50 protein-coding genes (1 of these 50 running past the window's edge) are annotated in these 57,671 nt (G+C 73.4%); 30 read left to right on the top strand and 20 right to left on the bottom strand.

Translation table 11 applies throughout. From position 1 onward, the window contains the following. From QJR14_10455 to QJR14_10430, 6 genes are all read right to left on the bottom strand, one after another. Positions 1–148, bottom strand: partial view of an ABC transporter permease gene (locus QJR14_10455; GenBank protein ID MDI3318020.1) — the start only. The gene continues 797 nt to the left of window position 1, outside the view; the window shows 148 of its 945 coding nt (coding positions 1–148); it begins with the start codon at positions 146–148; its stop codon lies beyond the left edge, outside the window. Then, positions 148–1,110: an ABC transporter permease gene (locus QJR14_10450; GenBank protein MDI3318019.1), complete on the bottom strand. Its 963-nt coding sequence runs from the start codon at positions 1,108–1,110 to the stop codon at positions 148–150. The genes QJR14_10455 and QJR14_10450 overlap by 1 nt, the downstream gene beginning before the upstream one ends. 79 nt (positions 1,111–1,189) lie before the next feature. Continuing rightward, positions 1,190–2,764 carry an ABC transporter substrate-binding protein gene (locus tag QJR14_10445; GenBank protein ID MDI3318018.1) on the bottom strand — a complete coding sequence of 525 codons (1,575 nt, stop codon included), beginning with the start codon at positions 2,762–2,764 and terminating at the stop codon, positions 1,190–1,192. Beyond that, positions 2,745–3,605 (bottom strand): IclR family transcriptional regulator, encoded by an 861-nt coding sequence (locus QJR14_10440; protein MDI3318017.1) that lies wholly within the window; start codon positions 3,603–3,605, stop codon positions 2,745–2,747. The genes QJR14_10445 and QJR14_10440 overlap by 20 nt, the downstream gene beginning before the upstream one ends. Positions 3,606–3,758: 153 nt before the next feature. After that, complete coding sequence (locus tag QJR14_10435; protein ID MDI3318016.1) at positions 3,759–4,541, bottom strand: GntR family transcriptional regulator; 783 nt, start codon at positions 4,539–4,541, stop codon at positions 3,759–3,761. Between the two features lie 54 nt (positions 4,542–4,595). After that, positions 4,596–4,970, bottom strand: a complete 375-nt coding sequence (locus tag QJR14_10430) for a hypothetical protein (protein MDI3318015.1) — start codon at positions 4,968–4,970, stop codon at positions 4,596–4,598. A gap of 286 nt (positions 4,971–5,256) precedes the next feature. Here QJR14_10430 and oxlT point away from each other — a divergent pair, with 286 nt between their 5' ends. The 7 genes from oxlT (at position 5,257) to QJR14_10395 (ending at position 15,195) form a co-directional block, all read left to right on the top strand. Further along, positions 5,257–6,594, top strand: coding sequence for an oxalate/formate MFS antiporter (gene oxlT, locus QJR14_10425; protein MDI3318014.1), 1,338 nt, complete (start codon positions 5,257–5,259; stop codon positions 6,592–6,594). Between the two features lie 168 nt (positions 6,595–6,762). Next, positions 6,763–7,842, top strand: coding sequence for a (4Fe-4S)-binding protein (locus QJR14_10420; GenBank protein MDI3318013.1), 1,080 nt, complete (start codon positions 6,763–6,765; stop codon positions 7,840–7,842). Then, a complete protein-coding gene (locus tag QJR14_10415; GenBank protein ID MDI3318012.1) occupies positions 7,842–9,074 on the top strand; it encodes a pyruvate ferredoxin oxidoreductase in 1,233 nt (410 codons plus the stop codon). Before QJR14_10420 ends, QJR14_10415 begins: the two co-directional genes overlap by 1 nt. 60 nt (positions 9,075–9,134) lie before the next feature. Further along, positions 9,135–10,238: a thiamine pyrophosphate-dependent enzyme gene (locus QJR14_10410; protein ID MDI3318011.1), complete on the top strand. Its 1,104-nt coding sequence runs from the start codon at positions 9,135–9,137 to the stop codon at positions 10,236–10,238. 127 nt (positions 10,239–10,365) lie between these two features. After that, positions 10,366–12,228, top strand: a complete 1,863-nt coding sequence (locus tag QJR14_10405; GenBank protein MDI3318010.1) for an ABC transporter ATP-binding protein — start codon at positions 10,366–10,368, stop codon at positions 12,226–12,228. Next, positions 12,225–14,072 (top strand): ABC transporter ATP-binding protein, encoded by a 1,848-nt coding sequence (locus QJR14_10400; GenBank protein ID MDI3318009.1) that lies wholly within the window; start codon positions 12,225–12,227, stop codon positions 14,070–14,072. Before QJR14_10405 ends, QJR14_10400 begins: the two co-directional genes overlap by 4 nt. Positions 14,073–14,160: 88 nt before the next feature. Next, positions 14,161–15,195, top strand: coding sequence for an NAD(P)-dependent alcohol dehydrogenase (locus QJR14_10395; protein MDI3318008.1), 1,035 nt, complete (start codon positions 14,161–14,163; stop codon positions 15,193–15,195). A 98-nt stretch (positions 15,196–15,293) separates the two neighbouring features. On the opposite strand, the gene QJR14_10390 is transcribed toward QJR14_10395, so the two are convergent. From QJR14_10390 to QJR14_10375, 4 genes are read right to left on the bottom strand one after another with little or no spacing between them, the layout of a single operon-like run. Beyond that, positions 15,294–16,898, bottom strand: a complete 1,605-nt coding sequence (locus QJR14_10390; protein ID MDI3318007.1) for an L-lactate permease — start codon at positions 16,896–16,898, stop codon at positions 15,294–15,296. Between the two features lie 31 nt (positions 16,899–16,929). Then, positions 16,930–18,354: an FAD-linked oxidase C-terminal domain-containing protein gene (locus QJR14_10385; GenBank protein MDI3318006.1), complete on the bottom strand. Its 1,425-nt coding sequence runs from the start codon at positions 18,352–18,354 to the stop codon at positions 16,930–16,932. Then, positions 18,338–19,702 (bottom strand): (Fe-S)-binding protein, encoded by a 1,365-nt coding sequence (locus tag QJR14_10380; GenBank protein MDI3318005.1) that lies wholly within the window; start codon positions 19,700–19,702, stop codon positions 18,338–18,340. Before QJR14_10380 ends, QJR14_10385 begins: the two co-directional genes overlap by 17 nt. Positions 19,703–19,704: 2 nt before the next feature. Continuing rightward, positions 19,705–21,009: an FAD-binding oxidoreductase gene (locus QJR14_10375; protein ID MDI3318004.1), complete on the bottom strand. Its 1,305-nt coding sequence runs from the start codon at positions 21,007–21,009 to the stop codon at positions 19,705–19,707. A 173-nt stretch (positions 21,010–21,182) separates the two neighbouring features. Here QJR14_10375 and QJR14_10370 point away from each other — a divergent pair, with 173 nt between their 5' ends. From QJR14_10370 to QJR14_10335, 8 genes are all read left to right on the top strand, one after another. Continuing rightward, positions 21,183–22,034 (top strand): IclR family transcriptional regulator, encoded by an 852-nt coding sequence (locus QJR14_10370; GenBank protein ID MDI3318003.1) that lies wholly within the window; start codon positions 21,183–21,185, stop codon positions 22,032–22,034. 24 nt (positions 22,035–22,058) lie between these two features. After that, complete coding sequence (aceB, locus tag QJR14_10365; GenBank protein ID MDI3318002.1) at positions 22,059–23,660, top strand: malate synthase A; 1,602 nt, start codon at positions 22,059–22,061, stop codon at positions 23,658–23,660. A gap of 43 nt (positions 23,661–23,703) precedes the next feature. Beyond that, complete coding sequence (locus QJR14_10360) at positions 23,704–24,648, top strand: (Fe-S)-binding protein (protein ID MDI3318001.1); 945 nt, start codon at positions 23,704–23,706, stop codon at positions 24,646–24,648. Continuing rightward, positions 24,645–26,090, top strand: coding sequence for a LutB/LldF family L-lactate oxidation iron-sulfur protein (locus QJR14_10355; protein ID MDI3318000.1), 1,446 nt, complete (start codon positions 24,645–24,647; stop codon positions 26,088–26,090). The genes QJR14_10360 and QJR14_10355 overlap by 4 nt, the downstream gene beginning before the upstream one ends. Further along, a complete protein-coding gene (locus QJR14_10350; protein ID MDI3317999.1) occupies positions 26,060–26,758 on the top strand; it encodes a lactate utilization protein in 699 nt (232 codons plus the stop codon). The genes QJR14_10355 and QJR14_10350 overlap by 31 nt, the downstream gene beginning before the upstream one ends. 36 nt (positions 26,759–26,794) lie before the next feature. After that, the gene (locus QJR14_10345; GenBank protein MDI3317998.1) at positions 26,795–27,364 is read left to right on the top strand and encodes a type 1 glutamine amidotransferase domain-containing protein; all 570 of its coding nucleotides are present in this window, start codon (positions 26,795–26,797) and stop codon (positions 27,362–27,364) included. Positions 27,365–27,850: 486 nt separating this feature from the next. After that, on the top strand, positions 27,851–28,150 hold the full coding sequence (locus QJR14_10340) for a hypothetical protein (protein ID MDI3317997.1): 300 nt from the start codon (positions 27,851–27,853) through the stop codon (positions 28,148–28,150). Between the two features lie 69 nt (positions 28,151–28,219). Continuing rightward, positions 28,220–30,217, top strand: coding sequence for a HAMP domain-containing methyl-accepting chemotaxis protein (locus QJR14_10335; GenBank protein MDI3317996.1), 1,998 nt, complete (start codon positions 28,220–28,222; stop codon positions 30,215–30,217). Positions 30,218–30,284: 67 nt separating this feature from the next. On the opposite strand, the gene QJR14_10330 is transcribed toward QJR14_10335, so the two are convergent. Further along, positions 30,285–30,827, bottom strand: coding sequence for a DUF134 domain-containing protein (locus QJR14_10330; GenBank protein ID MDI3317995.1), 543 nt, complete (start codon positions 30,825–30,827; stop codon positions 30,285–30,287). 189 nt (positions 30,828–31,016) lie between these two features. Here QJR14_10330 and QJR14_10325 point away from each other — a divergent pair, with 189 nt between their 5' ends. Beyond that, positions 31,017–31,589 (top strand): hypothetical protein, encoded by a 573-nt coding sequence (locus QJR14_10325; protein MDI3317994.1) that lies wholly within the window; start codon positions 31,017–31,019, stop codon positions 31,587–31,589. A gap of 17 nt (positions 31,590–31,606) precedes the next feature. Here QJR14_10325 and QJR14_10320 read toward each other — a convergent pair whose 3' ends face one another. Beyond that, complete coding sequence (locus QJR14_10320) at positions 31,607–32,500, bottom strand: SPFH domain-containing protein (GenBank protein MDI3317993.1); 894 nt, start codon at positions 32,498–32,500, stop codon at positions 31,607–31,609. Positions 32,501–32,542: 42 nt separating this feature from the next. Next, positions 32,543–34,018 (bottom strand): nodulation protein NfeD, encoded by a 1,476-nt coding sequence (locus QJR14_10315; protein MDI3317992.1) that lies wholly within the window; start codon positions 34,016–34,018, stop codon positions 32,543–32,545. Positions 34,019–34,493: 475 nt separating this feature from the next. Here QJR14_10315 and pdxS point away from each other — a divergent pair, with 475 nt between their 5' ends. The 6 genes from pdxS (at position 34,494) to QJR14_10285 (ending at position 40,693) form a co-directional block, all read left to right on the top strand. Then, positions 34,494–35,414, top strand: a complete 921-nt coding sequence (gene pdxS / locus QJR14_10310; protein ID MDI3317991.1) for a pyridoxal 5'-phosphate synthase lyase subunit PdxS — start codon at positions 34,494–34,496, stop codon at positions 35,412–35,414. A gap of 2 nt (positions 35,415–35,416) precedes the next feature. After that, positions 35,417–36,061: a pyridoxal 5'-phosphate synthase glutaminase subunit PdxT gene (gene pdxT, locus QJR14_10305; protein MDI3317990.1), complete on the top strand. Its 645-nt coding sequence runs from the start codon at positions 35,417–35,419 to the stop codon at positions 36,059–36,061. Between the two features lie 34 nt (positions 36,062–36,095). After that, positions 36,096–36,731 carry a CvpA family protein gene (locus tag QJR14_10300; GenBank protein ID MDI3317989.1) on the top strand — a complete coding sequence of 212 codons (636 nt, stop codon included), beginning with the start codon at positions 36,096–36,098 and terminating at the stop codon, positions 36,729–36,731. Positions 36,732–36,805: 74 nt separating this feature from the next. Then, positions 36,806–38,371: an SLC13 family permease gene (locus QJR14_10295; GenBank protein MDI3317988.1), complete on the top strand. Its 1,566-nt coding sequence runs from the start codon at positions 36,806–36,808 to the stop codon at positions 38,369–38,371. Between the two features lie 186 nt (positions 38,372–38,557). Continuing rightward, positions 38,558–39,895 (top strand): MFS transporter, encoded by a 1,338-nt coding sequence (locus QJR14_10290; protein ID MDI3317987.1) that lies wholly within the window; start codon positions 38,558–38,560, stop codon positions 39,893–39,895. 3 nt (positions 39,896–39,898) lie between these two features. After that, positions 39,899–40,693, top strand: a complete 795-nt coding sequence (locus tag QJR14_10285) for an SDR family NAD(P)-dependent oxidoreductase (GenBank protein ID MDI3317986.1) — start codon at positions 39,899–39,901, stop codon at positions 40,691–40,693. Here the strand turns inward: QJR14_10285 and QJR14_10280 are convergent. The 3 genes from QJR14_10280 to QJR14_10270 are packed head-to-tail and all read right to left on the bottom strand — an operon-like array spanning position 40,594 to position 44,611. Further along, on the bottom strand, positions 40,594–43,797 hold the full coding sequence (locus QJR14_10280) for a DNA polymerase III subunit alpha (protein ID MDI3317985.1): 3,204 nt from the start codon (positions 43,795–43,797) through the stop codon (positions 40,594–40,596). The two genes, QJR14_10285 and QJR14_10280, sit on opposite strands and share 100 nt — an antisense overlap. 34 nt (positions 43,798–43,831) lie before the next feature. Then, positions 43,832–44,071, bottom strand: coding sequence for a DUF6504 family protein (locus QJR14_10275; GenBank protein MDI3317984.1), 240 nt, complete (start codon positions 44,069–44,071; stop codon positions 43,832–43,834). 6 nt (positions 44,072–44,077) lie between these two features. Then, positions 44,078–44,611 (bottom strand): hypothetical protein, encoded by a 534-nt coding sequence (locus QJR14_10270; protein ID MDI3317983.1) that lies wholly within the window; start codon positions 44,609–44,611, stop codon positions 44,078–44,080. Between the two features lie 160 nt (positions 44,612–44,771). Here QJR14_10270 and QJR14_10265 point away from each other — a divergent pair, with 160 nt between their 5' ends. Genes QJR14_10265 through QJR14_10245 form a run of 5 tightly spaced genes read left to right on the top strand, consistent with a single transcriptional unit; the run spans position 44,772 to position 50,573 of the window. Next, a complete protein-coding gene (locus tag QJR14_10265; protein MDI3317982.1) occupies positions 44,772–45,647 on the top strand; it encodes a S24 family peptidase in 876 nt (291 codons plus the stop codon). Further along, positions 45,632–46,453, top strand: coding sequence for a DUF72 domain-containing protein (locus QJR14_10260; protein ID MDI3317981.1), 822 nt, complete (start codon positions 45,632–45,634; stop codon positions 46,451–46,453). The genes QJR14_10265 and QJR14_10260 overlap by 16 nt, the downstream gene beginning before the upstream one ends. Before the next feature lie 39 nt (positions 46,454–46,492). Continuing rightward, the gene (locus QJR14_10255; GenBank protein MDI3317980.1) at positions 46,493–48,874 is read left to right on the top strand and encodes an FAD-linked oxidase C-terminal domain-containing protein; all 2,382 of its coding nucleotides are present in this window, start codon (positions 46,493–46,495) and stop codon (positions 48,872–48,874) included. Next, positions 48,871–50,322 (top strand): (Fe-S)-binding protein, encoded by a 1,452-nt coding sequence (locus QJR14_10250; GenBank protein MDI3317979.1) that lies wholly within the window; start codon positions 48,871–48,873, stop codon positions 50,320–50,322. The genes QJR14_10255 and QJR14_10250 overlap by 4 nt, the downstream gene beginning before the upstream one ends. Then, a complete protein-coding gene (locus tag QJR14_10245) occupies positions 50,319–50,573 on the top strand; it encodes a biotin attachment protein (protein MDI3317978.1) in 255 nt (84 codons plus the stop codon). Before QJR14_10250 ends, QJR14_10245 begins: the two co-directional genes overlap by 4 nt. A gap of 21 nt (positions 50,574–50,594) precedes the next feature. Here QJR14_10245 and QJR14_10240 read toward each other — a convergent pair whose 3' ends face one another. Then, the gene (locus tag QJR14_10240) at positions 50,595–51,545 is read right to left on the bottom strand and encodes a cytochrome c oxidase assembly protein (GenBank protein ID MDI3317977.1); all 951 of its coding nucleotides are present in this window, start codon (positions 51,543–51,545) and stop codon (positions 50,595–50,597) included. A 247-nt stretch (positions 51,546–51,792) separates the two neighbouring features. On the opposite strand from QJR14_10240, the gene QJR14_10235 reads away from it, so the two are divergent. From QJR14_10235 to QJR14_10225, 3 genes are all read left to right on the top strand, one after another. Next, complete coding sequence (locus QJR14_10235) at positions 51,793–53,229, top strand: DUF1446 domain-containing protein (GenBank protein MDI3317976.1); 1,437 nt, start codon at positions 51,793–51,795, stop codon at positions 53,227–53,229. A gap of 65 nt (positions 53,230–53,294) precedes the next feature. Next, the gene (locus QJR14_10230; GenBank protein MDI3317975.1) at positions 53,295–53,666 is read left to right on the top strand and encodes a hypothetical protein; all 372 of its coding nucleotides are present in this window, start codon (positions 53,295–53,297) and stop codon (positions 53,664–53,666) included. After that, positions 53,659–54,450 carry an enoyl-CoA hydratase-related protein gene (locus QJR14_10225; GenBank protein ID MDI3317974.1) on the top strand — a complete coding sequence of 264 codons (792 nt, stop codon included), beginning with the start codon at positions 53,659–53,661 and terminating at the stop codon, positions 54,448–54,450. The genes QJR14_10230 and QJR14_10225 overlap by 8 nt, the downstream gene beginning before the upstream one ends. 96 nt (positions 54,451–54,546) lie before the next feature. On the opposite strand, the gene QJR14_10220 is transcribed toward QJR14_10225, so the two are convergent. From QJR14_10220 to QJR14_10210, 3 genes are all read right to left on the bottom strand, one after another. Further along, positions 54,547–55,953, bottom strand: coding sequence for a trypsin-like peptidase domain-containing protein (locus tag QJR14_10220; GenBank protein ID MDI3317973.1), 1,407 nt, complete (start codon positions 55,951–55,953; stop codon positions 54,547–54,549). 96 nt (positions 55,954–56,049) lie between these two features. Further along, positions 56,050–56,889: a metal ABC transporter permease gene (locus QJR14_10215; protein MDI3317972.1), complete on the bottom strand. Its 840-nt coding sequence runs from the start codon at positions 56,887–56,889 to the stop codon at positions 56,050–56,052. Further along, positions 56,886–57,572 carry an ATP-binding cassette domain-containing protein gene (locus tag QJR14_10210; protein ID MDI3317971.1) on the bottom strand — a complete coding sequence of 229 codons (687 nt, stop codon included), beginning with the start codon at positions 57,570–57,572 and terminating at the stop codon, positions 56,886–56,888. The genes QJR14_10215 and QJR14_10210 overlap by 4 nt, the downstream gene beginning before the upstream one ends. Positions 57,573–57,671 lie beyond the last annotated feature (99 nt).

Below are 57,671 nucleotides of genomic sequence, written 5' to 3'. Positions count from 1 at the left end.
GCGCCAGGCGGTTCCGGGCCAGGCGCCGCACCCAGGTCCGCGCTCCCCGGCGCCCCGGCACCGGCGCGCCCTCCGTCGCGGTGTCGCCGGTGCCTGCCGGCCCCTGCCCCACCGTTTCCGCCAGCACTCGCCGAGGCTCCGGTTCCATCACGCCCGCGCCCCCTTCCCGCCCGGCTGGATCCGCGGATCCAGCACCGTGTAGAGCAGGTCGACCACGAGGTTGACGCCGATCACCAGCAGCGCCGAGACCAGCACCGCGCCCTGCAGCGTGACGAAGTCGCGGTTGAGGATGCTGTCCACGATCAGCCGGCCGAAGCCCGGGATGACGAAGATGGTCTCCGTGATCACCAGACCGCCCAGGAGCCCCGCCAGCTGGAGACCGCTGGTGGTCAGCACCGGGATCAGCGCGTTCCGCGTGGCGTGGCGCAAGATGACGCCGGCGGGGGAGAGCCCCTTGGCCCACGCGGTGCGGACGTACTCCTGGCCGAGCACGTCCAGCAGGCTGGAGCGCATCATGCGCATGGTGACGGCCGTCTCCCGCAGCCCGGTGACCACGATGGGGAGGAGCATGGTCTTCAGGTTCTGGCCGGGATCCTGGAGGAACGGGACGTAGCCCGAGGCCGGCAGCCAGCGCAGGCGGACGGCGAAGGCGAGGATGAGGAGGAGGCCGAGCCAGAACTGGGGCAGCGAGAGGCCCGCCAGGGAGAGGAAGGTGCCCGCCGCGTCGCTCCAGCTCCCCCGCCGCGTCGCCGCCACGATGCCGGCCGGTATGGCCACCAGCGTGGCCAGGAGGAGCGCGCCCACGGCCAGCTCCACCGTGGCCGGAAGGCGCTGCGCGATCAGGAGGCTGACCGGCGTCCCGTCCACCAGCGACCGCCCCAGGTCGCCGTGCAGCACCCGCACCAGCCAGTGCAGGTACTGCTCCGGCAGGGGCCGGTCGAGCCCCAGGCGGTGGTCGAAGGCGCGGACCGCCTCGGGCGTCGCCTCAGGGCCCAGGATGGTCCGCCCCGGATCACCGGGGATCAGGTGGATCAGGCTGAAGACCATGAGGCTGACCAGGAAGAGGACCGGTACCGCCAGCATCAACCGCCTCAGAAGCTGCTTCCACATGGTCGATCCCCCAAGGGCGGGCGGCCGGCGACTCCGCCCGGCGGGCGCAGCCGCCGGCCCTCGCCTCTCCGGCCCCGGCCTACTTGCTCAGGTCGGCGGTCCGGATGATCCCGTCCGGAACGTTGACCAAGCCCTGCACCCGGGCGCTGTACGCCTTCACGTTCTTCGGGAAGTACAGGTAGACGTAGGGAACGTCCTGATGCTCGATCTCCATCACCTGCCGGTAGAGGTCGACGCGCTGCGACATGGCGCCGACCGCCCGCGCCTGGTCGAGCAGCCGGTCCACCTGGGGGTTCGAGTAGCCGGAGTTGTTGAGCGAACCGCCGGTGTGGAGCCAGGCGTAGATGTTCCCGTCCGGGTCGGGCCGGCCGCTCCAGCCCAGGGCGCTCGCCTGGAAGTTGTGCTTGTCCGAGTCGTCCAGCAGCGTGCCGAACTCCACCTGCTGGATGTTCATCGTGATGCCGGCCTGGGCGAGCATGCTCTTCAGGACCTGAGCCACCTGCTGGTTGACCGGGGAGGCTGCGGTCTTCAGGGTGAAGCTGAACCCGTCGGGGTGCCCGCCCTTGGCCAGCAGCTCCTTCACCTTGGCCAGGTCGACGCCGGGGACCGAGCCGGAGGCCGCCGCCGCGGGCGTGCCCGCCGGGAAGGGCCCGTAGCCCGGGTCGGCCGTGGCGCCGAACACCACCTTGACGAGAGCCGCCCGATCGATGGCCAGGTCGACCGCGCGCCTCAGGTAGACGTTGTTGAAGGGCGGCTGGTTCACGTTCAAGAAGATCCCCTGGAAGCCGAGCCCGGGCCCGATGTCGACACGGAAGCCGGAGTCGGACTGGAGGTCGCCCACCGACTGGGCCGGCACCGTGTCGATGAGGTCCAGCTGGCCCGCCTTCAGGTTGACCACCTTGACGTTGTCGTCCGTGACGACCTTCCAGATCAGCTTCTCGGCCTTGGGCCTCCCCTTCCGCCAATAGTTCGGGTTCCGGACCAGCACGATCTGGTCGCCCTTGATGCGGCTCTCGAACAGGAAGGGACCGGTGCCCACCGGATGCTGCCCGAAGTTGGCCCCTTCCTTCTCGATGGCCGAGGGCGAGCCCATCATCCCCGCCCGGTCGGTCAGCGTATAGAGGAGCGGGCTGAAGGGCTCCTTCAGCACGATCCGGACGGTGTACGGATCCACCTTCTGCACGTCCTGGACGAAGGAGAGCTCCGACCGCCGCGCCGACTCCGGGCCCATGTACCGCTTCAGGTTGAAGACCACCGCGTCGGCGTCGAAGGGGGTCCCGTCGGTGAAACGGATCCCCTGCCGCAGCCGGATGGTATACGTCTTCCCGTCGGCCGACACCTCGGGAAGGCTGGCCGCCAGCACGGGCACCACCCGGAGCTGGGCGTCCACGTCGTACAGCTTGTCGAAGATGGAGTTCTGCACGTACCGGTCGACCAGCGCCGTCGAACCCGACGGATCCAGGTTGGGCGGATCGGCGTTGATGCCGATGGTGATCGTCCCCCCGCCGCCCGAGGAAGTCCCGCCGGCGCCGGCCGCCGCCCCGTTCCCCGCGCTCCCCGTCGCGCCGCCGCTGCCGCCCCCGCCGCAGCCGGCCAGGAGCAGGGCCGCCACAACCAGCCCCAGCGCGGCCGTCCTACCCCATCGCGGTCTCATCCGCTTCCACCCCTTCCTCTCGCGTTCGCCCTCTCGACACCGCGCCGGTCCTCCGCCACCCGTCGGCGCTCCGCCAGCCCAAGGCGCGGCTCAGCTCCTCCGCCGCCTGGCGCACGTAGACGCCCGCCGCCGCCATCGCCTCGCCGGCGAGCCGGTCCGCCGGCCCGGTGACGCTGACCGCACCGACCACGGCACCGCCGGGGCCGAAGACGGGCGCACCGCAGGCGCTCACCCCCGGCTCCACCTCCGAGGAGCTGAACGCCACGCCGGTGCGGCGGATCTCGGCCAGGTGCGCCCGCATCGCCCCCGCTTCGGTGATGGAGCGGGGACCCCGTGGCACGAAGAAGGGCGAGGCGAGGTACTCCTCGATCTCCGCGTCGCCGAGGAAGGCCAGGATCGGCTTGTTGGAGGCGCCGGCGTGGAGCGAGGCGTAGCGCCCCACCGTCGCGGCGACGCGGATGGAGGAGCGGGGCGCCTCCGCCGTCGCCACGCAGACCGACCGCCAGCCGGCGCGGAGCATGAGGACGGCCGTCTCGCCGGTCTGCCCCGCCAGCCGTTCCAGAACGGGGCGCGCCGCCTCCACCACGTTCAGCCGGCGCGCCGCCACCCGGCCTCCGGAGATGAACGCGGGGCCCAGCCGGTAGCGCCTGGTCAGCGGGTCCTGGACCACGTAGCCGTGCGCCCGGAAGGTGGCCATCACCTTGGAGACGGTCGCCTTGCTCATGCCGGTGGCGAGCGCGAGCTCGCGCACGCCCCACTCGTCCTGGCGCGCCGTGAACTGCTCGAGCAGCTGGAGCGCCCGGGCCAGCGATCCGATCGGCGGAGTGGCCGAGGAAGACACCCCCCTGCGGACCTCGTCTCCTATGCAGAAACCGAGTTCCGTAGAGTTAGACGGCTTGTTCGACGGTGGTCGTCCGAGTCCTTCTCGGAGGGAAAGGGAATCGGAGGGAGAGGGGGACAAACCGGCGGAAGGAGGCGGGGACGGGGCTCCCGGTTACGTGTCTTTGTCGGAGGGGGTGGGGGCTCCCTCGCCGGCCGCCGCCGCGGCTTGCACGGCCCGCCGGTGCTGCCAGCTCTCCAGCGAGCGGCGGACGTGAAGCCGGGTCAGCTCCTCCGCCAGGTCGGCGTCGCGGTCACGGATGGCGGCCACGATGGCACGGTGCTCCCGGTGCGCCTGGCGAAGACGGCAATCGTCCCGGTAACCGGTCCGGGTGAAGCTCTCGATATAGTCGCGCAGGGCGGCCAGGGCCTGTTCCAGGCGCGCGCTGTGCGCCATCCGGTAGAGCTGCAGGGTGATCGCCACGTTCTGCGTGGCGGCGGCGTCCACATCCCCCTGCTCCACGGCCGTCTCCGCCTCTTCCAGGAGCCGCTCCAGTTCCGCCTGCTCGTCGGGGGTGTGCCGCTCCGCCGCGAGCCGGGCGGCCAGCCCCTCCAGGAGCTCGCGCATGAGGTAGAGGTCGCGGACCGACTGCTCGTCGAAGCCGCTGACCACCACGCCCCGCCGGGGCTCGTAGACGAGGAGCCCTTCCCGCTCCAGGCGCCGCAGGGCCTCGCGCACCGGCGTGCGGCTCACCCCCAGCTGCTCGGCCAGCTCGCGCTCCACCAGGTGGGTGCCCTTCGGCGCCCGGCCGTCCAGGATGGCCGCGCGGATCGCCTTGGAGACCTCGTCCACCACCACCGGGAACCGGTCCGACTCGAGTCGCGGAAGGTTCATCCGCTTCGCTTCCTCCTCCATGGTGTTTGCGACCGCCTGGCCGGACATGCGCGGAGCCGGCACCGCGGCCGGCTCCGCCTCCGTTTCGCCCGCCTCCGCCCGGCCCCCTGGGGTCGATCAGGCGACCCGGCGGCCCCGGATGACGCGCAGTGCAGGCCGGCCCTGCCCTGTCCGGGCGGTGCGTGCCGTTTCCGAGCGCGCCTGGAGGGCGCAGGCCCCGACGAACAGCGCGAAGCCCAGCACGGCGATCAGCTCCGCCGTCACCACCGTCCCCTCACCCCCGACCTGATCGAGTGCGGTTTTTTGACCGATCCCGGTGGTTTTTGAGCCGATCCCGGCGCGGGCGCTGCGCCGCCGGCGTCGACGCCCACGCCCACAGTGTAAATCCGTAGAGGGCGTGGCGGAAGGGGTGGGCGGTATACCAAATGCCGAAAAAGTGATCTCGTGAACTTGGCGCGCGAGCCAGAAGACCTTCCGCACGCCCGTCACCACCGGCCTTCAAGCCCCACCCTTCATGAATCCGCAGCGATACGGTCGGGATTTGATGCAAAAGCACGATTGACGTGCATTTCACGTGTCATAAACGGAAATCGCCCGTTGACAAAAGGAGCGATGCCCGCTAGGTTGGCGTCAGAGTTACGGTATGCGGCATACCATCAGCAGGGGCGCGGCATTCCCGGGCTCCGCCGCGCGAGGGGAGGTTCGACCATCCGTCGGGTGCCGCATCGGCGGTCCGCCGCGCGGAACGCGATGCGGTCCATGGGGGGGAGGATGGGCCATGAGCTCCGCCGAGACGGCTTCACCTTCCGCGGCCACTCGCGTCGTCAACCGCTGGTGGCAGCTGGTGGCCGGCGTCGTCGCCATGATGGCGATCGCCAACCTTCAATACGCCTGGACGCTCTTCACCACGCCGCTCCAATCCGCCTTGCACGTCTCACTGGCGGCCGTCCAGGTGGCGTTTACGCTTTTCGTCCTCTTCGAGACGTGGCTGGAGCCCGTCGAAGGCTACCTGGCCGACCGGCTTGGCATGCGGATCGTGGTGATGGCCGGGGGTCTCCTGGCGGGCGTCAGCTGGGTGGGCTCCGGGCTGGCGCACAGCCTCTGGGCGCTCTACTTCTGGTACTCGTTGGGTGGCATCGGCGCTGGCGCGGTCTACGGGGCGGCCATGGGCAACGCGCTCAAATGGTTCCCCGACCACCGCGGCCTGGCCGCCGGCGCCACGGCCGGGGGCTACGGCATCGGCACCGCCTTCACCGTCGCCCCCATCGCGGCCATGATCGAATCGAGCGGCTACCAACAGGCGTTCATCGTCTGGGGCATCGTCCAGGGGCTGGTCACCATGGCCGCGGGTTACTTCATCGTCCAGCCGCCGAAGGGATGGATGCCGCCCGGATGGGCGGCGAGGGAGGCCACCCACGCCCTGCGGGTGACCACCTCCAAGCTGGACCTGACGCCCGGGCAGGTGATCCGCCAGGGCTCCTTCTGGGTGCTCTACCTCATGATGACCCTGATGGCCTTCAGCGGGCTCGTCGTCACCGCCCAACTGGAGCCGATCGCCAAGTTCTACCACGTCGACAAGGTGGTCGTCGCCTTCGGCATGACGGCGCTGGTCCTGGCGGTCCAGCTGGACCGGATCCTCAACGGGATCACCCGGCCCTTCTGGGGCTGGATCTCGGACCACATCGGCCGGGAGAACACCATGTTCATCGCCTTCTCCATCCAGGCGCTGACCATCCTGGCTCTCCTGCAGCTGATCCACCACCCGGTCTGGTTCATCGTCCTCTCGGGGCTGGCGTTCTTCTCCTGGGGCGAGATCTTCTCGCTCTTCCCGGCGGCGGTGGGCGACCTCTACGGTCGGACCTGGGCGACCGCCAACTACGGGATCATGTACACGGCCAAGGGCGTCGCCTCCATCCTGGCCGGCCCCGTCGCCGCCCTGGCGGCGGTGCAGAGCGGCTCATGGGTGGGCGTCTTCTGGGCCATGGTCTTGGCCAGCGCGCTGGACGCCATCCTGGCCCTGGTCTGGCTGAAGCCGCTGGCGCGGCGGACCGCCGAGCGGGCGCGGCAGATGGCGGAGTCGGTGGCGCCGGCCGCCGGCCACGCGGTGTCGGAGTAGGGACGGGGAGCCGTCACGGGCAGGGGCTGGCCGCCCGGCCGTCGCCGGGGGCGGAGCGCGGTGGCCAGCCCTCGAGCGACAGCTCCACCCTTCGGGAAGGTTTCTTCGATGGTATGCCGTATACCGTCAAGTGGGCCGATCCAGGCCGGCTGAAAGGGGGAAGGCGCGTTGGCGAGCGGTTCGGTCGATATCACCTACCGGGGCATCTTCCAGAAGATCCTGGCGGGGAACATCGTCAAGACGCTGGTCAAGGCATCGCGGCACTCGGGCAAGATCGGCGGCACCATCTCGCGCTACTCGGACTCGCCCGAGCGGAACGGCATCCCCGCCAAACAGTTCGCGGTCATCGCCGAGTCCGAAGACGAGCTCCACGTCCAGATGGCCAAGTACGAGCCGGACAACGTCCGCCTGATCGCGGCGCTGGACGACACGCTGGCCAAGGGGCACGAGTCCTGGGCCTGGTACGGCATCCGCCCGATCCACCTGGGCCTGGCGGAGGGCGGCGCGCTGCTGGTCGTCTCCGACCATGAGCGGAGCAAGCTGCTGGAGTTCATCCCGCAGCTCCCCTTCGACTGGCGCCTGGGGATCCTGCCGGGACAGAAGTCCTTCTCCGGCCTCTGGGTCTACCACGACGACGGCACCGAGTTCCGCGTCCTGGGGGCCATCGCCCACCTGATCCCGGAGGTCGTCCGCCTCGAGGACCTGGAGAAGGAGGTCGCCAAGGGCCCCAAGGCCGAGCAGCACCTCGAGGGGCTGCGCCAAGGCTACCGCGAGGTGCAGGTCAGCACCGTGCCCGCCGGCGTCGGCGCGCCCTACACCTACGAGCCGGTCCGGCTGCCCGAGTGGAACGAGATGGCGGAGGCGATCATCGTCCCGGCGGCGCCCCGCGGCGGGCGGCAGGAGGCCTTCAAGAAGTTCACCACCCGCTCCGAGCGGCCGGTGATCAACTTTGATGCCTGCACCCAGTGCAAGCAGTGCTTCATGGAGTGCCCCGACTCGGTCTTCGAGCTGACGCCCGAGGGCACCTACCGGGTCGAGTACGAGGCCTGCTGCGGCTGCGGCATCTGCGCCGAGGTCTGCCCGGTCGACGACTGCATCGTCATGGTCGACGAGCTGGCCTTCGACGACAACCACGACCTGTACGCGGACTGGAAAGCCGACAAAGCCGCCTACGCGAGGTTCTTCCAGACGCTCCTCGACACCCAGCGGGTGACCGCCCGCTCCAGCCGGAGGAAGGTGACCGCCTGATGGCTGTGACAGAGGCTTCCAAGCGATTCGCGCAGCACGAGGAACTGATCACCGGCACCGAGGCGGTGGCGCAGGCGCTCCGCCTGGCCGACGTGGACGTGATGGCCGGCTATCCCATCCGTCCCTACGACAGCGTGATGAGCGCCGTCGCCAAGATGATCGCCAACGGCCAGATGGACGCCGACTTCATCATCGCCGAGAGCGAGCACTCGCAGTTCGAGATCGTCAAGCACGCTTCGGCCACCGGGGCGCGGGTCTTCGTCGGCTCCTCCGGCGTCGGCTGGATGTACGCCATGGAGGCCATCGTGGTGACGGCCGCGCTCCGGCTGCCGGTGGTGGCGCTGGTCGGCAACCGGGCGCTGGACGACCCGGGCGCCTTCGGCGTGGAGCACAACGACGCGCTGGCGGTGCGGGACGCGGGCTGGCTCCTCTACTGGGTGGCGGAGGGGCAGGAGGCGCTGGACACCACCTTCCTCGCCTACCGGGTGGCGGAGGATGCGCGCGTCTCGCTCCCCTGCGCGCTCTCCATGGACGGCGCCTTCCTGACGCACTCGCAGCACCTGGTGATGGTGCCGGAGAAGGATCTGGTCGAGGCCTTCCTTCCTCCGTACGACCTGAAGAAGCGGCGCTTCCACCCCGACAACCCCATCTCCATCGCCCCCCAGTACAACGAGGACTGGGTGATGGAGACGCGCAAGCAGTCGGACGCCGCCATGCGCCGGGCGCGCGGCGTCATCGCCGAGGCGTACGAGGAGCTGAGGCGGCTGACCGGCCGGGGCGACCCGAACCCCTTCGTCGAGACCTACCGGATCGAGGACGCCGACTACGTGCTGATCGGGATGGGGACGGTGGCCATGCCGATCAAGGTGGCGGTGGACCAGATGCGGGAGCGGGGGAAGCGGGTGGGCTTCCTGCGCATCAAGTGGTTCCGGCCCTTCCCGGACGAGGAGCTGCGGCACTTCCTGCACGGCCGGAAGGGGGTGGGAGTGGTCGATCGCGACTACTCGTACGGTTCCACGCGGCATGGCGGCGCGGTCTACAACGAGGTGCGCAGCGCGCTCTACGACCTTGCGGACCGGCCGCCGGTGATCGGCTTTATCGCGGGCCTCGGAGGCCGTGAGGTCTCGGTGGAGGACGTCTTCCGGATCCAGGAGCAGCTGGAGAGGTCGGCCGCCGGCGACCTCCTGGCCGAGAGCGCCCACTGGATCGGCGTCCGTGGCCCTGTGGAATAGCGGCTCGCGGCGACGCGAACCGCCGGGCGAAGGCGATCTCGCCAGGAGGTGGAAGCGGAGATGGCGATCACGGAGGCGCGGCCCGCGGGGCGGCCGGATCTGGCCCCCATCCGGACGATCCGAGACGTTCCGGTCGAGGAGTTCTACACCTCGGGCCATCGCACGTGCCAGGGCTGCCACTCGGCCCTGCTGATGAAGTACCTCGCCAAGGCGGCCGGTCCGAGGACGGTCACCATCGGCGCCACGGGCTGCATGTACGTGGCCAACACCAGCTACTACGCCACGCCCTGGGTGATCCCCTGGATGCACACCCAGCTGGGCGCCACCGGGGCCGCCGTCATCGGGGCGGCGGCGGGCTACGCGGTGCAGCAGCGGAAAGGGAAGCTTCCTGAGGAGCCGATCAACGTGATCGGCATCGCCGGCGACGGCGGCGGTGCGGACATGGGGCTGTCGGCCATCTCGGCCGCCCTGCAGCACACCCAGTACAACGCGCTGATCATCCTCTACGACAACGAGTCCTACGCCAACACCGACATCCAGGCGTCGGGAAGCACCCCCTGGGGCGCGGTCACCGCCTTCACCCCCTCGGGGACGGTCAGGCGCATCACCCAGGACCGCTGGAAGAAGAACACGCCGGCCATGCTGGTGGCCGGCCACCCGGAGGCGCGCTACATCGGCTCGGCCAGCGCCGCCTTCGGCGTCGACGTGATGAACAAGATCCGGACCGCGCTCCGGGTGGGCGGGCCCACCTACCTGCACGTGCACGACGCCTGCCCGAAGGGCTGGGATTTCGACCCCCGCTACTCGCGGGAGCTCGGGCAGCTGGCGGTGGAGTGCGGCGTCGTCCCGCTCTGGGAGGTCGTCGAGGGCGAGCTGCGCTACAACGGCATCACCAGGCAGATCGTGGAGGGCCGTCGCAAGCGGAAGCCGGTGCGCGAGTACCTGATGCGGCAGGGGCGCTTCGCGCACTTCACGGAGGACGACATCGAGTACTTCCAGTCCAAGGTCGACGAGATGTGGGAGAAGTGGATCCTGCCGGGCTTCCTGCCGGTCGCGGCGCTCCCCGAGGGGCTGCCGCGGCCCGGCCGGAAGCTGGCGGCGCCCGCTGACGGCGCGGTCGACGAGGGGGCGGCCGGCGAGGGCGCCGGCGAGGCCGCCCCGTAGGCGGCGAGCCGAGCCGGAGGACGAGGGCGGCGAGCGGGCTGGGAGGCAGGTGGTGTGGGCGGCCGGAGGCGGCCGCCCGCGCCGCTTTTCGGCCGCGTGCTAGACTGGGTCGCGTGAGGCGAACTGGGTGAACGTCTTTCGGCCGCTCTTCCCCTTCCTGAGACGCGAACGGTGGCATTACGTCCTGGGCGTGCTCGCGCTGGTGATGACCGATACGCTCGGTCTGGTGGAGCCGACGCTGATCGGGCGGGCCACGGACGCCATCGTCCGCCTGCACGGCGGCGCCGCCGGCGGCGCCCGGGCAGGGCCGGTCATGACCGAGGTCTACCGCTACGTGGCGCTGATCGCCGGCCTGGCGGTCGTGACGGCGCTCTTCCGCTACGTCTGGCGGCAGCAGGTCCAGGGCGCCTCCCGGCGCCTGGACTACGCGCTGCGGGATCTGCTCTTCCGGCACTTCCAGCGCATGGGGCCGCGCTTCTACGCCGAGCACCGGACGGGCGACCTGATGGCGCTGGCGACCAACGACGTGCAGGCGGTCCGCTTCGCCTTCGGCAACGGCGTCGTCAGCCTGGTCGACTCGGTCTACATCACGCTCGTCACCATCGCGCTGATGGCCACCTCCATCAGCTGGCGGCTGACGGTGGTGGGACTCCTTCCTCTGCCGCTGATCGCGCTGACCGCCTGGCTCTTCCGGCGGGTGACGCGCGAGCGGTTCGCCGAGGTGCAGGCCAGCTTCGGCGACCTCTCCGACCTGGTCCGGGAGAGCGTGGCCGGGATCCGGGTGGTCAAAGGGTTCGTCCTGGAGGCCCGCCAGGCCGAGGCCTTCCGCGACCGCGCGCGCCAGCTCCAGGAGCGGAACCTGGCCATGGCCCGGGTGCAGGCGCTCTTTCAGCCGCTCATCCAGGTGCTGAGCGCCCTGGCCACCGTCATCGTCCTGGCCTACGGCGGCGCGCTGGCCATCGCCGGGCAGATCAGCCTGGGGGAGTTCGTCGCCTTCAACCTCTACCTGGGCGCCCTGGTCTGGCCGATGATGGCCATGGGCTGGGTGGTGGGGCTGATCCAGCGCGGGCAGGCCTCCATGGAGCGGATCGACCGGCTCCTGGCCGTGCGCCCGGAGGTCTCGGACGGGCCGGAGACGCGGCCGGTGCAGGAGCTCCGCGGCGCGCTGGAGGTGCGCGACCTCACCTTCCGCTATCGGCCGGAGCTGCCGCCCGCCCTGGAGGAGGTGGGCTTCCGCCTGGAGCCGGGCCAGATGCTGGGCGTGCTGGGACGGACCGGCGCGGGCAAGTCCACGCTCTGCGACCTGCTGCTCCGGCTCCACGAGGTGCCGCGCGGGCGGATCCTCTACGACGGCGTCCCGGTGGAGCAGCTGCCGCTGGACACGCTCCGCCGCCAGGTGGCCTACGTCCCCCAGGAAGCCTTCCTCTTCGCGACCACGGTGCGCGAGAACATCGCCTTCCGCCCCGAGCAGGTCAGCGACGAAGAGGTGGAGCGGGCGGCGCGGCTGGCCGGGATCCACGACGAGATCGCCGCGCTTCCCCAGGGGTACGAGAGCGTCCTCGGGGAGCGGGGCATCAGCCTCTCCGGAGGCCAGCGCCAGCGGGTGGCCATCGCCCGGGCGCTGGTGGGGCGGCCGCGGGTGCTGATCCTGGACGACTGCCTCTCCGCCGTCGACACCGAGACCGAGGCGCGCATCCTGGCCGGTCTCCGGACGGTGATGCGCGAGACGACCACCGTCTTCGTCTCGCACCGGGTCGCCTCGCTCCAGGGGGCGGACGAGATCCTGGTCCTGGACCAGGGTCGGGTGGTGGAGCGGGGCCGCCACGCGGAGCTCCTCGCCCGGGGCGGGCTCTACGCCCGCCTCTGGGAGGAGCAGCGGCTCGAGGCGGAGCTGGCGGCGGAGGGGGCGGGCAGCGAAGCGGTCGACCGGGAGGGAGGCCTCTGGCCCACCTCGACGGGCGAGAGGACGCGGAGGGAGGCGGCACCGTGAGCGGGCGCGAGCAGGAACAGGAGGAGGAGCGCGACCTGGAGCAGCTCGACCCGCATGTCCTGGCCCGGCTGATCCGGCTGGCGCGGCCGTACTGGAAAGGGTTCGCCCTGGCCGCCCTGCTGGTCCTCGCCTCCACGGGCGCCAGCCTGGCCCGTCCCTACATCCTGAAGGTCGCCATCGACAGCATCATCGTCCCCGCCGCCCGGGCCACCCTCCAGGGCTGGGCGAGCGCCCCCCAGCTCCGGGCCGGGGCCGTCCAGGCGGTCCTCCACCTCGGGCTGATCCTTCTGGCCGCGGTGCTGGTCCAGTTCCTGGCCGGCTGGGCCCAGACGCTCATCCTGGCGCGCAGCACCCAGGCGCTGCTGGCCGAGCTCCGCCAGCGGCTCTTCGCCCACGTGCTGGCGCTGGAGACGGCCTTCTTCGACCGCGCGCCCGTGGGCCGCCTGGTGACGCGCCTGACCAACGACGTGGAGGCCCTCAGCCAGTTCTTCAGCGAGGCCCTGGTCACCTCGCTCAACGACCTGGCGCTGGTGACCGGCTCCGTGGCGGTCATGTTCCGGCTGGACGCGCGGCTGGCCGCCGTCTCCCTGGCTCTGATGCCGCTGGTGGCGGCGGTGACGGTGCTCTACCAGTCGCGGGCGCGGCGTGCCTACCGGGCGGTGCGCAGCCGCCTCTCGCGGGTGAATGCGGCGGTGGCCGAGAACGTCGACGGCATGCGCACCGTCCAGATCTTCCGGCGGGAGGAGGCGCAGCACCAGAGCTTCGACCGGGTCAACCGCGACTACCTGGACGCCAACATGCGCCAGCTCTTCGTCTTCTCGCTCTACTACCCGTCCATCCACCTGCTCGGTTCCTGGGCGACCGCGCTGCTGCTGGTGGCGGGCGCGTCGGCCGTCCTCCACGGTGCGGTCGCCTTCGGCGTCGTTTACGCCTTCCTCAACTACGTGCAGCAGCTCTTCCGGCCGATCATGGACCTGGCCGAGAAGCTGGACCTGGTCCAGTCGGCCCAGGCCGGGGCGGAGCGGATCTTCGGCCTGCTGGACACGCAGGCGCGGCTGCCCGAACCCGGCGTGGAGGAAGCGGCCCGGCGCGCGCCCGTCGAAAGGGTGCGGGGCGCGCTGGACTTCGACCGCGTCTGGTTCGCCTACGAGCCGGGCCGCTGGGTTCTCCGGGACGTCGACTTCCACGTGGAGCCGGGGGAGATGGTCGCCTTCGTCGGCCCCACCGGCGCCGGGAAGAGCTCCATCATGAGCCTGGTGACGCGGCTCTACGAGATTCAGCGGGGGAGCATCCTCCTGGACGGACGGGACATCCGCTCCTTCCCGGTGGCGGAGCTCCGGCGCCAGGTGGGCGTGGTGATGCAGGACGTCTTCCTCTTCGAAGGAAGCGTCGCCGAGAACATCCGGCTCGGCGACCCGTCCGTCCCGCTGGAGCGCGTCCGGGAGGCGGCCCGGGCGGTGGGGGCGGACCGCTTCATCGAGCGGCTGCCGCACGGTTACGAGACCGCGCTGGGCGAGCGCGGGACCGGCCTCTCGGCGGGGGAGCGCCAGCTGATCGCCTTCGCCCGCGCCCTCTGCTTCGACCCGCCCCTCCTCATCCTGGACGAGGCCACCTCCAACGTGGACACCGAGACCGAGATGCAGATCCAGCAGGCGCTGGAACGGCTGAGCGCCGGCCGGACGACGCTGGTGGTGGCGCACCGGCTCTCCACCGCCCGCCGGGCCAACCGGATCCTCGTCGTCCAGGGCGGCCGCATCCGCGAATCGGGCAGCCACGCCGAGCTCCTGGAACGGCGCGGCCTCTACTGGCGGCTCGTGCAGGTGCAGGCGCTGGCAGGGGGGTAGAATAGCGCTGTCGGGAGCGGCAGGAAGTCACGGGGCGGGGGCGTCCGCGCGCCCGACGCTCCATCCCAAACTGCGGGAGGTGCGCGCGATGGCGCGAACCATGCATGCGGCCCAGCTCGTCGAGTACAAGAAACCGTTGGAGATCCGCGAGGTGCCGGTCCCCGAGCCGCGGGGCGAGCAGGTGCTCGTCCGTATCGGCGGCGCCGGCCTCTGCCACTCCGACCTCCACCTCATGGCGGGCGAGATCCCGATCCTCCCCGGTCTCCCCTTCACCCTGGGCCACGAGAACGCGGGCTGGGTGGAGGCGACCGGCGAGGGCGTCCGCGGCCTCGCCAAGGGCGAACCGGTCGCCGTCTACGGCGGCTGGAGCGAGCAACCCGACCGGTTCGCCTGGTCGGGCCAGGAACAGCTGACCGACACCCGGAAGTGGGTGGGAATCGGCCTTCCGGGCGGCTACGCCGAGTACCTGCTGGTGCCCACCTACCGCTACCTCCTGCCGCTGAACGGCCTCGACCCGGTGGAGGCGGCGCCCCTGACCGACGCCGGCCTCACCCCCTACCGGGCGGTGAAGAAGCTCCTGCCGCGGCTCTACCCCGGCAGCACGGTGGTCATCATCGGCGTCGGCGGCCTCGGCCAGTTCGGCGTCCAGTACGCGCGGGCGCTGACGCCGCGCTGCACCGTGGTCGCGGTCGACGTCGACCCCCGGAAGCTCGAGATCGCCCGCGAGCTCGGCGCCGACCACGTGATCCAGAGCCGCGAGGAAGACCCCGTGGCCAAGGTGAAGGAGCTGACGGGCGGCGAGGGAGCCCAGGGCGTCGTCGACTTCGTCGGCGCCGACTCCACCATGGCGCAGGCGTGGGCGATGGCGGGCCGCCAGGCGCGGGTGGTGATCGTCGGCCTCGCGGGCGGGAAGCTGGAGTTCAGCACCGGTCTGCTCAACGAGGCCGAGCTGACCACGAGCAACTGGGGAAGCCTCCTGGAGCTGAGCGAGGTGCTGGAGCTGGCCCGGCGCGGCGTCGCTCGCCCGCGCATCCGCCGGGTCCGCTTCGAGGAGATGAACGAGGCCTTCGACGACCTCGCGCACGGCCGGATCGAGGGGCGCGCCGTCCTGGTCCCCGCCTGACGGCCTGACGGCGCCCACCGGACGGAGCGGGACCGGGCGTGCGCGGCCGGGGGGCGGAGCGGCGTCCTCCCGGTCGGGCAGCAGCCCGGTCCCGTGCTTCAGAGTTCCATCGCCCCGGGTACGACGTAGCGGAAGAAGAGGCCGATCAGGATCAGGTAGGCGAGGAGAACCAGGGTCCAGCCCATGTTGTGCCGGATCACCTCGCCCTCGTTGCGCACGAGCCGGCTGGTGGAGACGCCGACGCTGGCCGTCTGCGGGGCGATCGGCTTGCCGATCTCCGACCCCACCGAGTTGAGCGAGGGGAGGAGGAGGGCGGGGAAGCCGAGGAGCTTCCCGGCCACCACCTGGATCTGCCCGAACATGGCGTTGGTCGAGGTGTTGCTCCCCGACAGCGCCACGCCCACCCAGCCCAAGACCGGCGCCAGGACCACGAAGGCCGGTCCCACCTTGGCGAAGCTGTAGGCCAGCGAGGCGGCCATCCCCGAGTAGTTGAAGACGTAGGCGAGCCCGAAGATGAAGAACGCGACCAGGAGCGCGCCCCACATCTGCCGGAAGGTGCGGGCGAAGACCTCGCCCAGCGTCCGGAGCGAGGGGCGCAGGATGGCGGTGATGACCAGCCAGCTGGCCAGGATGGCGGTGCCGCCGCCCAGCGGCGTGAAGGCGAAGGCGGACGTCACCTCCCGGTGCGTCACGGAGGAGACCGCCGAGGTGGAGAGCTTGAAGAGGGTGAGCGAGGGCAGGTGCGACCAGGGCCCCGTCCAGGCGACCACCACCACGATCAGCACGATATAGGGAAGCCAGGCCTCGAGCGCCGCCCTGAGACCGCCCCCGTTCCCCGCCGGATCGTCCGCCGCCGCGGCGAGCGGCGACCCGCCGAAGCCCCGCACCACCCGCGGCCGCCAGACGCGCAGGAAGGCGTAGAGCACCCAGAAGGAGACCAGCGACCCGGTCAGGTCGGGCAGGTAGGGGCCGACCCACTGGGAGACCGGGTACTGGCCGGCGATGTAGGAGAGCGAGGCGACCAGCGCCAGCGGCCAGGCCTCCTTCAGCCCCTGGCGGCCGCTGACAAGGTAGATGAGGATCCAGGGCGGGAGCAGCGCCAGGACGGCCACCAGCTTCCCCACCGAGGCCGAGAGGGCGAACGGGTCGAGCTGCGTGACCACGCCCAGGGCCAGGATGGGCGCGCCCAGCGCCCCGTACGAGACGGGCGCGTTGTTGGCCAGCGCGGCGACGCGGATCGCCTCCAGGTCGCTGATGCCGATGCCGATCAGGATGGGCGCGACCACCGACCAGGGATAGCCGAAGCCGACCAACCCCTCCAGCAGGGCGCCGAAGGACCAGGCCAGGAGGATGGTCTGGACGCGGATGTCGGCCGTCGCCTCGGCCAGGATCCAGCTCTTGAAGCGGTCGAAGCTGCCCGTCAGGACGAGCGTGTTGAAGATGACCAGGCCCCAGAAGGTGATCCAGTCGATCACCCACGTGCCCTGGAGGGCGCCGTAGAGGTAGGCGGCCAGCGCGCCGCCCGCCGGCGCCCGCCAGACCAGCATGGCCAGGGCGAGGGTGACGGCGCTGCCGACCAGCGTCGCCAGCCAGGCGCTCAGGCGGAAGACGGCGAGCAGGACGAGCAGGAAGGCCAGCGGCACCAGGGCGAGCAGGACGGTCAGGGGCGGGCTGCCGGTGGGGTCGAGGATCTGGGCGAACAAGCCTCTCGCCTCCTCCCGAGGGCGGCGGGCCTCAGACGGGGAGCACCTTGCCGGGGTTGGCCAGCCCCTTCGGGTCCCACGCCCGCCGCAGCTCCGCCTGGAAGCGGAGCTCTTCGTCGCTGTACATCAGCCGCATCTCCTCGCGCTTCTCGATGCCTACGCCGTGCTCGCCGGTGATCGAACCGCCCTCCTCGACGCAGGCGCGAAGGATGGCGGAGCCGGCGCGGATCGCCCGCTCGCGCTGGCCCGGCCGGCGGTCGTCGAAGAGGATCAGCGGGTGGAGGTTCCCGTCGCCGGCGTGGAAGACGTTGGCGATGCGGAGCCCGAACTCGCGGCGGATCTCGTCGACTTGGCGGAGCACCCGGGGGAGCCGGCTGCGCGGGATGACGCCGTCCTGGACGTAGTAGCTGGGCGAGAGATGGCCCATGGCGCCGAAGGCGGTCTTCCGGTTCTGCCACCAGAGGTTCCGCTCGTCGGCGCTCCGCGCCACGCGCACGTCCTGGACGCCGTTGCGGCGGGCGATGGCCACGATGCGCTCGGCCTGCTCCTCAAGCCCGGCCTCGATCCCGTCCACCTCGACCAGCAGGACCGCGCCGGCCTCCGGCGGGTAGCCGACCCGGTAGGGGCCGAGCTCGACGCCGTCCATGGCCAGGCGGTCCATCATCTCCATCGCCGCGGGGAGGATGCCGGCCGCGATCACGTCGGAGACGGTCCGGCTCGCCTCGTCGGGCGTGGCGAAGAGGGCGAGGACGGTCCGTACCGCCTGCGGCCGCCTGACCAGCCGGACCACCGCCTCCGTGGCCAGCCCGAGGGTGCCTTCCGAGCCCACGAAGAAGCCGGTCAGATCGTATCCCGGCAGGTCGGGCGCCGCCCCGCCCAGGCGGAGCCGCCCGCCGCGGGGGATGACCACCTCCAGGCCGAGGACGTGGTTGGTGGTGACGCCGTATTTGAGGCAGTGACTTCCTCCCGAGTTCTCCGCCACGTTGCCGCCGATGCTGCAGGCCACCTGGCTCGACGGGTCGGGCGCGTAGAAGAAGCCGAACGGGGCGACCGCCTCGGTCAGCGCCAGGTTGGTGACGCCCGGCTCCACCCAGGCGCGCTGGCTCTCGGGGTCGACGCGGACCAGGCGGCGGAGACGGACGAGGTCGACGACGACGCCACCTTGCCAGGCGACGGCGCCGCCCGAGAGGCCGGTGCCGGAGCCGCGGGGGAGCCAGGGGACGTCGTGCTCGTCGAGGAAGCGGATCACCCGCTCCACCTCCTCGCGGTCATGGGGGAGGACGACGGCCTGGGGCAGGCCGCTGAAGACGGTGTTGCCGTCGCACTCGTAGGCGAGGAGCCGCGCCGAACCGGCCAGGACGGAGTCGGCGCCGACGATGGCCGCCAGGCCGCGGACCACCTCGGCGGGGAGGCCGGCTCCTCCGTCCGCCGGCAGGCGGTCAACCGCTCCGGCCATCGCCCGTCACCTCCTCGGCGCGATACGCCTCGTCCAGCAGGACGACCGGGTGGACGACGCGAACGGGGCGCCCGGCCCGCCTGGCGCCCAGCGCCATCTGGAGCGCGCAGCCCGGGTTGCCGGTTGCCACCACCTCCGCCCCCTCGGGCAGGTCGGCCGCCTTCCTGTCCATGAGGCGGAAGGAGAGGTCGGGATGGCCGATGTTGTAGACGCCGGCGCTGCCGCAGCAGCGCCCCGCGTCGGGCATCTCGAGCAGCTCCACCCCCGGGACGGCGCGAAGGAGGCGGCGCGGCGCCTCGCGGACCCCCATCACGTTGCGCAGGTGGCAGGACTCCTGAACCGTGACCCGGAGCGGCACGGGGCCGGCGCCCCGGGCACCGCCCGGCGCCGCCCGCGGAGGCTCCCAGCCCTGGCGGTCGAGGAGCTGGCTGACGTCGATCACCCGTTCCGCGAGGCGGCGCGCCCGGCCAGCCCAGGCGGGTTCCTCGCCGACCAGCTCCGGGTACTCCAGCAGCGCCGCGCCGCAGCCGCCGGCGGTGGTGACCACCCAGTCGACCCCGGCCTCCAGGGCGCCCAGGAAGACCTCGACGTTCCGCCGCGCCAGCCGGACCGCGGTCTCGCGGTCGCCCTCGTCCCGGTGGAGCGCGCCGCAGCAGACCTGCTCCCTGGGGATCACCACCTCGTAGCCGTTCCGCGCCAGGACCCGGGCCGCCGCCTCGTTGACGCCGGTGAAGGCCACGTCCTGGATGCAGCCGGTGAAGAGCGCCACGCGCCCGCGGGCGCGGACGCCGGCGGGCGGGGCGAGGCGGCGGATCCGCTCGCGGACCGTCCAGCCGCGCACCTCGGGGAGGACCGACTCCAGCTGGCGCAGGTGGTCCGGCAGGAGGCCCAGGAAGCGGAGCCGCTGCAGGAGCCGCCGCAGCCCGCTGCGCTGGTAGAGGCGGGCGAGGCGGGCGAGCCGCGCCCAGCGGCGAGGATGCGGGACCAGGTGGCGGAAGGCGAGCCGCCTCCAGAAGGAAGCCCGGCGCCCGGCCCAGACCTGGCTCCGGGCCTGCTCGATCAGCGCGCCGACGCGGACCCCCGACGGGCAGACCACCTCGCAGGCGCGGCAGTCGAGGCAGGTGTCGACGGGCTCCAGCCAGGCCGCATCCCGGCGCGAGAGCCGTCCCTCGGCGGCGGCGCGGACGAGGTAGACCCGGCCGCGGGGGGAGAGCTCCTCCAGCCCCGTCTCCTGGTAGGTGGGGCAGGCCGGCAGGCAGAAGCCGCAGTGGACGCAGGCCTCCCAGAGTTCGGGCTTCCCGGCCCCGTCGCTCCGCTCCGGGACCGCGCCCGCCTCGGACAGGGCCATGTTCAGATCCCCCCCACGAAGCGCCCGGGGTTGAGAAGCCCCCGGGGGTCGAAGCGGGCCTTGATCGCCCGCATCAGCTCGACGGACGGCGGCGGCGCGCCCCAGGCGGAGAGCCGGCCGCGCAGCCGCTCCGGTGCCTTCTCGAGGACCAGCGCACCGCCGCGCGCCTCCACGACCTCCCGCAGATGGCGGAGGAAGCCCGCCCACCGGTCGAGCGCCGCTTCCTCCTCCGCGGGGGTGGCGAAGAGGCGAAGGACGCCGTGGCCGGGCCCCGCCACACGGGCCGCCTCCAGCTCGCGCCGGTCGGCCTCCTCCAGCACCGCCGGCAGGTCGGCCAGGGCGACGCCCGCGCGGGCGACCAGTGCAGCCTCCGGCAGCCGGTGGTGGAAGCGCCACCAGAAGTCGTCGGAGGACCCTTCCTCCAGGCGGTCGAGCGAGAGGCGCGCCGGGGCCGCTCCTCCCTCGCCGGCGAGGGTGGCCAGCCGGTCGCGCTGGTAGGCCACCTCCCGTTCCCCGCCCTGGAGCTCGACGGCCAGGCAGGGGCGGGGGGAGAGCCCGAGGGTGGAGGAGGCGGAAGGGTCGAGAAGCTCCAGCGCGGTGGGCAGGAGCTCGGAGGCGAGGAGACGGCGGGCCAGATCCTCCAGCTCCCTCGTCGCCGGGGGCGTGCCGGAGGCAAGGACGAGGAGCGTCTCCCGCCGTTCGGGCAGCGGGCGGACGCGCAGCCAGGCCTCGCTGATCACCGCCAGCGTCCCCAGGGAGCCGACCAGAAGGCGCATCACGTCGTAGCCGGCCACGTTCTTGACCACGCGGGCGCCGTTGTGCATGCGCCGCCCGTCGGGCAGCACGAACCTCAGCCCCGTGACCGCGTCGCGGGGCGTGCCGAAGGCGAGGCGCCGGGCGCCGCTCGCCCCGGTGGCGAGAAGGCCGCCCACCGTACCGCCCGGGACCGCCACCGGCTCGACAGGGAACCACTGACCATGGGGGCGAAGGAAGGCCTGCAGCTCGTCCAGCCGCGTCCCCGCCGCGACGCGGACGACCAGCTCTTCGGGCGCGTATTCGGTCACCCCGCGCAGCCCGCGCAGGGAGAGCAGAAGGTCGGCGGCGGCAGGGGGCTCGCCGAGCTGCCACTGGCTGGCGCCCCCCTGGGGGAGGACGGCCCGTCCCTGCTGGTACGCTTCCTGGAGCAGGCGGGCCAGCTCCTCCTCGGAGCCGGGTTCGGCGCGCGCGGGCGAGGGGCGGCCGCGCGACGCCGTGCTCGCGGATCCGTCGCGGGGAGGTTCGGGCTGGCCGGGCGAAAGCCGTTCCATCGTTCCACACTCCCCTCCCGGAGCGCGATGGACGAGAAGGAGAGGGGTGGGGTGGCAAGCGGATACCGTGCGTTTTACACTTCGGAACAAGGTTTTTTGTTACGGAACGATCGTAGGTGAGAGATCCGGCGGGTGTCAACCGGCGGCTTTCGACCCGAAGGGGGGCCCGACCCTTGCCGAAGGAAGGCGACCGCGTCCAGGCGCTGGACCGCGCCCTGGATCTCCTCGAACAGCTGGCGCACCACCCGCGCGGCCTGGCCCTGGGGACCCTGGCCAGCCGCAGCGGCCTCCACAAGAGCACGACGCACCGTCTCCTGCATACCCTTGCCCAGCGCGGCTACGTCCTCCAGTCCGAAGACGGCGTCTACCGGCTGGGCCTCCGCCTGCTCCAGCTCTCCAGCTCCCTGCTGGAGGGGATCGACCTGCGGGCCGAGGCGAGGCCGGTCCTCCAGGAGTTGCTCGACCGGACCAACGAGGTGGTCCACCTGGTGGTGATGGAGCAGGGCGAGATGGTCTACATCGACAAGCTCGAAGGCACCCAGACGGTGCGCATGCACTCTTCCGTGGGCAAGCGGGTGCCGGCCCACTGCACGGCGGTGGGGAAGTCGATCCTCGCCCACCTCCCCGAGCCCGAACTGGATCGGCTGCTGGCGGAGAAGGGGCTCCCCCGCCACACCCCGCGCACCATCACCGACCCGGAGGAGCTCCGGCGCCACCTGCGGCAGGTGCGCGAGGCCGGCTACGCCCTCGACCTGGAGGAGAACGAGGAAGGGATCGTCTGCGTGGCCGCGCCCGTCTCCAACCATCACGGCCAGGTGGTGGCGGCCATCAGCATCTCCGCTCCCGCCATGCGCATGGGCGGGGCGCGCATCGAGGAGCTGATCCCGCTGGTCCGCCAGGCGGCCGGCCGGATCTCCGCGCGCCTGGGGGCGGGACCGCTTCCTCTTCCTGGTCCCGAGAACGGCCGGCAGGGTGACGGGAGGGGGGAGCGAAAAGGGGAAGTAGAACGGAACACCGTTCCGTAATGCGAAATACGGGGGGCGCTGACCGTGGCGGAGAAGGTGACGCTCGACGGGGTGGAGATCCGGGCCGAGATGACGCCGGCCTTCGCCGAGATTGCGACGCCGGAGGCGCTGGCCTTCGTCGCGCGGCTGGAGCGGGAGTTCGGCGCCCGCCGCCTGGAGCTTCTGGAACGGCGGCGGGAGCGGCAGGCGGCCTTCGACCGGGGGGCGGTGCCCGGCTTCCTGGAGGAGACGAGGAGCGTCCGCGAGTCCGACTGGGTCGTCGCCCCGATTCCCGCCGACCTCCAGGACCGGCGCGTCGAGATCACCGGACCGGCCTCCGACCGGAAGATGGTGGTCAACGCCTTCAACTCGGGGGCCAGCACCTACATGGCCGACTTCGAGGACGCCAACTCCCCCACCTGGGAGAACGTCCTCCAGGGGCAGATCAACGTCCGCGACGCGGTCCGCCGGCAGATCGACTTCGTCAGCGAGGAGGGGAAGCGCTACCGGCTGAACGACCGGGTGGCCACCCTCCTGGTCCGGCCGCGCGGCTGGCATCTCCCCGAGAAGCACATCCGGGTCGACGGGCGGTCGGCCTCCGGCGCGCTGGTCGACTTCGGCCTCTTCTTCTTCCACAACGCCCGCGAGCTCCTGGAGAGGGGGAGCGGGCCCTACCTCTACCTGCCCAAGCTGGAGAGCCACCTGGAGGCGCGGCTCTGGAACGACGTCTTCACCTGGGCGGAACGGCAGCTGGGCCTGCCCCACGGTGTGACCAAGGCGACCGTGCTGATCGAGACGCTGCCGGCGGCCTTCGAGATGGACGAGATCCTCTGGGAGCTGCGCGACCACTCGGCCGGTCTCAACTGCGGCCGCTGGGACTACATCTTCAGCACCATCAAGACGCTCCACGCGCACGAGGAGTGGATCCTTCCCGACCGCGCCCAGGTGACCATGACCGTCCCCTTCATGCGCGCCTACACGCAGCTGGCCATCCGCACCTGCCACCGCCGGAACGTCCACTGCATCGGCGGCATGGCCGCGCAGATCCCGGTCAGGGACGACCCGGAGGCGAATGAGCGCGCCTTCGCCCTGGTCCGCGAGGACAAGGAGCGGGAGGCCGGCGACGGGCACGACGGCACCTGGGTGGCGCACCCCGGCCTCGTCCCCGTGGCCAGGGAGGTCTTCGACCGCCGGATGCCCGGCCCCAACCAGATCGACCGGAAGCGGGAGGACGTGCGCGTGACGGCCGAGGAGCTGCTCCGGGTGCCGGAGGGGACCATCACCGAGGCGGGCGTCCGCAACAACCTGAGCGTCGCCGTCCAGTACATCGCGGCCTGGCTGGGCGGCCGGGGCGCCGTCCCCATCTTCCACCTGATGGAGGACGCCGCCACGGCCGAGATCGCCCGTACCCAGCTCTGGCAGTGGCTCCACCACCCGCGGGGCGTCCTCGACGACGGGCGGCGGGTGACGGCGGAGCTTCTGGAGAAGCTTCTCGACGAGGAGATGGCGAAGATCCGGGCGGAGGTGGGCGAGGAGCGCTCCGCCGGCGGAGACTACGAGGAAGCGCGGCAGATCCTGCGCCAGCTGACCTTCCAGGAGGAGCTCCCCGGCTTCTTCACCCTGGCGATGTACGAGCGCCTGCCCTGAACGCGCGCCGCCCGGAGGGACCCGGGAAGGAGGCGACGGGACGGTGTCCGGCGAGGCCGGTGCGGCCGGGAACGGCGGCACCGTCGATCTCTTCGTCAGTTGCATGGTCGACCTGTTCCGGCCCCAGGCGGCCGTCGCCGCGCTCCGGCTCCTGGAGCGGCGCGGCTTCCGCGTCCGCTTCCCGGAGCGGCAGACCTGCTGCGGGCAGTTCGCCTTCAACGCCGGCCACGACCGCGAGGCGGCCGAGCTGGGGCGCCGGCTGGTGGCGGCCTTCGAGGAGGCAGGCGATGCGGCTCCGGTGGTGGCGCTCTCCGGCTCCTGCGCCGCCATGGTCCGCGCGGAGCTGCCCGGGCTGCTCGAGCGGGAGGCCCGCGAGCGGGGCGAGAGCGGGGTCGAGGCCTCGTCCTGGGGCGAGCGAGCCCGGCGCCTGGCCGGCCGCGTGGTGGAGCTGAGCGAGTTCCTGGAGCGGGTGGGGGCCGAGGAGCGTGAGACCGGGGAGGACGGTCCGCCCCGCGCGCCGGCGGGGAGGGAGGCGCCCCTCCGCGTCGCCTACCACAACGGCTGTCACATGCGCCGGCTCCTGGGGGTGCGCGAGGCGCCGCTCCGCGCGCTCGAGCGGGCCGGGGTGGAGGCGGAGGAGCCGCCGGCCGCCGACCAGTGCTGCGGCTTCGGCGGCACCTTCTCCCTGGTGGAGCCTTCGCTGGCGGCGGTGATGGCCGACGCCAAGCTGGCCCAGGTGGCCGAGAAACGCCGGGAGGGCGCGGCGGCGCTGGTCAGCGCCGACCTGGGCTGCCTCCTCCACCTGGGCGGGCGCCTCCGGCGGCGGGGAGACCCGTGGCCGGTCGTCCACCTGGCGGAGCTGCTGGAGCTGGCCGAGGAAGGCCGCCTGGACCCCGCCGCCCTCGCCTCCGCCTCGGCGCTGCCGGCCGGGGCGCCGGCGCGGCACCCGGCACCGGCGGTTTCCGCAACGGGGGGCGAGGAGCCGTGAGCGGCAGCCTGCCCCTGGACCGGGCTCCCTGGACCGTCCGACGGAGCCGCGGCCTCCTGGACCCCGACCTGCGGCGGGCGGCCACCGGCGCCACGCGCCGCCTCCAGGGGAGCAAGGAGGCCGCTTACGCCGAGTACCCCCAAGGCGAGGAGAGGCGCCGCCGCGCCGTGGAGGCGAAGCGGCGCGCCATCCGCCAGCTGGACGCCCTGCTGGAGCGGCTGACCGGGCAGGTGGAGGCGCGCGGCGGCCACGTCTTCCGCGCCCGCGGGCCCGAGGAGGTGGCGGGCTACGTCCTGGAGGTGGCGCGGCGCCGGTCGGCGCGGCAGGTGGTCAAGTCGAAGTCCATGGCCACCGAGGAGGTGGAGCTGAACGCGCGCCTGGAGGCCGGCGGCCTCCGCGTGCGCGAGACCGACCTGGGCGAGTACATCATCCAGCTGGCCGGCGAGAGGCCCGCCCACATCCTGGCCCCGGCGGCGCACAAGAGCCGCGCCCAGGTCCGCCGGCTCTTCGAGCGGGAGGCGCGGGAGGCGGGCGAGGCCCCGCCCGCGGGCGAGAGCCCGGAGGAGCTGACCGCCTTCGCCCGGCGGCGCCTGCGGGAGGAGTTCCTCCGGGCGGAGATCGGGATCACCGGGGGCAACTTCCTGGTGGCGGAGACCGGCACGCTGGTGCTTTTCACCAACGAGGGGAACGGGCGGATGGTCACCTCGCTGCCACCCGTCCACATCGCGGTGGTGGGCGTCGAGAAGGTGGTGGCCACCTGGGAGGACTTGGCCGACCTCATCGAGCAGCCGCCGCTGAGCGGCGTCGGGCAGCGGCTCTCTTCCTACGTGAGCCTGCTGAGCGGGCCGCGCCATCCTGGCGAGCTGGACGGGCCGGAGGAGTTCCACCTGATCCTCCTGGACAACGGGCGGAGCGAGCTCCTGGGCACCGAGTTCGAGGACGTCCTGAGCTGCATCCGCTGCGGCGCCTGCCTCAACGCCTGCCCCGTCTTCCGGAACGTGGGCGGGGGCCATGCCTACGGGAGCATCTACAGCGGCCCCATCGGCGTGGTGCTGACGCCGCTCCTGGCCGGCCTCGAAAAGGCGCCCGAGCTGCCGAAGTCGCTCTGCAGCATGTGCCACGCCTGTGGAGAGGCCTGCCCGATGGAGATCGACCTGCCCGGCCACATCCTCCGCCTCCGCCGCCAGGAGGCGGAGCGCGGCCTGGAACCCCGCGGCTACGCCGCCATGCTGGCGCTCTGGTCGCGCCTCTGGTCGAGCCCCTCGGGCTTCGTCCTCTCGGCGCGGCTGGGGCGGCTGGGACAGCGGGCCTGGGAGCGGGACGGCCGCCTGACCGGCGGGCCGGGCCCGTTCTCGGCCTGGTTCGTCGGCCGCGACATGGCGCCGCTCGCCCGGGAGAGCTTTCACGAGTGGTGGCGGCGGAACCGGGGTGGTGCACGGTGACGGGCGAGGAGCGGGTCGAGGCCTTCCGGCGGCGCTGGGAGGCGCTGGGCGGCCGCGCGGTCCTGGCCGAGGAAGGTCGGGAGGGTGTCCGCGCCGCGGTCCGCCGGGCGGTGGAAAGCCTGCTCGCGGAGAGCGCCGCGGCCGGCGGCCCCGCGAGCCCCGGCCCAGCCCCCGTCTCCGCCGACGGCCCGGACGGCACCCCGCTGGCCGTCCTCTGGGACGATCCGGAACTCGCGGCCCTCGACTTGGCCGAGCTCCTGGAGCGTCTCGGCCTCCGGGCCGCCGTCTGGCGCGCCCAGGGGTCGGAGGAAGCTGCGGAGGCGGCCGCGCGCCTCCGCGGCCAGGCCGCCCGGGCGGTGCTGGGCGTCACCGGCGCCTCCTGGGCGGTGGCCGAGACCGGGACGGTGGCGCTCAGCTCGGACCGCGGCAGCGGCCGGCTGGTCAGCCTCCTCCCGCCGGCCCACCTGGCCGTGGTCCGCCGCTCGCGGGTGGTGGAGACGGTGGGGGAGGGTTTCCGGCTCCTGATGGAGGAGGCGGGCCGGCGCGGGGGACTGCCCTCGGCCGTCCACCTGATCAGCGGCCCCAGCATGAGCGCCGACATCGAGGGGGAGCTGACGGTCGGGGTCCACGGGCCGGGACGGGTGGTGGCGGTCATCGGGGAATGGTGAGGGCGGCTCTCCGCGTTACCATGGAAGACGGGAGGGATGGCTGTGGGACGACTCGACGGCCAGAGGATCGCGCTTCTGATCGGACCGGGCTTCGAGGATTCGGAGGCGCTCTACCCTTACTATCGCCTCCAGGAGGAGGGCGCCCGCGTCGAGGTGGTGGCGGTCGAGCGGCCCGGCGGCTCGGTGGTCGGAAAGCACGGCGTGCCGCTCACCGTCGACAGGGATGTGGCCGAGGCGAGGGCGGCGGAGTATGACGCGCTGGTCCTGCCGGGCGGCCGCGGGCCCGACGCCATCCGCACCAACCCCGACGTGCTCCGCTTCACCCGCGACTTCTTCGACGCCCGGAAGCCCGTGGCGGGCATCTGCCACGGTCCCCAGATCCTGATCAGCGCCGACCTGGTCCGGGGGGTCCGCCTGACCGGCTACAAGAGCATCGCCCAGGATCTGAAGAACGCCGGCGCGCTCTACGAGGACCGCGAGACGGTGGTGGACGAGCGGGTGCAGCTGGTGACCGCGCGACAGCCTTCGGATCTGCCGGCCTGGCTTCCCGCCGTCATCGACCGCTTCGCGGCGGCGCGGGCGGCCAGCGCCAGCCCGGCCCGCTGAGGCGCCGGACCGGGCGGCGAGCACGGAGCGGGAAGGGGCGACCCGCCGCCGCGGGCCGCTCCTCTTTCTGTCCCTGAAGACCCAGAGCGTGAGCAGGAGGAAGGACACGGCCCGCGGTCTCCTTCGGCGCCCCGTGTTCCCGGCCGCAGGTGCCCGCGCGCGCCCGCTTCCTGAGGCTCACCCCTCTCGCGGGGCGATGTCGCCGGAACTGGGGCGGGAAGGGGAAGCGCGGGCGGGGGCGAAACGGTAAGCAACCTGCCGGCCTTCCGGGCCCGACTCAGCGAGGAGTGATGGGGGTTGCCAGCGACATCCGGGGCGAGTCGCCTCCGCTTCTTCTTTTCTTCCGTGGCCGTCCTTGCGGCGTTGGTCCTTCTGGCGGCGTCTTGCGGCGGCGGTGGCGGTGGCGGAGCTGCCAACAGCGGGTCGGCCAGCCAGACGACCGGCAGCTCCGGCTCCGGCACGCCGTCCACCGGCACGGGCCCGTCCGTGGAGCCTCCCGCCCAGACGGGTCCGGCGGTCCACATCCTGGAGCCGGGCCCCGGCTCCACGGTCCAGTCGCCGTTCACCGTCAAGCTGGCCGTGGACAACTTCAAGCTGGGCGCGCAGCAGGACGGCTCCATCGTGGTCCAGGTGGACGGGAAGAGCGTGGCCACCACCGACCAGCTTCAGCTGACCGTCCAGGCGGCCCCCGGCAGCCACGCGCTCACCGCGATGCTGGTGGATGCGCATCAGAAGCCCCTGCCCGGCATGGCCGCCCAGGTGACGGAGGCCGTCACCGTCAAGTAGCGGCTCCCGCGGCCTCGCTCAACGCCCCAGGTGCGCGCGACGATGAAGAGGGGCGAGGGGTGAGCGAGGATGGCGGGCGGCGAACCGCCCGAAGGGCGCGCGCCGGGGAAGGACCGCCCGGGGCCGGGGCGCAGGAGGTTCCGGTGGACGCTGCGAGCCAAGCTGATGGCCGGCTTCCTCGTGGTCGACCTCCTGGTGCTGGCGGTGGGCGTGGTCGCCGTCGCGGGGCTGAGGGCCGAGGCGTCCGGTTACCGCCTTCTCACCGAGCGGGCCGTGCGGATGGAGCTGGCGGCCTGGCGGCTGAACCAGGCGGAGACCGACGCCGAGCGCTCGGTCGCCATGTACCTCCTGACCGGGGATTCCACCTACGAGAGCAGTCTCGAGTCCGCGGTCGCCCAGTCGGACGCCGCCGCGCGCGAGATGGCCGGCCTGGCCACCTCCCCGGCGGAGCGGCGCCGGCTGGGCGACCTGCAGCGCGTGCGCCAGGCCTACCACGCGGACGTGCGGCGGGTGGTGCAGGACGCCGCCTCGCTCCACCCGGGGGACACCATCGCCATGATCGGCCAGACCTCCGAGCTTCACTCGCTCCGCGCCGTGGTCAGCCAGGGCGCCGACGACCTGGTGGCCATGGCCTCCCAGGAGGCCGAGCGCCTGGAGCGAGCGGCGGAGAGGACCGCCAGCCAGAGCACCGGGGCGACGGCGGCGGTCACCCTGGGGGCGCTGGCGGCGGCGGTGGCGGCGGCCCTCTGGCTCTCGCACCTCTTCTCGGCGCCCTTGCGCGGGCTGGCCGCGGCGGCGGAGCGGGTGGGCCGCGGGGAGCTCAAGCTGGGGGCGATGCCGGCGACGGGCGACGACGAGAGCGGTGACCTGGCGCGAAGCTTCCAGAGGATGGTCGACGAGCTGCGTTCGCTCCTGGGCGGGGTCCGCGCCACTGCCCAGCAGCTCTCGGCCACCGGCCGCGAGCTCCTGACCTCCGGCGACGGGACGGCCCGGGCCGCCACCGAGATCGGCGAGGCCATCGGCCGGGTCGCGGCCACGGCAGGCGCGCAGGCGGCGCAGGTCGAGGCGGCGGCCGGCGCGGTGGCCGACCTGCGGGCGGCCATCGAGCAGATCGCCCAGGCGGCCGAGCGGCAGGCGAACCAGGTGGAGGAGGCCTCGCGGACGCTGGAGGTCCTGGGCGAGGCCATCCGGGCCGTGAGCGAGGAGGGCGGACAGGCGCTGGCCAGCTCCGGACGGGCGATGGAGGCCAGCCGGAGCGGGGGTGAGGCGGTTTCGGCCACGCTGGTCGACCTGGCCCGGGTGCGGGAGCTCTCCGCCACGGCGACGGCGGCGGTGGCGGAGCTGGGCGAGCGCTCCCGGCAGGTGGGGCGCATCGTGGAGACGGTGGCGGGTCTGGCCGAGCAGACCAAGCTGCTGGCGCTCAACGCGGCCATCGAGGCGGCGCGGGCGGGCGAGCACGGGCGCGGTTTCGCCGTGGTGGCCCAGGAGGTGCGCCGGCTGGCGCAGCGCTCCACCGAGGCGACCCGGGAGATCGGCGAGATCCTCGAGCGCATGGCCGGCGGGGTGGGTGGGACGGCGGCGGCCATCGCCCAGGTGGACGAGCGGCTCCAGGCCGGCGCCTCCCGGGTCGACGAGGCGCAGGAGGCCCTCGGGGCGATCCGGACGGCGATCGAGGAGACCGATCATGCCATCCGCTCCATCGCCGCGCGGAGCGAGGCGGCGCGGGAGCACGCCGGGGCGCTGGCACGGGTGATGGAGGGGCTGGCCACGACGGCGGAGGAGAACGCGTCGGCCGCGGAAGAGATGGCGGCCAGCGCCGCCGAGGTGGGCCACGCCATGGGGCTGCTGACCGCCGACAGCCAGGCCACCGCCTCGGCCAGCGAGGAGGTGAGCGCCGCCGTGGAGGAGCTGGAGGCCTCGAGCCGCGAGATGCGGGAGACGGCGGCGGAACTGGCCGGGCTGGGGGAGAGGCTGCGGGAGCAGCTGACCCGCTTCCGGCTGGAGGAGGAAGCGGGGCCGGAAGAGGCGCCGGAGACGGGGGACGCTTCCTCGCCGACCGACGCCTGAACGGCGCCTTCTCCGCGGTCCGGACGCCACGCCCGCGGCCTGCCATGTGCCCGGTGGCTGCAAGCGGTCAGGCTTCGGGCTTCTCGCCGGGCTCTCCGCCGAGCTCTTGCAGCCGCCGGCGTACCATCCGCAGGCGTTCCTCCAGATGGGTCGCCATCCGCTCGAGATGCTGGCGATCCTGCCAGTGGGGCGGCTCCAGGCCGGCAGCCTGCCAGCCGGGGCCGCGGCCGCCGGCGGCCTGCCAGCTGCGAGCTCCGCACCCTCCGGGCATGCCCCCACCGTGGCGCATCGTTCCACCTCCTTCCTCTCCGTGTCGTGGGACGAGGCGGTAGCTGCCACCGCCCACCGCGATGACCCAGCCCTGGGTCAGAGCCTGGGCCGTCTTGCGGCGTGCCGTCGCCAGGAGGCGCTGAAAGGTGCTCTGGGAGACGCCCATCCGGGCGGCCGCAGCTTCCTGGTCGAGGTTCAGCGCGTCCGCCAGGCGCAGGCTCTCCCACTCGTCCACCGTCAGATCCACCCGCCCGGGCCCGGCCGGCGGGCCTCCGGCGGGAAGGAAGGCGGTGACGGGCGGCTCACAGCCGATCCAGCGCGGCTTCCGGTGCCGGGGCATCCTCCTCGCTCCTCCCGTAATGGGTATATACCCAATATGGCGTCACTGCAAACCGTCCCGGAAAAATCACCCGAAGGTGCGATCCTCGGTTCGCCCGGACCGGGCTGACGCGGCCGGGTCCCAGGCCCCTACCTTCAAGGTGGCGGAGGCGCGTCGCATCTTCCGCAGGCGCGACTTCCCGCCGGGGAGGTGGAGGCGGTGGGTCTGCCCGCGCTGGCGCCCTGGGTCGGCGGAACCGGCGACCTGGGGACGGCACCGCCCTGGCCGGCGGTGGGGGCGGGTCTGTTGGTGGCGCTGGCGGTCTGGGCCGCCGGGCGGCTGCTCGAGCGGCTGGACGCCCGCTTCCACGCCCAGGAGCTCCGCCGGATCGAGGCCTTCCTCGACCAGGAGTTGGAGGTGGAGCACGGCTGGGTCACCTGGGTCTACGCCGGCCTGAACGAGGAGAGCCGCGCCCTCTACCGGCAGGTGGCGCGGCAGGAGCGGTTCGTGGGCCGCTTCCTCCGGCTGGAGGTCGGCGAGCGGGCGGAAGGCCATCCGGGCGACGGCTGGCCCGGCGACGGCCCGCTCTACGGGCACCGGCTGATCCTCCACTTCGACACCGAAGAGGGCAGCCGGACGGTCTGGGTGGACGGCTTCGGCGGCGTGGAGGTGGAAGAAGGGACGCTGCGGGTGCTGCAGTGCGGTTCCGACCCCTACCTGCTCCGCCTGCGCAAGGCTGACCGGCGGACCGCCCTGGCTCCGCGCCGGCGCCCGCCCGCCTAGCCGGGCCCCGGGGCCGCTCAGGAACCGCCCGCGCGCGGCACCCCGTCGCTACCGGCCCCGCGCCCGCCCCCCAGGAGCGGTTCCAAAAGCCGCGTGAACTCCATCGGGATGACGAACTTGGTTCCCTGGCCCTGGGCCATGCTGCGCAGGACGTCCAGGTACTCCAGCGTCATGGTGTTGGCGTCGACGGAGCGGGCCACGCCGTAGATCGCCTCCAGCGCCGTGGCAAGCCCCTGCGCGGCCAGGATCTGCGACTGCTTGGCGCCCTCGGCGCGCAGGATGGCCGCCTGCTTCTCGCCCTCCGCCACCGTCACCGCCGCCTGCTTCTGGCCTTCGGCCTCGGTGATCATGGCCCGCCGCGCCCGCTCCGCCGACATCTGGCGGACCATCGCCTCCTGGACGTCGGCCGGCGGCGTGATCTCGCGGATCTCCACCCGCGTCACCTTGACCCCCCAGCCCTCGGTGACCTCGTCCAGCTTGTCCGCCAGCGTCTGGTTGATGTAGTCCCGCCGCGCCAGCACGTCGTCCAGGGTGAGGTCGCCCACCACCGCGCGCAGGTTGGTGGTGGCCAGACCGATCACCGCGCTGGAGAAGTCGGTGATGCGGACCACCGAGTTGACCGGGTCCTCCACCCGCGAGTAGACGAGGAAGTCGATGCCGATGGGCGCGTTGTCCTTGGTGATGGAGGTCTGCTTGGGAATCTCCAGGAAGCGCTCGCGCAGGTCGACGGTGACCGGCCGGTCGACGACGGGGATGAGCAGGACCAGACCCGGGCCGCGATGGCCGATGCACTTCCCCAGGCGGAAGACCACCAGCCGCTGGTACTCGGGGACGATGTGGATGACTGCCCGCAGTAGGAGGACGACGATGGCGAGGACGAGCAGGAAGAGGATCAGACCGGGGATCGACATGCTTTCCACCGCCCTTTCGCCCGCTCTCGGGCTCCTGCCGCCTCATTCTCCCCGGGCAGGGGTTCCGCCTGCAGGCCCGGCGACCGGCCGGACTTCCAGTTCGAGCCCGCGGACCGCCACCACCTCCACCTCGCTGCCGGGAGGAAGCTCGCCCGCGCCCCCCGTCCCTCCGTCCCCGTCCCCGCCCGCTCCGCCCCGGACGAGGACCGCCCGCCAGTCGCTGCCCGCCACCGCGACGAGCCCCGCGGGCTCGACCCCCGGCGGCCGGACGGCGACCACCACCCGCCCGCGCAGGCCGACCAGGGCGGCGGTCCCCAGCGGCATGGCAGGCCGGCGCGTCCGCCGGACCAGCCAGCCCAGGGCCAGGCTGCCCGACAGGGAGAAGAGGAGGAGCCCCCCCACCAGCCAGGGCGAGAGCTGCGGAGCGGGCGCGCCGGGCACGCCCGAGGCGGGGAACAACAAGAGCGTTCCCAGGAGGAAGGCGACCGCGCCGGCGGCGGTGACGAACCCGTGCGCCTGCACCTTCAGGTCGACCAGGAAGAGGACCAGCCCGGTCAGCACCAGGAGGATCCCGGTGGCGCTGGCGCTGAGCAGCTCCAGCCCGAGGAGGCCGACCAGCGCGGCGATGGCGCCGACCACGCCGCTGACCAGGTTGGGGTGCGCGAACTCGGCGACGATCGCCCAGAAGCCGAGCGAGAGCAGGAGGAGCGCCAGGTTGGGGTCGGCCAGCGCCTCGGCCGCCTCGGTCCACCAGGGGACGGGCTCGACGCGGAGGGCGGCGCCGGCCAGCTGCAGGCGGGCCCGGCGTTCGCCGGCGGCGGTGCTCAGGACCACCTCCCGCCCGTCCAGCTCCCGGAGCAGCTCCGGCAGCGACGGGGCCAGGGCGTCGACCACGTGGAGGCGGAGCGCCTCCTCCGCCGGGAGCGAGGCGGCGCTCCGGACCGCCTCCGCCGCCCAGGCGGCGTTCCGGCCGTTCCGCTGGGCCCAGGCGGTGATCATGGCCACGGCGTCCGCGGTCACCTTCGCCTCTTCGGTCGCCCCCAGCTGGGCGCCCCCGAGGCCCACCGGGCTTGCCGCGCCGATCTCGGTGCCCGGCGCCATGGCGGCCAGGTGGCCGGCGTACGCCAGGAAGGTGCCCGCCGAGGCCGCCCGGGCGCCGGGCGGGTAGACGAAGACGATGACCGGCACGCGGCTGGAGAGCATGGCCCGGGCGATCCGCCGCATGCTCTCCATCCCGCCCCCGGGCGTGTCCAGCTCCAGGACGAAGGCGGCGGCGCCGTCCCGCTCCGCCTGCCGGATCCGGCCGACGATCAGGTCGGCGCTGACGGGGTTGATCGCCCCCTGGAAAGGAAGCACCTCCACCCGCCGCCGGGGCTGCGCCGCGGCGCCGCCCGGCGAGGCGGTCGGCAGAAGCGCCGCCAGCGCCAGGAGGAAGAGGCAGGCGGCGAGGCGGCGGCACCACGCCGGGGAGGCACGGAAGCGGCGGGTGTCTGCGGGGGTGCGGAGGGGAGCGCGCACGGCCTCACTTCCTTTCCGACGGGCCAAAGCTTCGTCGGAGGGGAGGGAGCTCCTCTTCTCCGGGAGGCGCCGACCCGGGTGCGCCCGGCGCCCGCTTCGCGTTGACGCCCCCGTCCGGCGGACCTATGCTCGATGCAAACGGGATCAGCCTTCGGGGCAGGGTGAGGGGGCCGGTGCACGGCCGGCGACCCGATTCCCGATCGGTGGTGATGCCTCCTCCGGCGGCGCCGGAGCGGGGACGAGCCCATCCGCCTCAACGCGTGAGCCGGTGCGAATCCGGAGCCGACCGTACAGTCGGAGTGGGCGAAGGCGCCCGAGCCGGCAGGATCCTGGCCGGCGCGGCCGCCCCGCGGGTGGCCGGCCGCCAGGGCTCGGACGCAGAACCCTCCTCCCCAGCCCCGGGCGTCTCGCCCGGGGCTCGCCGCTTCCTTCCCCCGCCCGAGCCCCGCCCCGAGGCCCCTGGGAGGGATGGTGGATGAGCGGCGTTACGGGTGCAGGCGCGGAGCAGGAGGGTCGCCAGGCGGGCGACCCGCTTCTCCAGCGCGGCTTGGCCGAGATGCTGAAGGGCGGCGTGATCATGGACGTGACCACGCCCGAGCAGGCGCGCATCGCCCAGGAGGCGGGCGCCGTGGCGGTGATGGCGCTGGAGCGGGTGCCGGCCGACATCCGGGCGGCCGGCGGGGTCGCCCGCATGGCCGATCCCGCGCGGGTGAAGGCGATCATGGAGGCGGTCACCATCCCCGTGATGGCCAAGGTCCGCATCGGCCACTTCGCCGAGGCGGAGATCCTGGAGGCCCTGGGCGTCGACTACATCGACGAGAGCGAGGTGCTCACCCCCGCCGACGAGGAGTTCCACATCGACAAGAGGCGCTTCCGGGTCCCCTTCGTCTGCGGCGCCCGCGACCTGGGCGAGGCGCTGCGCCGCATCGCGGAGGGCGCGGCCATGATCCGCACCAAGGGCGAGCCCGGCACCGGCAACGTGGTGGAGGCGGTTCGCCATCTCCGCCGCGTCCGGTCGCAGATCCGGCGCCTCCGGGAGCTGCCGGACGAGGAGCTGGTCCGCGAGGCGCGGGAGCTGGGCGCGCCGCTGGAGCTGGTGCGGGAGACGCGCGACCTGGGCCGGCTTCCTGTGGTCAACTTCGCGGCCGGAGGCGTGGCCACGCCCGCGGACGCGGCGCTGCTCATGCGGCTCGGCGCCGACGGCATCTTCGTCGGCTCCGGCATCTTCAAGTCGGCCGATCCGGCGCGCCGCGCCCGCGCCATCGTCCTGGCCACCGCCCACCCCGAGGACCCGGCGCTCCTGGCCGAGGTCTCCCAGGACCTGGGCGAGGCCATGCCCGGCATCGAGACCGGCACGCTGGAGCCCGCCCAGCGGATGCAGGAGCGGGGGATCTGAGGATGGCCGCAGCGGGGGGAGGGCTCCACGGCGCGGAGGCGGGTCGGCTGCGGGTCGGCGTGCTCGACCTCCAGGGCGACGTGCGCGAGCACGCGGCCGCGCTGGAGCGGGCGGGGGCCGAGGTTCGCCGGGTGAAGCGGCCGGAGGAGCTGGAGGGACTTGCCGGCCTGGCGTTGCCCGGCGGCGAGAGCACGACGCTCCGGAGCCTCCTCGCCCGGGACGGCTGGCCGGAGGCGCTCCGGAGGGCGGTCGAGGCGGGGCTCGGGCTCTTCGGCACCTGCGCGGGCGCGATCCTGATGGCACGCGAGATCGAGGGCGAGGGGCCCGGCCCGCTCCCGGTCCTGCCGATCACCATCCGCAGGAACGCCTTCGGGCGGCAGATCGACTCCTTCGTCGCCCGCATCGCGCCGGAGGAGCTGGACCCGGAGCTGGCGGGATCGCCGCCGGAGCCGCTGGAGGCAGTCTTCATCCGCGCCCCCCGCATCGCCGCGGTGGCCCCAGGGGGCGCCCGGGTGCTGGCCCGCTGGCGGGGCGAGCCCGTGCTGGTGGGGCGCGGACGCTGGCTGGCCAGCACCTTCCATCCGGAGCTGACGCGGGACCTGCGGGTCGCCCGCACCTGGCTCGGCCTCCTGGCCAGCCGAGGCTGAGCTCCCGCGGTAGGATGCGGACGGGGGTGGAGCGATGGCAGCCGGCCGGATCGTCGACCTGGTCGTGCTCCTCTATCTGGTGACGCAGGCGGCCGCCGGTCTCCAGACGGGCTTCTTCCTCTCCGCATCGGGATTCCTGGGCCGGTTGGTCGGGCTCTACGTCGCCTGGCGGGCAGCCCCGGTCCTGGCGGGGAGCGCCGCCGGCCGCTCGGCCGCAGCGCAGCTGGGCGCCTGGTTGGCGAAGCAGCTGGGGACCGGGGCGGTGCCCGCTGCCTCGCAGGGGACGGCGGGGCCGCTCCTGCCGGTCGCGATCCAGATCGACCAGGCGGCGCGGCTCCTGGTCTGGATCGCCGCCTTCGCGCTGGTGGCGCTCCTGGCGGAGGTGACGGTCCACCTGCTGGGCCGCCTCCTCCAGGGGACGCTGGGCCGGTTGCCGGGCGTCTCCCTCCTCAACCGCCTCGCCGGCGCGGCCGTCCAGTTCGCCGGCGGCGCGCTGATCGTCTCCATCCTGGCCGACCTGGCCATCCAGGCGGCGGGGCCGCTCCGCGCGCCCGGCTTCGCGGCCGCGCTGCATCACTCGCAGATCGTCCGGACGCTGGCGCCTTTCGGGCACGCCATCCTGGCGCTGGGGCCGCAGCAGGCGCTGGACGCGTTCCGTCTCTCGCGCTGATGCCGCCCGGGCCGGGCGGAGCGCCCCCGGCAGGTGGAACGCCGGTGCCCGGCTAAGCCTCCCTGCCGGGAGGGGTGGATTTGCCGGATGCGCACGGCCGGGACGCGAGGAAGGTGGCCGCCCGCGGCGGGCGGCTGCCGGATGCGCGCCCGAGCCGCCTGCTCGACGGCCCGGGGCGGATCCCGGACGCGGCCGCCGGCCGGATCGATCCGCCGCCGGCCGGCGGCGACGAGGCGCGCCGCGCCCTGGCCGGGCTGGGTGCCTCCCTCCTGGTCGGCCTCGCGGTGGCCTCCTGGCCCGGTCTGCCGGCCGGCGCCGCGCGACCGGCCCTGGCGGTGGCCGCGGGCGCGGTCCTTCTCTGGATCGCCATGCCGGTGGCGTTGCCCGTGGGCGCGCTGCTGGCGGTGGTGGCGCTGATCCTGAGCGGCGCGGCGACGCCGGACCTGGCCTTCAGCGGCTTCGCCTCCGAGGCGACCCTCCTCCTCATCGGCGGCATGTTCATGGCCCGGGGCGTGGAGATCTCGGGCCTGGCGCGGCGGGTGGCGCTGGAGCTGGCCTGGCGCGCCGGGCGGCGACCCGGAGGCACGCTGCAGGCGCTCCTCCTCCTCCCGCAGGTGCTGGCCTGGGGCGTCCCGGCCAACGCGGTCCGCTCGCAGCTGATGCTGCCGGTGGTGGAGGCGATGCTGGAGCGGGCGCGGGAGCCCGGCGAGCCGCCCGGTTCGGAGCAGGCGCGGCGACGCCAGTGGATGCTGGCCCTCGCCTTCGGGGGCAACGTCTCCAACAGCGGCCTGCTTCCTGCGGCGGTGGGGAACATCCTGACCGCCGCCATCCTGGCGCGCAGCCTGGGGTTGCACGTGGGCTACTTCACCTGGCTCCTGGGCGCCTGGCCGGTCTGGCTGGGGGGCCTCCTGGCGGCGGGACCGGTGATCCGCTGGACCTCTCCGGCGCCGGAGCCGGGACCGGCCTTCCTGGAGCGGCTGGGCGCGGAGGTCCGGGGCCTGGGGCCGCTGGCCGCGGCGGAGCGGCGGGCGCTGGCGTGGATCGCGGTGGCCATCCTGCTGTGGGCGACGGGAAGCTGGACGGGAATCCCGCTCTCGGCCACCGCGCTGCTGACGGGGCTGGCCATGGCGATTCCTGGGGTGGGGGTGGCCCCCTGGACCGAGATGTCGCGGATCGGCTGGGGGACGATTCTCACCGTGGCCGGGACCATCGGTCTCGGCAACGCCCTCACGGACAGCGGCGCAGCCGCCTGGCTGGCGCAGGGCCTGGCGGGGAGCCCGCTGGGGGCGGCCCTGGGGCGGCCGGGCTGGGACGTCCTCCTCCTGGCCGTCCTGACGCAGCTGCTCCACCTGGTGCTCAGCAACGTCTCCAGCGAGGTGGTGGTCCTGGCGCCGCTGGTCATCTCGCTGGCGCGGGCGCACGGGGCCGACCCGCTCGCCTGGGGGATGGTGCTGGCGCTCTCCGCGGACAACGGCTATCTCCTGGCGGTCCAGACCGTCTCCAACATGGTGGCGGTCACCCAGGGCCGGCTCCGGCAGCGGGAGATGGGGTGGCCGGGACTCTGGATGACCGCCGCCAACGTGGCTCTGGTGGTGCTGACGGCGACGCTCTGGTGGCCGCGGATCGGGATCGGCGGCTAGACGGCGGGACGGGCCCCGCCGTCTGGCCGCTGCGGCCGGCCGGCCGTGACACCCGGGGATCCTCACCGCGCCCGGCGCCGGCCCAGGGATGATGGGGCGCTTTCCCCCGACGCTGCGAAGGTGAGCAGGAGGAAGCCTTCCCCGGCCCGCGAAGGAAAACCGAAATGCACGCGGGGAGGGTGAAAAATGTCGGAAAGCGCTCGGATCGAGGCCTCCGTGCAGCGCAAGCGGATGCTGCGCATCATCCCGTACGTCTTCCTCCTCTATATCATCGCCTACCTCGATCGGGTCAACGTCGGCTTCGCCGCCCTGGAGATGAACAAGGAGCTGGGCTTCGACCCGGCCGTCTTCGGCCTGGGCTCCGGCATCTTCTTCTTCGGGTATTTCATCCTGGAGATCCCGTCCACGGTGATGGTGGAGCGCTGGAGCGCGCGGCGCTGGATCGCCCGGATCCTGGTCACCTGGGGGATCGTCGCCATCCTGATGGCCTTCATCCGGACACCCTGGCAGTTCTACCTGGTCCGCTTCGTCCTGGGCCTGGCGGAGGCCGGCTTCTTCCCGGGGATCATCCTCTACCTGACGCACTGGTTCCGCCAGGAAGAGCAGGCGCGGGCGGTGGCGCTCTTCATGAGCGCGCTCGCCGTCTCCAACATCGTGGGCGCGCCCGTCAGCGGCTACATTCTCCAGCATGTCCACTGGCTCGGCCTGGCCGGCTGGCAGTGGGTCTACATCCTGGAAGGGCTGCCCGCCGTGGTTCTCGGGTTCCTGAACATCTGGCTGATGGCGGACCGGCCGGCGGAGGCGCGCTGGCTGACCGACCAGGAGAAGCGCTGGCTGCAGGGCGAGCTGGACCGCGAGGCGGCCGCCGTCCGCCAGCGCCACCAGCTGACGCTCTGGCAGGGACTCCTGCGCTGGGACACCTGGCGGCTGGCGCTGATCTACTTCTTCTGGATCACCGGCTTCTACGGCTTCGGCATCTGGCTCCCCACGATCCTCAAGCACATCACCACCTCGCAGAACGACCTGCTGGTGGGCCTCCTGACGGCCGCCGCCTACATCCCTGCGCTGGTCGCCATGATCCTGGCGGGCCGGCACTCCGACCGGACGGGTGAGAGGAAGTTCCACCTGTTCACGGCCATCGTCGCGGGGGCGGCAGCCCTGCTGGTCAGCGCGCTGGCCGGCGGCCAGGTGGTCCTCGCCTTCGCCTTCTTCACGCTGGCCGCCATCGGCATCTACAGCGCCTTCGGGCCCTTCTGGTCGCTGCCTTCCACCTTTCTCACCGACGACGCCCGCGCGGCGGGCATCGGGCTGGTCAACTCGGTGGGCAACCTGGGCGGCTTCGTCGGCCCCTTCGCGGTGGGTTACCTGAACAAGGCGACCGGCCAGTTCATGAGCGGGCTGCTCTTCCTGATCGCCAGCCTGTTGGTGGCAGGCTTGCTGGTGCTGACGCTCCGGCAGCAGACGCCGGGCCTGGTGGCCGAGCCGCCCGTCGGCGGCGCGCCCGGCGCGGGGCAGGAGGTATGAGCGTTGGGCCGCTACCGGCAGCTCTTCGAGCTGGGCGGCCGCGTGGCGCTGGTGGCGGGAGCCGCCTCGGGCCTGGGCCGCGCCTCGGCCGAGGCGCTGGCCGACTTCGGAGCGCACGTCGTCTGTGCCGACCTGGACGCCCAGGGGGCGGAAAGGACGGCGGAGGCGATCCGGGCGGCCGGCGGCGAGGCGAGCGCGGTGGCGCTGGACCTGACCGACCCGGAGGCCGTCTCCCGGGTGGTGGAGGCGACCGCCGCCCGCCGGGGCCGGCTGGACGTGGCGGTGACCACGCCCGGCGTCAACGTGCGGAAGCGGCTCCTGGACCTCTCCACCGCGGAGTTCGACCGGGTGATCGGCCTCAACCTGCGCGGCACCTTCCACTTCCTCCGCGCGGCCGGCCGCCGGATGGCCGCGCAGGGCGGGGGCAGCCTGATCGCCTTCGCCTCGATCCGTGCGCAGGTGGTGGAGCCGGGACAGGGCGCCTACGCGGCGACCAAGGCGGGCACGCTCCAGCTGGTCCGGGCGCTGGCCGCCGAACTGGGCCCACGGGGCGTCCGGGCCAACGCGGTGGCGCCCGGCGTGATCGAGACGCCGCTCACCGCGCCGATCCGGAGCGATCCCGAGTGGGCGCGGCAGTACGCCGCGCGGACGGCCCTGGGCCGCTGGGGTGAGCCGGAGGAAGTGGCCACGGCGGTGGTCTACCTCGCCTCCGACGCCTCGCGGTACGTGACCGGGACGCTCTTCCTGGTCGACGGCGGCTGGACGGCCGTGGACGGGCGATACGAGCCGCCGCTCTGACCGGACGGCCGGAAGCGGAGCTCGCCGATCCACTGGGCGACCACGGCGATGCCCCGGCCGCGCCGCTGCAGCCGGCCCACCACCCGCAGGGGCGGTGTCTCCGGGCCGAAGAGCAGGTGCCCGTAGCGCTGGTACGTCCCCTCGAAGACGGTGACGTCGGTCAGGCCGGTCTCATCCTCCAGCGAGAGGAAGACCACCGTCCGCCCGCTCCGCGTGGGCGGGCGGTGGGGCCGGACCGGCAGCCCGGCCACCCGGACCAGGTGCCCGTCCGGCACCTGCTCCAGCTGCCGGCGGCTGAGGAAGCCCTCCCGGCGCAGTCGCTCGCGCCAGAAGCGCATGGGATGGCCCTCCACGCTCATCCCCAGGATCCCGTACTCGAGGAGGAGCCGCTCCTCCGGCGTGAAGTCGGGGCCCGTCTCGGCCGGCCGGAGCTCCAGGGCCGGCTGGAAGCCGGCGGGTGCCGAGGGGTCCTCCGCGGGCGGGAGCCAGGCCAGGAGCGCCCGCCGGTTGGGATGGAGGGCGTCGAAGGCGCCGGCGAGGACAAGCCGCTCCAGCGTGTCCCGCTCCACCCGCGTCCGCCGCCGGAAGTCGACGAAGGAGGCGAAGGCCCTCTCCCGGCGAGCTTCCAGGATGGAGGCCAGCTCCGTCTGCCGGATCCCCTTCACCTGGGAGAGGGGGATGCGGATCGCCTTCCGTCCTCCCCGTGTCTCCACCTCGAACCGCTCGCCGCTGCGGTTGACGTCCAGCCCCAGGAGGCGGACGCCGCGGTTGCGCGCCTCGTTGACCAGCGTCGCCGGCGCGTAGAAGCCCATCGGCTGGTTGTTCAGGAGCGCGGCGAAGAAGTGCGCGGGGTGGTGGGCCGAGAGGTAGGCCGTCCAGTAGCTGGTGGTGGCGAAGGCGGCGGCGTGTGCCTCGCTGAATCCATAACTGGCGTAGCCCTCCAGGGAGGCGAAGACCTGGCGCGCGATCTCCTCCTCCACGCCCCGGGCGGCCGCGCGGCGGACGAACTCCTCCCCCATCGCGTGCATCTCCTGGCGGGAGCGGGCGTGGGTCATCAGCCGGCGGAGCCGGTCGGCCTCGCCGGGGGTGAAGCCGGCCAGTTCGGTGGCGATGGCGATCACCTGCTCCTGGAAGAGGACGACCCCGTAGGTCTTCTCCAGGATGGGCACCAGCGCCGGGTGGGGGAGGGTGACCGGCTCCCGTCCCTGCCGCCGGGCGACGTAGGGATCGACCATGTTCCCCTTGATGGGACCCGGGCGGATGAGGGCCAGGCTGGCCACCACGTCCTCCAGCCGCTCGGCCCCCAGGCGTGCCTGGAGCGCCCGTTGGGCGGGGCTCTCCAGCTGGAAGACGCCCACGGTCTCCCCCCGTCGGAGGAGCCGGTAGGTGGCCCGGTCGTCCAGAGGGAGCGCCTCGTACCGGAAGCCGGGACGTTCCCGGATCACGCCGGCCTCCGCATCCTCCAGCAGGCTGAGCGCCTTGAGCGAGAGGAGGTCGATCTTGACCAGGTTCAGCTCCTCCACGTCGTCCCGGTCGAACTGGGCGATCTGCACCCCCTTGGCCGCCCACTGGAGCGGGGTCACCTCCCGGATGGGCTCGCCGCTGATCACGAGGCCCCCCAGGTGCGTCCCCAGGAAGCGGGGGATACCGGCCAGGCGGACGCTGGCCTCGAGGAGCGGCCGGTAGCGCTCCTCCCGCCAGGGGCCGCGGCGCAGCTCCGGGAAGCGCTCCAGCGCCTCGGGGATGGCGTCGGCGGGCAGGTGGGGGAGGCTCTTGGCCAGCGCGTCGACCTCCTCCGGCGGGTAGCCCAGCACCCTGCCCATGTCGCGCACCGCCGAGCGCGCCTGGTAGGTGACGTAGGTGGCGACGGCGGCCACGTGCTCCTGCCCGTAGCGGGCGATCACCCGCTCGGCCACCCGGTCCCGGTGGCGGGCGTCGAAGTCGAGGTCGATGTCCGGCTTCTCCGCCCGCTCCAGGCTCAGGAAGCGCTCGAAGGGCAGGTTGCGCGCGATCGGGTCGACCTCGGAGAGGCGGAGGCAGTAGGCGAGCGCGCTGGCCCCGGCCGAACCGCGGCCCGCGCAGCGGATCCCCTCCCGGCGGGCGTCCTCCACCACCTGCCAGGCGGTCAGGAAGTAGTCGGCGTAGCCCAGCCTCTCCACCACCCGGAGCTCCCGCTCCAGCCGCTCGCGGACGGCCGGCGTCAGGCGGCCGTACCGCTCGCGGGCGCCGGCCAATGCCAGGCGGCGGAGATAGCTGTCGGCGCTCTCGCCTTTGGGCACCGGGAAGCGCGGGTAACGGCGCCGCGCCGGATCCAGCGCCGGCCGGCAGAGCTGGGCGATCTCCCAGGCGTGCTCCAGCGCCTCCGGCGCCCAGGCGAAGCGCCGGGCCATGGCGGCCGGGTCGTGCAGGCTCAGGTCGTCGTTGAGCGGGCGCTCGGGGTGCGCCTCTTCGACGGAGATGCCCAGGCGGACGCAGCTGAGCAGGTCGTGGGTGCGGAAGCCCCCCGGCGTCGCGTGGTGGACGTCGTGGGTGGCCACCAGCGGGATGCCGAGGGTCTCGCCCAGCTCCCGGAGGTGGCGGTTGAGGAAGCGGTCCCCGGGGAGGAGCGCTTCCTGCACCTCGAGGTAGAAGCGCTCCCCCCAGAGCGCGCGGTGGCGGCGGGCGGCCTCCAGCGCGCCGGCGAAGTCGCGGCGGAGGATGTGGTGGGCGATCTCTCCCCGCCTGCAGCCGGAGAGGGCGATCAGTCCCTGGTGATGGGCGGCCAGGCTCTCCCAGCGGACGCGCGGCTCCCCCCGCGGGTGGAGGAGGTGGGCGTCGGAGAGGAGCTGGCAGAGATGGGCGTATCCCTCCGGCCCCGTGGCCAGGAGCGTCAGGTGGTAGCCGCCCTCCAACGTCACCTCGGCGCCCTGGATCGGCTGGATGCCGGCGGCCCGGGCCGCGCGGGCGAAGCGGACGGCGCCGCTGACGTTGTCGTGGTCGGTGAGGGCCAGCGCCGGCATGCCCAGCTCGGCCGCTCGCCGGACCAGCTCCTCCGGCGAGCTGGCCCCGTCGAGGAAGGAGAAGGCGGAGTGCACGTGCAGGTGGACAAAGGGGATGCGCTTCACCGTCGGGCTCCTTTCGCCGGGACGGGCGGCGGTCTCAGTCGTAGAGACGATAGAGATACCAGGCTCCGGGCGCGTCGCCGTCCCGGTAGATCTCCCAGAGCGCGCCGTCGACGGTCCGGAGGCGGAAGAAGAGCTTGGGCGACTCGCCTGCCCACCAGCGGCCGGCGTCCTTCCAGCGCTCCAGGATCGAGGCCACCGGGTAGCGGCCGCCGTGCCAGTAGAGGAGTTTCGGCCGGCCCGAGGCGTCGCAGAGGAGACGGAGAGGACGGGGCACGCCCGCTCACCTTCCGGCTCCCGCCCCGCCCCCGCCGCGGGGCGGATGGCAGCGGAGCGGGTCGTAGAAGGAGAGCATCCGCTCCCTCCGCCGCGCGGCAGGGTCCTCGGCGGCCGGGGCTCCTCCCCGGAGCAGGGCCAGCGGGTAGCGCCGGTTGACTTCCTGGAGGACCGCCTCGAGCCGGGCGATGCGATCGGCGCGGCGACCGCCCGCCAGATCCATCTGGACGAAGGCCTGCGGGGTCAGGCGGAGGACGTGGAGCGCCAGTCCCTCCACGGGGCCCGGGAGCCGCACCCCTTCGAGGAGGCCGGTCACGGCGGGAGAGAGCGAGGAAGGAGGGGCCTGACGCGGCAGGGCGGTGGCGTACTCCAGCTCCTTCCCCGTCACGCGGAGGCGGAGCCGCGCCTCCTGCCAGGCCAGCCCCCGCGAGCGCAGCTCCTCCGCCAGCTGCTCCGCCAGGTGGCGGGAGAGGGCGGTGAGAAGTTCGCCGGAGGTGACACCCTCCAGGGAGAGAGCCTGAACCAGCGATGCGACCGGCATCGGGCCTCACCTTCCTGGTGCAGCGTTCCACTTTCGTGAACAGGAGATACCGCGCGGGACCGAGGACGGAATCTCGTTCCATGCAGGACCTTGCGTCCCCGAGCGAAGCCAGTGTACACTCTCCGTGAACGATCGTCAACGCAGAGCGGGGGGCGCCGGCATGAGGGAGGGAGAACGGTCGGAGACGGGCAGCGTCGCCCTCGGCAAAGCTCTGGCCGCCCTCCGCCTTGCCAGGGGCCTCTCCCTGCGGGAGCTCGGGCGCCGCATCGGCAAGGCGGCTTCCACCGTCCAGGCCTGGGAGCAGGGGAGGCGGATGCCCGGCCTGGACGACCTGATGGTGCTGGCCCACGAGCTCGGCCACGACCTGGACGGGCTGGTCCGCCTGGCGGCCGGCCCGCGGCGCCAGCTGGAGCGTGAACTGGCCGGGGTGCGGCGGGAGCTCCGGCAGCTGGAGGGGGGAGGCGGGCGGGCATCCGGGGCGATCGCGTCGCGCCGGACCGAGCTGGCCCGCCGCCAGGCCTTCCTGGAACGGTTGCTGGCCGCCAGCGGGGCGGATCGAGGCGGCGCTGCCGGCGGGGAGGCGGACCGGCCCGACCCGGAACGGCTCGGGTTGCTCCCTGCGCGCCGGCTTCCCGTGGCCGGCGAGATCGCGGCCGGGCAGCCGCGCTTCGTGCTGGAAGAGGTGAGCGAGTTCGTCCACGTGCCCGAGGGCGTGGAGGCGACCTACGCGCTCCACGTGGTGGGCGACAGCATGGTGGGAGCCGGCATCGAGCCGGGCGACCTGGTGCTGGTCCGGGCCCAGGAGGCGGCGGAGCCCGGCGACGTGGTGGTGGCGCTCCTGGGCGGCCAGGAAGTGACGGTCAAGTACCTCCTGCGGGAGAACGGGCGCTACTTCCTGCGCGCCCACAACGCGGAGCGGCACTACCCGGACATCCCCCTGGGACCGGAGGACCGGATCCTGGGGGTGGTCGAGCACGTCCTCAAGCGGCCGGGTCCACCGCCCAGAGAGGGGCGAGACGGATGGGCGAGATCCTGATCGGCACCTCCGGCTACAGCTACAAGGACTGGGTCGGCCCGTTCTACCCGCCCGGCCTGCCCGAGCGACAGATGCTCGCCTTCTACGCGCAGCGCTTCCCCTTCACGGAGGTGAACGCCACCTTCTACCGGCTGCCGCCCGCCCGGACCTTCGAAGGGATGCTCCGCCACGTGCCGGCCGGCTTCCTCTTCACGATCAAGGCCTACCGGACGCTCACCCACGAGCGCGAAACCGGTTCCGAGCGGGACGCCCGGCTCTTCCGCGAGGCGCTCCGCCCCCTGGAGGAGGCCGGCCGCCTGGGTGCGGTCCTCCTCCAGTTCCCTTACGCCTTCAAGAACGAGGCGGCGGAGCGGGGCTGGCTCGGCCGCCTGCGCGAGTGGCTCCCGGACCTGCCGCTGGTGGTGGAGTTCCGCCACGAAGGCTGGTTCCGGGAGGCGACCTACGCCTGGCTCCGCTCGCTGGGCCTCGGCTTCACCAGCGTCGACGCCCCGCCCCTCCGCGGGCTGCCCAGGCCGGTGGCGGTGGCCACCTCCCCCATCGCCTACATCCGCTTCCACGGGCGGAACGCAGCCAGGTGGTGGAGCCACGGCGCCGCCTACGAGCGGTACGATTACCTCTACCGGGCGGAGGAGCTGGAGGAGTGGCTCCCCCGGGTGCGGGAGCTCGCCGCCCGCAGCGACCGCCTGTTCATCGCCTTCAACAACCACTACCAGGGCCAGGCCGTGGTCAACGCGCGCATGCTGGCCCGGCTCCTCGGCCTGGAGCCGGCAGGCGAGAGGCCAGGGGAGGGCGAACCGCCTCGCTGACCGTCTCGTGACGGCGGTTGCGGAAGGTGGGATCGATCCGTGGTCGTGACCGACGTGAGGCCCGCCCCGGCCAGGGCGGCGGGGTGGCTGGAACGGCTGCGCGGAGAGCTGCCGCGCGACCGGCTTCTGACCCGGCCGGGGGAACTGGCCGTCTACGCCTACGACGCGACGGGCGAGATCCGGATGCCCGACGCGGTCTTCCTCCCCGAGCGGGAGGAAGAGGTGCTGCAGGTCCTCCAGCTGTCGCAGCGCCTGGGCTTCCCTGTCATCGCGCGCGGGGCGGGCAGCAACATCTCCGGCGGTACCATCCCCCGCCAGGGAGGGCTGGTGCTCGCCTTCAACCGGATGCGCTCCGTCCTCTGGGTGGACCCGGACCGACTGCGCGCCCGGGTCCAGCCCGGCATCCCCAACCTGGCACTCCAGGAAGCGATCCGGCCCTACGGCCTCTTCTATGCTCCGGACCCGTCCAGCCACCGCGTCTCCACCCTGGGCGGCAACGTCAACGAGAACGCGGGCGGCCCGCGGTGCGTCAAGTACGGCGTCACCACCCGGCACGTGGTCGGGCTGCGGGCGCTCCTGGCGGACGGGCGGGCGCTGGAGCTGCGGCGGGAGGACGGCGGGCTCGACCTGCGCGGGCTGGTGGTCGGATCGGAGGGGACGCTGGCCGTGGTGACGGAGGTGGAGGTGGCGCTCACCCCCTTCCCGCCGCGGGAGATCACGCTGCTGGCCGCCTACGAGTCGATCGAGGCGGCGCTGGCCGGCGTCAGCGCCATCATCGCCGCCGGGGTGGTGCCGGCCTCCCTGGAGCTCCTGGACCGGGCCTCCATCGAGACCGTCCAGCCCTTCGTGCACGGCGCCTACCCGGAGGAGGCGGGAGCCGTCCTGCTCATCGACCTCAACGGCACGGAGCGGCACGTGGAGGCCGAGCTGGAGCGGGTGCAGGAGCTCCTCCGCCGCGGGGGAGCCGAGTGGCGGCTGGCCGAAAGCGACGAGGAGCGGGAGGCGCTCTGGCTCGGCCGCAGGGCCGCCTTCGGCGCCGCGGCGCGGGTGAGCCGGCATGTCTGGACCCAGGACGTGACGGTGCCGCGGCCGCGGCTGGTGGAGATGATGCGCCGGGTGGAGGAGATCGCCGGCCGCTACGGCCTGACCATCCTGACCGTGGCCCACGCGGGCGACGGGAACCTCCACCCGCTCGTCACCTTCGACCCCTCCGACCCCGACTCGGTCCGGCGGATGCACGAGGCGGACGACCAGATCCTGGCCGCCTGCGCCCGCATGGGCGGCTCCATCACGGGCGAGCACGGGATCGGCGTCGACAAGCTGCCCAACCTGGGCCTGATGTACTCGCTGCCCGAGCTGGAGCGGATGCGGCGGCTGAAGCTGGCCTTCGATCCCGAGGAGCGGCTCAACCCGGGCAAGGCCGTTCCGGACGCCGCAGGCCTGGCCCGGATCCAGGCCGGGGAGTGGCCGGGTCGCGAGCCGCTGGAGGCCTCTGCCTTCTCCGAACGGTTTGGCGGGGCGCTGGCCCGGTGGCGGGAGGGCGGAACTCCCGTCCTCCTCCAGGGTGGCGGCCGGCTCCTGGCCGCGCTGGCCGGAGCGGAGCCGCCGGCGGGAGAGGGTGGGCAGCGCTTCGAGCTCCGCGCTCCCCGGGGGATCGAGGTGGACCCTGAGAACCTGACGGCCGAGGTCGGCGCAGGGACCTCCCCGGCCGAGCTGCGCGAGGCGCTGGCCGCCGCGGGACTCCGCTACCCGGCCGACGAGGGCGACGGGCTCGCCTCCACGTTGGGCGGCCACCTGGCCAGCGGCGTCGGCGGGCCGCTGGCGGCGCTCCGCGGCGGGCCCCGGGACTGGGTCCTGGGGCTGGTGGTGGTGGACGGCGAGGGCGAGCGGCTCTGGCTGGGCGGCCGCAGCGTCAAGAACGTGGCCGGCTACGACCTGGTCCGGCTCCTCGTCGGCTCCTGGGGTGCGCTGGGCGCCATCGAACGGGCGGTCCTCCGCCTCGAGCCGCGGCCGGAGGTGCGGCGGAGCTGGCTGCTCCCGCTCCCGGCCGGAGCCCAGCCGCCCACCCCCAGGAGCGTCGCCGAGCTGGGACTCTCGGTGGCCGAGGTCCTTCCCGGCGGGGACGGCGGGGAGGGACGCCTCCTCTGGCTGGTCTGGGAGGGGCTGGCCGTGGAGGCGGACGCGCAGGCGGCGCGCCTGGTGGAGGAGCTGAGGCGGTCCGGGCTGCTGGCGCCGGGGGCGCTGCCGGAGGAGCGCCCCTACGAGGAGGTGCTCCCCCTCTGGCGGCGCGCCCGCGCCGCCGCCCTGGCCTCCGCGCGCCCGGCACTGGATCCCGCCCGCAGGGAGCTGGAGGAGCGGGTCCGCCGGGCCTTCGACCCGCTGGGGCTCTTCTGCACGCCGCGAAGGGGGGATGATCGGTGAGTCTGCCGCTGGAGGGAGAGAGGGTGGCCGAGCCGGCGCCCGCTGCGCCGGCCGGCGCGACCGGCCCGGGGGAAGGCTTGCGCCCGCGGCCGGACTTCGCCGGCCAGGCGGCCGAGGAGCAGATCGCCCACTGCATCAAGTGCGGCTTCTGCCTGCCCGCCTGCCCCACCTACTCGTTGACGCAGATGGAGGCGGCCTCTCCCCGCGGCCGCCTGGCCCTGGTGGAGGCGGTCCGGGAGGGGAGCATCGAGCCCGACGGCTGGTTCGCGGAGCAGATGTACTTCTGCCTCGGCTGCCGCGCCTGCGAGACCGCCTGCCCGTCCGGCGTCCGCTACGGCGAGGTGCTGGAGGCCGCGAGGGCCGAACTGGCCCGCATCCCGGACGTCGATCCGCTGGGCCCCCTGGGGCGCGCGCTCCTCCAGGTGGTGGAGCATCCGACGCTCCTTCGCGCCGTCGGCCGGCTCGGGCGCTGGTACCAGCGCGACCCCGTCGCCCGCCGCCTGGGCGAGCCGCTCCTCAGGGCGATGCCGGGCCGACTGGACGAGATGGCGCCCATGCTGCCGGAGGCGCCCGCCGGCGGGGAGGAACCGGTACCGGAGGCGGGTACGGGCGGGGAGGGGCGGCGGGAGGCTTCCTCCGCGCTTCCCGAGGTGGGCTGGTTCCCGGGCTGCGTCAGCCAGGCGCTCTTCGAGGGGGTCAATCAGGCCACGGTGGCCCTGCTGCGGGCGGCAGGCTATCCGGTGCGCACCCTGGCCGGCGCCCCGTGCTGCGGTGCGCTCCATGCCCACGCGGGGGAGACCGGCGAGGCGAAGCGGCTGGCGCGCCGGAACATCGCCGCCTGGGAGGCGGCGGGCAGGCCGCTGGTGGCCGAGAACGCGGGCGGCTGCGGGGCCTTCCTGAGCGAGTACGGGAGGCTGCTGGCCGACGATCCGGAGTGGGCCGAGCGGGCGGCCCGGTTCAGCGCCAGCGTTCGCGACTGGAGCCAGCTGGTCCGGATCGAGCCGGTGGAGACCGGGGCGCGGGACGGCGGGGCGGGCGGCGGCGCGGCGGCTGCCGCCGGGGTCTCGCGGGTCCTCACCTACCAGGATTCCTGCCACCTGCGGAACGGCCAGCAGGTCTACCGCGAGCCGCGGGAGATCCTCCGGAGCCTGCCCGGCTACCGCTTCGTGGAGATGGAGGGGGCCGACCGCTGCTGCGGCTCGGCCGGCATCTACAACTTCACCCACTACGAGGCGTCCATGGAGATCCTCGACGGTAAGATGGAAGCTGTCGATCGGAGCGGCGCCCGGACCGTCGCGGTGGCCAACCCCGGCTGCTACCTGCAGATGCGCCTGGGGGTCCACCGGGCCGGGCGGGAGGGTGAGCTGCGCGTGGCGCACGTGGCGGAGCTGGCCTGGGAGGCGGTCCGCCAGGGCGGGGCCCGCGCCCTGCCGCGCGAGGAGGGATGAACCAGGTGGTGGAGGTGCGGATCCCGGAGGACCTCTGGAAGCCGGAAGAGGCGCCTCAAGGGGTGCGCGTCATCTGGCTGCGCGAGGAGGGTGCCCGCGTCGAGCGCGGCGAGACCATCGCCGAGCTGGCCGTGGAGAAGGTCCAGTACGAGATCGAGGCGCCGGCCGGCGGGCGGCTCCGCCGCCTGCTTCCCGAGGAAGAGGCCGCCCGGCCGGGGGCGGTGATCGCCGCCATCGAGAAAGGCGCGTGACCTTGCCCCGCCGGCTCCGGTTCAGCGGGAGGCGGACGGCTTGGAGACGGACTCCGCCTCCTCCAGGTCGACCATCCAGCGGGCGAGGTAGACGCCGACCAGCGCCAGGTAGACCGTCCCCACCAGGAGGTGGATGGCGCCTGCCAGCTGCTGGTCCATCAGCACGCTCCATCCGAAGGGGTTCTCGGCCGCCTCGTAGTGGGCGTAGACGGGCCTCGGGCTGAAGAGGAACCAGATGCCCAGGAGCATCCCGACCGGCATGTTGGCGGCCGCGTAGCCCGCGGCGCTGGCCGCCGAGAGCCGGCGCGCGTGGGGACCCAGGCCGACCAGCCGGGACCAGTAGACCAGCGCCGCCACCAGGAAGGTGATGTGCTCGCTGTAATGGACCCAGTCGTTCCCCTGGGCGGCGTTGTAGAGCGGGGGCAGGTGCCAGAGGGCGAAGGCGGCGTTGAAGAACGCCCAGGCGACCGCCGGGCGGCCGAGCCACTCCGCCAGCCGGCGGAGCATCCGTCTCCGGCTGAACCAGGGGAGTGTCGCCCGGTTCCAGCGGCGGGGGAGGGCCCAGGCGAAGACCGGGGCCGGCAGGCCGAGGAGGAGGAGCGGCGCCGCCACGAGGATCAGCGACTCGTGCTGGATCATGTGGAAGGCGAAGGAGGCGTCGCCCAGGTCGTCCAGCGGGCCCTCCAGCGCCCAGAGCAGGGCGAGGAGGCCGAGGGCGAAGAGCGCCGCACGCCATGCGGGGACCGAGTTCCTTCCCGCGGCGCGGCGGAGGCGGAGCCAGCCGGCGGCGTAGAGCAGCGCCGCCAGCGCCGCGGGGACGAGCACCGTCGCCTCGGCCTGCCACCGGCCGGCGAACATGGCCAGGACGGGATGCGAGCGCAGGAAGAGGGAGGCCGCCTCGGAGGCGTGGTGGCCGCGCGCGCCGGACGGGTGAGCCGCCGCGGCCAGGATGAGCGGAGCTGCAAGGTTCACGGGACTTCCTCCTCCCCGCGCCGGGCCGGCCCGGACCCCTTGCCGGCGCACAGGATGCGGATCCTCGATCCCGGTCGTCTCTTCTTTGGTTAGGTGCTGTAGCGACTACACTTACTTTAGCTCACCGGCGGGATGGAGCCGAGGCGGGGAAGGCTCCTCCCGCGCCGCCTCCGAGCCAACTTCGACGCCGCGTCGCCCGCATCCGCGACAGGAAGGGTCGACCGCCGGGCGAAGCTTCCAGCGGGAGGTGGGTGGCGTGGCGCAACCCGGCGGTCCCGGCCACGCGGAGGGGACGGCCCCGCGGGCGGGCCGGACCGTCCGCATCGGTTCGGGCTCCGGCTACTGGGGCTCGGCCCTGGAACCCGCCCTGGATCTGGCGGAGCGCGGCCACCTGGACTATATCGGCTTCGACTACCTCGCCGAGCTGACCATGTCGCTCCTCCAGCGCGAGCGGCTCCGCAACCCCGGGAAGGGGTACATCGAGGACATGGTGGAGATGGTGCGGAGCCTGCTTCCTGCCGCCATCCGGAACGGGACGCGCCTCGTCGCCAACGGCGGCGGCGCCAACCCCCTCGGGGCGGCGGAGCGGGCGCTGGCGGTGGCCCGCGAACTCCGCCTGCCGCTCCGCGTCGGCGTGGTGGAGGGGGACGACATCCTGGTCCAGCTGCCCCGGCTGGAGGCGAGCGGCTGGGAGTTCGTCAACCTGGACACCGGCGAGCGCGGCCTCGACGGGATCCGCGACCGGATCGTCGCCGCCCACGCCTACCTGGGCGCCGAGGGGATCGCGGAGGCGCTGGGGGCGGGGGCGCAGCTGGTCGTCACCGGCCGCGTCTCCGACAACGCCCTCTACGTCGGACCGCTGATGCACGAGTTCGGGTGGCGGTACGAGGAGCCCTACTGGGACCGGATCGCGGCCGCCGTCACCGTCGGCCACCTCATCGAGTGCGCCGAGATGGTGACCGGCGGCATGACCGTCCGCTGGCGCGAGACGCCCGACCCCTGGAACCTGGGCTACCCGATCGCCGAGGTGACCGAGCTCCCCGGCGGCCGGGTGGAGGCGGTGATCACCAAGCTGCCGGGCACCGGCGGGCGGGTCGACAGCTGGTCGGTGAAGGAGCACCTGGTCTACGAGGTCCACGACCCCAGGAAGTACGTGATGCCCGACGCGGTGGCGGACTTCACCCGGCTCCGGCTGACCGACCTGGGGGAGGACCGGGTGCTGGTCCGGGAGATGGGCGGCGGGCCGCGGCCCGACACGCTCAAGGTCCAGATCGGCTACACGGACGGCTGGATCGCCGAGGGGCGCCTGGGCGTCAGCTGGCCGTACGCGCTGGAGAAGGCGCGCCGCATCGAGGAGTGGCTCCGCCGCCGCCTGGAGATGCGGGGCGTGCGGCCGCTCGAGCTCCGCTTCGACCGCGTCGGCGTCGACATGCTCCACGGCGAGGCGGCCCCCTGGCCGGACGACGAGGACGCGGTCAACGAGATCGAGCTGCGCGTCGCCGTCCGCACGCGCACGCCGGAGGAGGCGGAGACGGCGCGGAGAGAGTTCTTCCTGGCGACCACCTGGGGGCCGGCCGGGACGGGCTGGGGCGCGCCGCTCCGCACCCGGCAGGTGATCTCGCTCTTCCCGACCCTGGTGCCGCGCGAGGCGGTCGAGGTGCGCGTCCGCACCCTCGACGCCTAGGCACCGCGGCGCCGGCCGGCAGCACGTCGGCACGGTCCCGGCAACGGTCGAAGGAGGCATGAGCGGTGGCGAGGAAGCGGCTGGTCGACCTCTGCTACGCCCGCTCGGGCGACAAGGGCGACATCTCCAACGTGGGGCTGCTCGCCTTCGACGACTCCGCCTACGCGATCCTCCGCCGCGAGGTGACGCCGGAGCGCGTCAAGGCGCTGATGAAGGGGGTCGTCCAGGGCGAGGTGGAGGTCTACGAGCTGCCCAACATCCGGGCGCTCAACGTGGTCATGCGCCGCGCGCTGGGTGGCGGCGCCACGCGGACGCTCCGCTTCGACCAGACCGGCAAGTCGCTCTGCAACGCGCTCCTCCGGCTGGAGGTGGAGGTGCCGGACGTGGAGGCGCGGGAGGGCGAAGCGCCGCAGGCGGGGGTGCCGGAGGATGGCTGAGCCGCTCCGCATCGAGGTCGAGCGGGGCGTGGCGCTCCTCACCCTGGACCGCCCCGAGCGGCGGAACGCCCTTTCCAGCGAGCTCTGGAACCGCCTGACCGACTTCTGGGAGGAAGTCGACCGGGACGACCGCGTCCGCGTCGTGGTGCTGACCGGGGCCGGTGACCGCGCCTTCTGCGCCGGCATGGACCTGAAGGAGCAGGCGGAGCTGAGCGCCCGTGGCCGGGACCTGCTGGCCCTGGTCCGCGATCCGACCATGCGCCGCATGCTGGAGGTGCGGAAGCCGATCATCGCCGCGGTCAACGGCGTGGCTGCCGGCGGGGGATTCCTCCTGGCGCAGAACGCCGACCTGCGGCTGGCCGCCGACGGGGCCACCTTCGCCATCGCCGAGGCCAAGGTGGGGCGCGGCTCGCCCTGGGCGGTCCCGCTCCTCTGGGAGCTCCCGCTGGGGGTGGCGCTGGAGCTGACGCTGACCGGCGAGACCCTGCCGGCGGAACGCCTCTACCAGCTCGGCTTCCTCAACCGGCTGGTGCCGCTCCCGCGCCTCCTCGACGAGGCGCTCCGGATGGCGGAGCGGATCGCGGCCAACGCGCCGCTCAGCGTCCTCGCGGCCAAGCGCTCGCTCCGCGAGGCCATGAGCCTCGGGTTGGAGAGGGGTCTGGAGCGCGCGGCCGCCCTCTATCGGACGGTCTACCGGAGCGCGGACGCCGTGGAGGGGCCTCGCGCCTTCGCCGAGAAGCGGCCGCCGCGCTGGAGCGCTTCCTGGCGCTGGCCCGAGGAGTAGATGCGGGCCGGGCGGAGCCCCGGGGGCGGGGGCGGGCCCCTCCGCGGCCGATCCGCAGGGCGGGGCGAGGGGCGGGCCGGAGCCCGCCCCCCTCGCTCAGCCGCCCAGGTTGGCCGGCCAGGCCGCCAGGCGGACGGGGAGCTGGAGGCTCCGCCCGCCGCGGACGACGGTCAGGGTGGCGGTATTGCCCACGCCCACCTTGTCCAGGAGCGCCGAGAGCTCCGTGGCCGAGGTCACCTTCTGCCCGTTGACCGCGGTGATCACATCGGCCGAGGAGAAGTCCGGCTGGCCGGTGGTCGGGTCGACGGACGCGCCCCGCAGGCCGGCGCGCCGCGCCGGGCTGGCCGGCATCGTCTCGGCCACCAGGACGCCGGACTGGACGGAGAGCCCGTACTGCTTGGCCAGGTCGGGCGTCAGCTCGATGCCGCTGATGCCCAGCCAGGCGTGCTCCACCATGCCGCCGGCCAGGAGCTTGGCGGCCTCGGCCTTGAAGGTGTTGATGGGGATGGCGAAGCCGATGCCCACGTTGCCCGGCTGGCCGCCCAGACGACCCTGCTGCGGCGCCTCGATGGCCGTGTTGATGCCGATCACCTGGCCCAGCGCGTTGAAGAGCGGCCCGCCCGAGTTGCCGGGGTTGATGGCCGCGTCCGTCTGGATCATGCCGGCGATGGAGTGCTGGTTGCCGGCTGGCAGCGTCCGCCCCAGCGCGCTGACGATTCCCGCGGTGACCGTGTGGTCGTAGCCGAACGGGTTGCCGATGGCGATGGCCAGCTGGCCCACCATCACCTTGTCCGAGTCGCCCAGCGGCGCCACCGTCACGTTGCCCACCGGCTGGTCGGGCAGGACCACGGCCAGGTCGTTGCTCGGATCATAGCCGACGACGTGCGCCGAGAAGCTCCGGCCGTCCGCCAACTGGACGGTCAGCTGCTGGGAGTCGGCCACCACGTGGTAGTTGGTCAGGATGTAGCCCTTTGAGTTGATGAAGAAGCCCGAGCCCAGGGCGCTCTGCGTGCCGAAGGGGCTCGACGCCTGGGACTGGATGGAGACGACCGCGTTTCCCACCGCCTGGTAGACTTTCGTGACCGGCGTCGCCAGGGAGGAGAGATCCGAATTGGCCGCCGGCGTCGCGGTCGCCCCGCCCCCGCTGGCGGAGGCGGATTCCACGGCCACGGGCACCCCGGTTTCGTAACCGGCGCCGTTCCCCCCGCGCCCGGCCCAGAAGTAGCCCAACGCGCCACCGCCGGCCAGGCCGACCACGAGGGCGACCGCCAGGGCGATGGTCAGCGTCCGGTCCCACCGCCAACGGCGACGCCGCGGCGCCGTTAGCGTCTCGGGCGGCAGCGCGGACGCGGACGCGGTGGCAACCTCCGGTTCCGCATCGGAGCGGAGGGTGGCGGCGCCGGCCCCCTCTTCCTCCGGCCGGTGGGCTTCTTCGTCTGCGCGGCGCACTTCCTCGCCGCGCCCGTCGCCCGACTCTCCCCGCAAGGGATCCCAGTGCTCCATCTGCGCTCTCACCCCAGGAACATGATGGCACGAGTGGCTTAGGCGGCGGTGAAGCCTGCCTGAGCGAAGGATAAGAACTTCGCCTTGCACGCGCGACTACGCGCGACCGGCGCGGAGACGGCCCACGGAGGTGAAGAGGCCGGTCAGCAGGAGCGCTGCCAGCACGATGGTGCCCCCCGGTGCCAGGTTGAGCACGTCGGAGGCCGCGATGCCCAGCCACACGGAGAGGAGGCCGATCGTCGCCGCCGCCCAGCGCGCCTCGCGGAAGGAGCGCGCGCCGAGCAGCGCCCCGATGGCGGGCAGCGTCAGCAGGGCGGCGATCAGGAGGACCCCCACCACCCGCATGCCCACGGCCACCGTCAGTGCGGTCAGCAGGACCAGCGCCAACCGGTAGCGGTCGACGGGCCAACCCTCCGCCCGCGCCGCCTCCTCGTCCCAGGCGGCCAGGAAGAGCCCGCGCCCCATGGCGGCCAGCGCCACCAGCGTCAGCGCCACCACGGCGGCGATCCAGACCAGGTCGGAGGCGCTGACGGTCAGGATCGAGCCGAAGAGCGCCGCCTGGAGTCCCTGGCCGCCGGCCGGCGAGAGCGAGATCAGGATGGCGGCCAGGGCCAGGGCGCCATAGAAGAGCATGGCCAGAGCGGCGTCGTCGTGGCCGCGCATGCGGCGCGAGACCGCCTCCACACCCGCCGCGCCGGCCAGGGCGGCCGCGACCGATCCCGCCAGCGGCTGGCCTCCCACCAGCCAGGCGGCGGCGGTCCCGGCCAGCGCGGTGTGCCCCAGCCCGTCGCCGATCAGCGCCAGCCTGCGGAGGACCAGGTAGAGGCCCACCAGCGGCGCTCCCACCCCCACCAGCGAGCCGGCCAGGAAGGCCCGCTGCAGGAAGTCGTAGTTCCCCAGATCCGAGAGGAAGTGGCCGACGACGGCGGCGTTCATCCTTCCACCAGCCTTCCCTGTTCCAGCAGCGCTCTCCGCACGCCGGGGCCCTCCCAGAGCGCCGGCTCATGGGTGATCATCACGATCATCCGCCCGCGGCGGCGCGCTTCCGCCAGCACCTCGCGCAGCCGGCCGACGAAGAAGGAGTCCAGGCTGCTCTCCGGCTCGTCCAGGAAGAGCAGCGGGCGGCCGCTCACCAGCAGGCGGGCGATGCGCAGGCGCTGCAGCTCGCCGCCGGAGAGGCGGGCGGCAGGCCGGCGGCGGAGGGGCTTCAAGCCGAGGGCATCCGCCCAGTCGGGCTCGTCGCGCTGCGCCGCGCCCCTGGTCTGCGAGGCGTTCAGCACCTCCTCCACGGTGGCGGGGAAGAGGCGCAGATCCCCCGCCTGCTGCGGGAGGTACCCGAGCTCGCGCCGCGTGGACGCCAGCGCCAGCGGGCGTCCGTTCAGCCGGGCCTCTCCGCCGCCCGCCGGGAGGAGGCCGGCCAGCAGGCGGAGCAGCGTGCTCTTGCCGGCGCCGTTCCGCCCGGCGATCAGCTGCATCTCGCCGGCCTGCAGCCGGAAGGAGACGTCCGCCACCACCGTCCCCAGCGCGCCCGCACCGCGCAGGTGGCGGACGTCCAGGAACAGCTCGGGCGTCCGGCTCCGGGGCGCTCGGATGGCCGCTCGGATGGCCGGGATGCGCATCGTCACCGGGCCCTCACCTCCCCTTCATGGCCTCGAAGGAGGCCACCAGCGCGTCGAGGTTCTTCCGCATCACGGTCAGGTAGGTCTCGCCCGCCCTGG

The sequence above is a fragment of the Bacillota bacterium genome (assembly GCA_029961055.1).
Lineage (GTDB): Bacteria > Bacillota > Sulfobacillia > JAIMAT01 > JAIMAT01 > JAIMAT01.
This window is presented reverse-complemented; position numbering and strand designations above follow the sequence as displayed.

Bases quoted from the DNA above. Each gene is read 5' to 3' on its own strand.
- QJR14_10300 (MDI3317989.1), top strand. From the start codon at position 36,096: ATGGCAGCCGGCCGGATCGTCGACCTGGTCGTGCTCCTCTATCTGGTG.
- QJR14_10245 (MDI3317978.1), top strand. From the start codon at position 50,319: ATGAACCAGGTGGTGGAGGTGCGGATCCCGGAGGACCTCTGGAAGCCG.
- QJR14_10260 (MDI3317981.1), top strand. From the start codon at position 45,632: ATGGGCGAGATCCTGATCGGCACCTCCGGCTACAGCTACAAGGACTGG.
- QJR14_10335 (MDI3317996.1), top strand. From the start codon at position 28,220: ATGGCGGGCGGCGAACCGCCCGAAGGGCGCGCGCCGGGGAAGGACCGC.
- QJR14_10290 (MDI3317987.1), top strand. From the start codon at position 38,558: ATGTCGGAAAGCGCTCGGATCGAGGCCTCCGTGCAGCGCAAGCGGATG.
- QJR14_10385 (MDI3318006.1), bottom strand. From the start codon at position 18,354: ATGGCCGGAGCGGTTGACCGCCTGCCGGCGGACGGAGGAGCCGGCCTC.
- QJR14_10210 (MDI3317971.1), bottom strand. From the start codon at position 57,572: ATGCGCATCCCGGCCATCCGAGCGGCCATCCGAGCGCCCCGGAGCCGG.
- QJR14_10215 (MDI3317972.1), bottom strand. From the start codon at position 56,889: ATGAACGCCGCCGTCGTCGGCCACTTCCTCTCGGATCTGGGGAACTAC.
- QJR14_10450 (MDI3318019.1), bottom strand. From the start codon at position 1,110: ATGTGGAAGCAGCTTCTGAGGCGGTTGATGCTGGCGGTACCGGTCCTC.
- oxlT (MDI3318014.1), top strand. From the start codon at position 5,257: ATGAGCTCCGCCGAGACGGCTTCACCTTCCGCGGCCACTCGCGTCGTC.
- pdxS (MDI3317991.1), top strand. From the start codon at position 34,494: ATGAGCGGCGTTACGGGTGCAGGCGCGGAGCAGGAGGGTCGCCAGGCG.
- QJR14_10380 (MDI3318005.1), bottom strand. From the start codon at position 19,702: ATGGCCCTGTCCGAGGCGGGCGCGGTCCCGGAGCGGAGCGACGGGGCC.
- pdxT (MDI3317990.1), top strand. From the start codon at position 35,417: ATGGCCGCAGCGGGGGGAGGGCTCCACGGCGCGGAGGCGGGTCGGCTG.
- QJR14_10410 (MDI3318011.1), top strand. From the start codon at position 9,135: ATGGCGATCACGGAGGCGCGGCCCGCGGGGCGGCCGGATCTGGCCCCC.
- QJR14_10345 (MDI3317998.1), top strand. From the start codon at position 26,795: ATGGCTGTGGGACGACTCGACGGCCAGAGGATCGCGCTTCTGATCGGA.
- QJR14_10270 (MDI3317983.1), bottom strand. From the start codon at position 44,611: ATGCCGGTCGCATCGCTGGTTCAGGCTCTCTCCCTGGAGGGTGTCACC.
- QJR14_10220 (MDI3317973.1), bottom strand. From the start codon at position 55,953: ATGGAGCACTGGGATCCCTTGCGGGGAGAGTCGGGCGACGGGCGCGGC.
- QJR14_10445 (MDI3318018.1), bottom strand. From the start codon at position 2,764: ATGAGACCGCGATGGGGTAGGACGGCCGCGCTGGGGCTGGTTGTGGCG.
- QJR14_10395 (MDI3318008.1), top strand. From the start codon at position 14,161: ATGGCGCGAACCATGCATGCGGCCCAGCTCGTCGAGTACAAGAAACCG.
- QJR14_10225 (MDI3317974.1), top strand. From the start codon at position 53,659: ATGGCTGAGCCGCTCCGCATCGAGGTCGAGCGGGGCGTGGCGCTCCTC.
- QJR14_10375 (MDI3318004.1), bottom strand. From the start codon at position 21,009: ATGGAACGGCTTTCGCCCGGCCAGCCCGAACCTCCCCGCGACGGATCC.
- QJR14_10415 (MDI3318012.1), top strand. From the start codon at position 7,842: ATGGCTGTGACAGAGGCTTCCAAGCGATTCGCGCAGCACGAGGAACTG.
- QJR14_10320 (MDI3317993.1), bottom strand. From the start codon at position 32,500: ATGTCGATCCCCGGTCTGATCCTCTTCCTGCTCGTCCTCGCCATCGTC.
- QJR14_10330 (MDI3317995.1), bottom strand. From the start codon at position 30,827: ATGCCCCGGCACCGGAAGCCGCGCTGGATCGGCTGTGAGCCGCCCGTC.
- QJR14_10265 (MDI3317982.1), top strand. From the start codon at position 44,772: ATGAGGGAGGGAGAACGGTCGGAGACGGGCAGCGTCGCCCTCGGCAAA.